55 protein-coding genes and 1 pseudogene (1 of these 56 running past the window's edge) are annotated in these 57671 nt (G+C 51.7%); 39 read left to right on the forward strand and 17 right to left on the reverse strand.

What is annotated here, in order from left to right; genetic code table 11:
* Window positions 1–310 precede the first annotated feature (310 nt).
* From cvpA to rpnB, 9 genes are all read left to right on the forward strand, one after another.
* Window positions 311–799, forward strand: coding sequence for a colicin V production protein (gene cvpA, locus HEN33_RS11515; RefSeq protein WP_032184707.1), 489 nt, complete (start codon window positions 311–313; stop codon window positions 797–799).
* A gap of 36 nt (window positions 800–835) precedes the next feature.
* Window positions 836–2353, forward strand: a complete 1518-nt coding sequence (purF, locus tag HEN33_RS11520) for an amidophosphoribosyltransferase (RefSeq protein ID WP_000334228.1) — start codon at window positions 836–838, stop codon at window positions 2351–2353.
* Window positions 2354–2447: 94 nt separating this feature from the next.
* Window positions 2448–3017: a flavin prenyltransferase UbiX gene (gene ubiX / locus HEN33_RS11525; protein WP_000825697.1), complete on the forward strand. Its 570-nt coding sequence runs from the start codon at window positions 2448–2450 to the stop codon at window positions 3015–3017.
* A gap of 264 nt (window positions 3018–3281) precedes the next feature.
* Window positions 3282–4064, forward strand: a complete 783-nt coding sequence (gene argT, locus HEN33_RS11530; protein WP_000748235.1) for a lysine/arginine/ornithine ABC transporter substrate-binding protein ArgT — start codon at window positions 3282–3284, stop codon at window positions 4062–4064.
* Between the two features lie 219 nt (window positions 4065–4283).
* A complete protein-coding gene (gene hisJ / locus HEN33_RS11535) occupies window positions 4284–5066 on the forward strand; it encodes a histidine ABC transporter substrate-binding protein HisJ (RefSeq protein ID WP_000737621.1) in 783 nt (260 codons plus the stop codon).
* Between the two features lie 89 nt (window positions 5067–5155).
* Entirely contained in the window at window positions 5156–5842 is a 687-nt protein-coding gene (gene hisQ, locus HEN33_RS11540; protein WP_000965518.1) for a histidine ABC transporter permease HisQ, read from the forward strand.
* On the forward strand, window positions 5839–6555 hold the full coding sequence (locus tag HEN33_RS11545) for an ABC transporter permease (RefSeq protein ID WP_000569957.1): 717 nt from the start codon (window positions 5839–5841) through the stop codon (window positions 6553–6555). Before hisQ ends, HEN33_RS11545 begins: the two co-directional genes overlap by 4 nt.
* A gap of 7 nt (window positions 6556–6562) precedes the next feature.
* Window positions 6563–7336 carry a histidine ABC transporter ATP-binding protein HisP gene (gene hisP / locus HEN33_RS11550; protein WP_001293612.1) on the forward strand — a complete coding sequence of 258 codons (774 nt, stop codon included), beginning with the start codon at window positions 6563–6565 and terminating at the stop codon, window positions 7334–7336.
* A gap of 195 nt (window positions 7337–7531) precedes the next feature.
* A complete protein-coding gene (rpnB, locus tag HEN33_RS11555) occupies window positions 7532–8422 on the forward strand; it encodes a recombination-promoting nuclease RpnB (RefSeq protein WP_032184703.1) in 891 nt (296 codons plus the stop codon).
* A 47-nt stretch (window positions 8423–8469) separates the two neighbouring features.
* Here the strand turns inward: rpnB and HEN33_RS11560 are convergent, their stop codons facing one another.
* The 3 genes from HEN33_RS11560 to yfcG are packed head-to-tail and all read right to left on the reverse strand — an operon-like array spanning window position 8470 to window position 10450.
* On the reverse strand, window positions 8470–9363 hold the full coding sequence (locus HEN33_RS11560) for a TIGR01777 family oxidoreductase (RefSeq protein ID WP_176263701.1): 894 nt from the start codon (window positions 9361–9363) through the stop codon (window positions 8470–8472).
* Between the two features lie 20 nt (window positions 9364–9383).
* Complete coding sequence (folX, locus tag HEN33_RS11565) at window positions 9384–9746, reverse strand: dihydroneopterin triphosphate 2'-epimerase (RefSeq protein WP_000068457.1); 363 nt, start codon at window positions 9744–9746, stop codon at window positions 9384–9386.
* Between the two features lie 56 nt (window positions 9747–9802).
* Window positions 9803–10450 carry a GSH-dependent disulfide bond oxidoreductase gene (yfcG, locus tag HEN33_RS11570; protein WP_105277541.1) on the reverse strand — a complete coding sequence of 216 codons (648 nt, stop codon included), beginning with the start codon at window positions 10448–10450 and terminating at the stop codon, window positions 9803–9805.
* A 135-nt stretch (window positions 10451–10585) separates the two neighbouring features.
* Here yfcG and yfcF point away from each other — a divergent pair, with 135 nt between their 5' ends.
* From yfcF to yfcD, 3 genes are read left to right on the forward strand one after another with little or no spacing between them, the layout of a single operon-like run.
* Window positions 10586–11230 (forward strand): glutathione transferase, encoded by a 645-nt coding sequence (gene yfcF, locus HEN33_RS11575; protein WP_000042440.1) that lies wholly within the window; start codon window positions 10586–10588, stop codon window positions 11228–11230.
* Window positions 11231–11285: 55 nt separating this feature from the next.
* Entirely contained in the window at window positions 11286–11837 is a 552-nt protein-coding gene (gene yfcE / locus HEN33_RS11580; protein WP_000772452.1) for a phosphodiesterase, read from the forward strand.
* 57 nt (window positions 11838–11894) lie between these two features.
* The gene (yfcD, locus tag HEN33_RS11585; RefSeq protein WP_000437935.1) at window positions 11895–12437 is read left to right on the forward strand and encodes an NUDIX hydrolase YfcD; all 543 of its coding nucleotides are present in this window, start codon (window positions 11895–11897) and stop codon (window positions 12435–12437) included.
* A 32-nt stretch (window positions 12438–12469) separates the two neighbouring features.
* On the opposite strand, the gene yfcC is transcribed toward yfcD, so the two are convergent.
* From yfcC to ackA, 3 genes are all read right to left on the reverse strand, one after another.
* The gene (yfcC, locus tag HEN33_RS11590; protein WP_001274485.1) at window positions 12470–13990 is read right to left on the reverse strand and encodes a putative basic amino acid antiporter YfcC; all 1521 of its coding nucleotides are present in this window, start codon (window positions 13988–13990) and stop codon (window positions 12470–12472) included.
* A 189-nt stretch (window positions 13991–14179) separates the two neighbouring features.
* Entirely contained in the window at window positions 14180–16324 is a 2145-nt protein-coding gene (gene pta / locus HEN33_RS11595; protein ID WP_000086716.1) for a phosphate acetyltransferase, read from the reverse strand.
* Window positions 16325–16398: 74 nt separating this feature from the next.
* Window positions 16399–17601: an acetate kinase gene (gene ackA, locus HEN33_RS11600; RefSeq protein WP_000095712.1), complete on the reverse strand. Its 1203-nt coding sequence runs from the start codon at window positions 17599–17601 to the stop codon at window positions 16399–16401.
* Between the two features lie 337 nt (window positions 17602–17938).
* Here ackA and yfbV point away from each other — a divergent pair, with 337 nt between their 5' ends.
* The 4 genes from yfbV to HEN33_RS11620 all read left to right on the forward strand — a co-directional run bounded on the left by yfbV (window position 17939) and on the right by HEN33_RS11620 (window position 21551).
* Window positions 17939–18394, forward strand: a complete 456-nt coding sequence (yfbV, locus tag HEN33_RS11605) for a terminus macrodomain insulation protein YfbV (RefSeq protein ID WP_000106627.1) — start codon at window positions 17939–17941, stop codon at window positions 18392–18394.
* An 82-nt stretch (window positions 18395–18476) separates the two neighbouring features.
* Window positions 18477–18971 (forward strand): YfbU family protein, encoded by a 495-nt coding sequence (locus tag HEN33_RS11610; protein ID WP_000426124.1) that lies wholly within the window; start codon window positions 18477–18479, stop codon window positions 18969–18971.
* 10 nt (window positions 18972–18981) lie between these two features.
* Window positions 18982–19632, forward strand: a complete 651-nt coding sequence (hxpA, locus tag HEN33_RS11615) for a hexitol phosphatase HxpA (protein WP_032184699.1) — start codon at window positions 18982–18984, stop codon at window positions 19630–19632.
* Between the two features lie 86 nt (window positions 19633–19718).
* Window positions 19719–21551, forward strand: a complete 1833-nt coding sequence (locus HEN33_RS11620; protein WP_001012889.1) for an SLC13 family permease — start codon at window positions 19719–19721, stop codon at window positions 21549–21551.
* A 58-nt stretch (window positions 21552–21609) separates the two neighbouring features.
* Here HEN33_RS11620 and yfbR read toward each other — a convergent pair whose 3' ends face one another.
* Together yfbR and alaA are read right to left on the reverse strand one after the other, a co-directional pair.
* Window positions 21610–22209 (reverse strand): 5'-deoxynucleotidase, encoded by a 600-nt coding sequence (gene yfbR, locus HEN33_RS11625; RefSeq protein WP_000813854.1) that lies wholly within the window; start codon window positions 22207–22209, stop codon window positions 21610–21612.
* 83 nt (window positions 22210–22292) lie between these two features.
* Window positions 22293–23510 carry an alanine transaminase AlaA gene (gene alaA, locus HEN33_RS11630; protein ID WP_000074527.1) on the reverse strand — a complete coding sequence of 406 codons (1218 nt, stop codon included), beginning with the start codon at window positions 23508–23510 and terminating at the stop codon, window positions 22293–22295.
* A gap of 919 nt (window positions 23511–24429) precedes the next feature.
* Here alaA and lrhA point away from each other — a divergent pair.
* The 14 genes from lrhA (at window position 24430) to nuoN (ending at window position 41024) form a co-directional block, all read left to right on the forward strand.
* Window positions 24430–25368 (forward strand): transcriptional regulator LrhA, encoded by a 939-nt coding sequence (gene lrhA / locus HEN33_RS11635; protein WP_000622290.1) that lies wholly within the window; start codon window positions 24430–24432, stop codon window positions 25366–25368.
* Window positions 25369–25997: 629 nt separating this feature from the next.
* Window positions 25998–26441, forward strand: coding sequence for an NADH-quinone oxidoreductase subunit NuoA (gene nuoA, locus HEN33_RS11640; RefSeq protein WP_000062997.1), 444 nt, complete (start codon window positions 25998–26000; stop codon window positions 26439–26441).
* Window positions 26442–26456: 15 nt separating this feature from the next.
* On the forward strand, window positions 26457–27119 hold the full coding sequence (gene nuoB / locus HEN33_RS11645) for an NADH-quinone oxidoreductase subunit NuoB (RefSeq protein WP_000386733.1): 663 nt from the start codon (window positions 26457–26459) through the stop codon (window positions 27117–27119).
* Window positions 27120–27212: 93 nt separating this feature from the next.
* Window positions 27213–29015: an NADH-quinone oxidoreductase subunit C/D gene (gene nuoC / locus HEN33_RS11650; protein ID WP_000247878.1), complete on the forward strand. Its 1803-nt coding sequence runs from the start codon at window positions 27213–27215 to the stop codon at window positions 29013–29015.
* 2 nt (window positions 29016–29017) lie between these two features.
* Window positions 29018–29518: an NADH-quinone oxidoreductase subunit NuoE gene (gene nuoE / locus HEN33_RS11655; protein ID WP_000545042.1), complete on the forward strand. Its 501-nt coding sequence runs from the start codon at window positions 29018–29020 to the stop codon at window positions 29516–29518.
* Window positions 29515–30852, forward strand: a complete 1338-nt coding sequence (gene nuoF / locus HEN33_RS11660) for an NADH-quinone oxidoreductase subunit NuoF (protein ID WP_000789495.1) — start codon at window positions 29515–29517, stop codon at window positions 30850–30852. The genes nuoE and nuoF overlap by 4 nt, the downstream gene beginning before the upstream one ends.
* Window positions 30853–30904: 52 nt before the next feature.
* Window positions 30905–33631, forward strand: coding sequence for an NADH-quinone oxidoreductase subunit NuoG (gene nuoG / locus HEN33_RS11665; RefSeq protein WP_176263782.1), 2727 nt, complete (start codon window positions 30905–30907; stop codon window positions 33629–33631).
* Window positions 33628–34605 carry an NADH-quinone oxidoreductase subunit NuoH gene (gene nuoH, locus HEN33_RS11670; protein WP_000118503.1) on the forward strand — a complete coding sequence of 326 codons (978 nt, stop codon included), beginning with the start codon at window positions 33628–33630 and terminating at the stop codon, window positions 34603–34605. The genes nuoG and nuoH overlap by 4 nt, the downstream gene beginning before the upstream one ends.
* Window positions 34606–34619: 14 nt before the next feature.
* Entirely contained in the window at window positions 34620–35162 is a 543-nt protein-coding gene (nuoI, locus tag HEN33_RS11675; RefSeq protein WP_000172749.1) for an NADH-quinone oxidoreductase subunit NuoI, read from the forward strand.
* 11 nt (window positions 35163–35173) lie between these two features.
* Entirely contained in the window at window positions 35174–35728 is a 555-nt protein-coding gene (nuoJ, locus tag HEN33_RS11680; protein ID WP_000393511.1) for an NADH-quinone oxidoreductase subunit J, read from the forward strand.
* Window positions 35725–36027, forward strand: a complete 303-nt coding sequence (nuoK, locus tag HEN33_RS11685) for an NADH-quinone oxidoreductase subunit NuoK (protein WP_000612644.1) — start codon at window positions 35725–35727, stop codon at window positions 36025–36027. Before nuoJ ends, nuoK begins: the two co-directional genes overlap by 4 nt.
* Entirely contained in the window at window positions 36024–37865 is a 1842-nt protein-coding gene (nuoL, locus tag HEN33_RS11690) for an NADH-quinone oxidoreductase subunit L (protein WP_176263781.1), read from the forward strand. Before nuoK ends, nuoL begins: the two co-directional genes overlap by 4 nt.
* A 165-nt stretch (window positions 37866–38030) precedes the next feature.
* Window positions 38031–39560: an NADH-quinone oxidoreductase subunit M gene (gene nuoM, locus HEN33_RS11695; protein WP_000926437.1), complete on the forward strand. Its 1530-nt coding sequence runs from the start codon at window positions 38031–38033 to the stop codon at window positions 39558–39560.
* Window positions 39561–39566: 6 nt separating this feature from the next.
* Window positions 39567–41024, forward strand: coding sequence for an NADH-quinone oxidoreductase subunit NuoN (nuoN, locus tag HEN33_RS11700; protein WP_001548626.1), 1458 nt, complete (start codon window positions 39567–39569; stop codon window positions 41022–41024).
* Window positions 41025–41090: 66 nt separating this feature from the next.
* Here nuoN and HEN33_RS11705 read toward each other — a convergent pair whose 3' ends face one another.
* From HEN33_RS11705 to rbn, 4 genes and pseudogenes are all read right to left on the reverse strand, one after another.
* Complete coding sequence (locus tag HEN33_RS11705) at window positions 41091–41594, reverse strand: YfbM family protein (protein WP_000525377.1); 504 nt, start codon at window positions 41592–41594, stop codon at window positions 41091–41093.
* Between the two features lie 102 nt (window positions 41595–41696).
* Window positions 41697–42668, reverse strand: a complete 972-nt coding sequence (locus tag HEN33_RS11710) for a M28 family metallopeptidase (protein WP_183083429.1) — start codon at window positions 42666–42668, stop codon at window positions 41697–41699.
* 389 nt (window positions 42669–43057) lie between these two features.
* Window positions 43058–44271 (reverse strand): annotated as a pseudogene (locus HEN33_RS11715) (ElaD/SseL family deubiquitinase).
* Window positions 44272–44457: 186 nt separating this feature from the next.
* A complete protein-coding gene (gene rbn, locus HEN33_RS11720; protein WP_176262920.1) occupies window positions 44458–45375 on the reverse strand; it encodes a ribonuclease BN in 918 nt (305 codons plus the stop codon).
* A 64-nt stretch (window positions 45376–45439) separates the two neighbouring features.
* Between rbn and HEN33_RS11725 the strand changes: the two genes are divergently transcribed.
* The 9 genes from HEN33_RS11725 to pmrD all read left to right on the forward strand — a co-directional run bounded on the left by HEN33_RS11725 (window position 45440) and on the right by pmrD (window position 53711).
* A complete protein-coding gene (locus HEN33_RS11725; RefSeq protein ID WP_000574094.1) occupies window positions 45440–45901 on the forward strand; it encodes a GNAT family N-acetyltransferase in 462 nt (153 codons plus the stop codon).
* Between the two features lie 54 nt (window positions 45902–45955).
* Complete coding sequence (gene elaB, locus HEN33_RS11730) at window positions 45956–46261, forward strand: stress response protein ElaB (protein WP_000070621.1); 306 nt, start codon at window positions 45956–45958, stop codon at window positions 46259–46261.
* A gap of 78 nt (window positions 46262–46339) precedes the next feature.
* Window positions 46340–47638 carry an isochorismate synthase MenF gene (gene menF, locus HEN33_RS11735; protein WP_176262919.1) on the forward strand — a complete coding sequence of 433 codons (1299 nt, stop codon included), beginning with the start codon at window positions 46340–46342 and terminating at the stop codon, window positions 47636–47638.
* A gap of 85 nt (window positions 47639–47723) precedes the next feature.
* Window positions 47724–49394 carry a 2-succinyl-5-enolpyruvyl-6-hydroxy-3-cyclohexene-1-carboxylic-acid synthase gene (menD, locus tag HEN33_RS11740; RefSeq protein WP_001354789.1) on the forward strand — a complete coding sequence of 557 codons (1671 nt, stop codon included), beginning with the start codon at window positions 47724–47726 and terminating at the stop codon, window positions 49392–49394.
* On the forward strand, window positions 49391–50149 hold the full coding sequence (menH, locus tag HEN33_RS11745) for a 2-succinyl-6-hydroxy-2,4-cyclohexadiene-1-carboxylate synthase (protein WP_058055520.1): 759 nt from the start codon (window positions 49391–49393) through the stop codon (window positions 50147–50149). The genes menD and menH overlap by 4 nt, the downstream gene beginning before the upstream one ends.
* 14 nt (window positions 50150–50163) lie before the next feature.
* Window positions 50164–51021 (forward strand): 1,4-dihydroxy-2-naphthoyl-CoA synthase, encoded by an 858-nt coding sequence (gene menB / locus HEN33_RS11750; protein WP_000640000.1) that lies wholly within the window; start codon window positions 50164–50166, stop codon window positions 51019–51021.
* Window positions 51021–51983 carry an o-succinylbenzoate synthase gene (gene menC / locus HEN33_RS11755; protein WP_176262918.1) on the forward strand — a complete coding sequence of 321 codons (963 nt, stop codon included), beginning with the start codon at window positions 51021–51023 and terminating at the stop codon, window positions 51981–51983. Before menB ends, menC begins: the two co-directional genes overlap by 1 nt.
* Window positions 51980–53335 carry an o-succinylbenzoate--CoA ligase gene (gene menE / locus HEN33_RS11760; protein WP_160530501.1) on the forward strand — a complete coding sequence of 452 codons (1356 nt, stop codon included), beginning with the start codon at window positions 51980–51982 and terminating at the stop codon, window positions 53333–53335. The genes menC and menE overlap by 4 nt, the downstream gene beginning before the upstream one ends.
* A gap of 109 nt (window positions 53336–53444) precedes the next feature.
* Window positions 53445–53711 carry a signal transduction protein PmrD gene (pmrD, locus tag HEN33_RS11765; RefSeq protein WP_088541414.1) on the forward strand — a complete coding sequence of 89 codons (267 nt, stop codon included), beginning with the start codon at window positions 53445–53447 and terminating at the stop codon, window positions 53709–53711.
* Here the strand turns inward: pmrD and arnF are convergent.
* The 5 genes in view from arnF to arnA are tightly spaced (each overlapping or abutting the next) and all read right to left on the reverse strand, a layout consistent with a single transcriptional unit that may run on beyond the window.
* Window positions 53705–54091: a 4-amino-4-deoxy-L-arabinose-phosphoundecaprenol flippase subunit ArnF gene (arnF, locus tag HEN33_RS11770; protein ID WP_000523867.1), complete on the reverse strand. Its 387-nt coding sequence runs from the start codon at window positions 54089–54091 to the stop codon at window positions 53705–53707. The two genes, pmrD and arnF, sit on opposite strands and share 7 nt — an antisense overlap.
* Window positions 54091–54426, reverse strand: a complete 336-nt coding sequence (arnE, locus tag HEN33_RS11775; RefSeq protein WP_088541271.1) for a 4-amino-4-deoxy-L-arabinose-phosphoundecaprenol flippase subunit ArnE — start codon at window positions 54424–54426, stop codon at window positions 54091–54093. Before arnE ends, arnF begins: the two co-directional genes overlap by 1 nt.
* Window positions 54423–56075, reverse strand: a complete 1653-nt coding sequence (gene arnT / locus HEN33_RS11780) for a lipid IV(A) 4-amino-4-deoxy-L-arabinosyltransferase (RefSeq protein ID WP_176262917.1) — start codon at window positions 56073–56075, stop codon at window positions 54423–54425. Before arnT ends, arnE begins: the two co-directional genes overlap by 4 nt.
* Window positions 56075–56965, reverse strand: coding sequence for a 4-deoxy-4-formamido-L-arabinose-phosphoundecaprenol deformylase (gene arnD / locus HEN33_RS11785; RefSeq protein WP_176262916.1), 891 nt, complete (start codon window positions 56963–56965; stop codon window positions 56075–56077). Before arnD ends, arnT begins: the two co-directional genes overlap by 1 nt.
* On the reverse strand, window positions 56962–57671 hold the final stretch of the coding sequence (gene arnA / locus HEN33_RS11790; RefSeq protein WP_176262915.1) for a bifunctional UDP-4-amino-4-deoxy-L-arabinose formyltransferase/UDP-glucuronic acid oxidase ArnA. It continues 1273 nt past the right edge of the window; 710 of the gene's 1983 nt are visible here — the last part of the coding sequence; the start codon falls outside the window, past its right edge; it ends in the stop codon at window positions 56962–56964. The genes arnD and arnA overlap by 4 nt, the downstream gene beginning before the upstream one ends.

Genomic DNA, 57671 nt, shown 5'->3' on the forward strand with positions numbered 1-57671 from the left:
GCCTGTGCAGGAGTAGAACCGTAGGTCGGATAAGGCGTTCACGCCGCATCCGACAGTCGTTGCCTGATGCGACGCTGGCGCGTCTTATCAGGCCTGTGCAGGAGTAGAACCGTAGGTCGGATAAGGCGTTCACGCCGCATCCGACACGCATTGCCCGATGCTGCAAAGGCATAAAAAGTCGATGGCGTTGAATATTTTTTCAGCGCCATTTTTATTGATGCGTGGGAAGGAAATCCCTACGCAAACGTTTTCTTTTTCTGTTAGAATGCGCCCCGAACAGGATGACAGGGCGTAAAATCGTGGGACACATATGGTCTGGATTGATTACGCCATAATCGCGGTGATTGCTTTTTCCTCTCTGGTTAGCCTGATCCGCGGCTTTGTTCGTGAAACGTTATCGCTGGTGACATGGGGTTGTGCTTTCTTTGTCGCCAGTCATTACTACACTTACCTGTCAGTCTGGTTTACGGGCTTTGAAGACGAACTGGTTCGAAATGGGATTGCCATCGCGGTACTGTTTATCGCGACACTGATCGTTGGCGCTATCGTGAACTTCGTGATAGGTCAGTTGGTTGAGAAAACCCACCTGACGGGCACCGACCGGGTGCTGGGCGTCTGTTTCGGTGCGTTGCGCGGTGTGTTGATTGTTGCTGCCATTCTCTTCTTTCTCGACTCCTTTACCGGGGTATCGAAAAGCGAAGACTGGAGCAAATCACAGCTGATCCCGCAGTTCAGTTTTATCATCAGATGGTTTTTTGATTATCTGCAAAGCTCGTCAAGTTTCTTGCCCAGAGCGTAAGTGCTCTGAGATGTGGCTTAACGAGGAAAAAGACGTATGTGCGGTATTGTCGGTATCGCCGGTGTTATGCCGGTTAACCAGTCGATTTATGATGCCTTAACGGTGCTTCAGCATCGCGGTCAGGATGCCGCCGGCATCATCACCATTGATGCCAATAACTGCTTCCGTTTGCGTAAAGCGAACGGGCTGGTGAGCGATGTCTTCGAAGCTCGCCATATGCAGCGTTTGCAGGGCAATATGGGCATTGGTCATGTGCGTTACCCCACGGCTGGTAGCTCCAGCGCCTCTGAAGCGCAGCCGTTTTACGTTAACTCCCCGTATGGCATCACGCTTGCCCACAACGGCAATCTGACCAACGCTCATGAGTTGCGTAAAAAACTGTTTGAAGAAAAACGCCGCCACATCAACACCACTTCCGACTCGGAAATTCTGCTTAATATCTTCGCCAGCGAGCTGGACAACTTCCGCCACTACCCGCTGGAAGCCGACAACATATTCGCCGCCATCGCTGCTACAAACCGCTTAATCCGCGGCGCGTATGCCTGTGTGGCGATGATTATCGGCCACGGTATGGTGGCTTTCCGCGATCCTAACGGTATTCGTCCGCTGGTACTGGGAAAACGTGATATTGACGAGAACCGCACAGAATATATGGTCGCTTCTGAAAGCGTTGCGCTCGATACGCTGGGCTTTGAGTTCCTGCGTGATGTCGCCCCAGGCGAGGCGATTTACATCACTGAAGAAGGGCAGCTGTTTACCCGCCAGTGCGCTGACAACCCGGTCAGCAATCCGTGCCTGTTCGAGTATGTTTACTTTGCCCGTCCGGACTCGTTTATCGACAAAATTTCCGTTTACAGCGCGCGTGTGAATATGGGCACCAAGCTGGGCGAGAAAATTGCTCGTGAATGGGAAGATCTGGATATCGACGTGGTGATCCCCATTCCGGAAACCTCGTGTGATATCGCGCTGGAAATCGCCCGTATTCTGGGCAAACCGTACCGCCAGGGCTTTGTGAAAAACCGCTATGTTGGCCGCACGTTTATCATGCCGGGCCAGCAGCTGCGTCGTAAGTCCGTGCGCCGTAAACTGAACGCCAACCGTGCTGAATTCCGTGATAAAAACGTCCTGCTGGTCGATGACTCCATCGTGCGTGGTACCACTTCTGAGCAGATTATCGAGATGGCGCGTGAAGCCGGAGCGAAGAAAGTTTACCTCGCTTCTGCGGCACCGGAAATTCGCTTCCCGAACGTTTACGGGATTGATATGCCAAGCGCCACGGAGCTTATCGCCCACGGTCGCGAAGTAGATGAAATTCGCCAGATCATCGGTGCTGATGGTTTGATTTTCCAGGATCTGAATGATCTGATCGAAGCCGTCCGTGCGGAAAACCCGGATATCCAGCAGTTTGAATGCTCGGTGTTCAACGGCGTCTACGTCACCAAAGATGTTGATCAGGGCTACCTCGATTTTCTCGATACTTTACGTAATGACGACGCCAAAGCAGTGCAACGTCAGAACGAAGTGGAAAATCTCGAAATGCATAACGAAGGATAATGACTTCGCTCAGGGTGCCGGTCTGGCACCCTGACTTGCAACTCCCGCTGAAATCCTGCAAAGTCTGGCTGCAAGTCTGACAGGGCAACTATTTATGAAACGACTCATTGTGGGCATCAGCGGTGCCAGCGGCGCGATTTATGGCGTACGATTATTACAGGTTCTGCGCGATGTCACAGATATCGAAACGCATCTGGTAATGAGCCAGGCGGCGCGCCAGACCTTATCCCTTGAAACGGATTTCTCCCTGCGTGATGTGCAGGCATTAGCCGATGTCACGCACGATGCGCGCGATATTGCCGCCAGCATCTCTTCTGGTTCTTTCCAGACGTTGGGGATGGTGATTTTACCCTGTTCAATCAAAACCCTGTCCGGCATTGTGCATAGCTATACGGATGGCTTACTGACCCGTGCAGCAGACGTGGTGCTGAAAGAGCGTCGCCCGCTGGTGCTCTGCGTACGTGAAACACCGCTGCACTTAGGCCACCTGCGTTTAATGACTCAGGCGGCGGAAATCGGTGCGGTAATTATGCCTCCCGTTCCGGCATTTTATCATCGCCCACAATCCCTTGATGATGTGATAAATCAGACGGTTAACCGTGTTCTTGACCAGTTTGCGATAAATCTACCCGAAGATCTCTTTGCCCGCTGGCAGGGCGCATAACTCCACTGTTGCCCTGTTTCAGGGCAATTTTGCAACCGCGATCAAATCCTCAACATTTTGTTCCTGCCATTCAATCTAAACGCTGCGATCCAACCGCCATACCTGCTATCTTCAACTTCAGGACAATAATGCAACGTCTTATTAACATATTTAACGTTGAATGTTACTGTTGTCGTCAAGATGGCATAAGACCTGCATGAACGAGCCTGCAAACACACAACACAATACACAATATAAAAAAGCCATTTCACTTGAGGGTTATGTATGAAGAAGTCGATTCTCGCTCTGTCTTTGTTAGTCGGGATTTCCGCAGCAGCTTCCAGCTACGCGGCACTGCCGGAGACGGTACGTATCGGAACGGATACCACCTATGCACCGTTCTCATCGAAAGATGCCAAAGGTGACTTTGTTGGCTTTGATATCGATCTCGGTAACGAGATGTGCAAACGGATGCAGGTGAAATGTACCTGGGTTGCCAGTGACTTTGACGCGCTGATCCCCTCACTGAAAGCGAAAAAGATCGACGCCATTATTTCGTCGCTCTCCATTACGGATAAACGTCAGCAGGAGATTGCCTTCTCCGACAAACTGTACGCCGCAGACTCTCGTCTGATTGCTGCCAAAGGTTCACCGATTCAGCCAACGCTGGATTCACTGAAAGGTAAACATGTTGGTGTGCTGCAGGGATCAACCCAGGAAGCGTATGCCAATGATAACTGGCGCAGTAAGGGTGTCGATGTGGTGGCCTATGCTAACCAGGATTTGGTCTATTCCGATCTGGCTGCAGGACGCCTGGATGCCGCTCTGCAAGATGAGGTTGCTGCCAGCGAAGGTTTCCTCAAGCAACCTGCCGGTAAAGATTTCGCTTTTGCAGGCCCTTCAGTGAAAGACAAAAAATACTTCGGTGACGGCACCGGTGTCGGGCTACGTAAAGATGATGCTGAACTGACGGCGGCGTTTAATAAGGCGCTTGGCGAGCTGCGTCAGGACGGTACCTACGACAAGATGGCGAAAAAGTATTTCGACTTTAATGTCTACGGTGACTGATACGTCGCAGGGAAACTGTACCTGATGGAATGATCATCATGGTGCACGCCAGGTTGTTGCACTATCGTGGTGCATTGAAATGCATACTTAAGCATTTTTAATGAAAAATAATACGTCTAACGGGGCGGGATATTTTGCCTTGATGGTCAATTTTATGGCACGATAAGTGTAACAAACCTGTAAATATTCCCTATAAAAAGACTGTCAGTTGAGGACATTATGAAAAAACTGGTGCTATCGCTCTCTCTGGTCCTGGCCTTCTCCAGCGCAACTGCGGCGTTTGCTGCGATTCCGCAAAACATCCGCATCGGTACCGATCCGACCTATGCGCCATTTGAATCAAAAAATTCACAAGGTGAACTGGTTGGCTTCGACATCGATCTGGCGAAGGAATTGTGCAAACGCATCAATACGCAATGTACGTTTGTCGAAAACCCGCTGGATGCGTTAATCCCGTCCTTAAAAGCGAAGAAGATTGACGCCATCATGTCATCGCTTTCCATTACGGAAAAACGTCAGCAGGAAATTGCCTTCACCGACAAACTGTACGCTGCCGACTCTCGTCTGGTAGTGGCGAAAAATTCCGACATTCAGCCGACAGTCGAGTCGCTGAAAGGCAAGCGCGTAGGCGTATTGCAGGGCACCACCCAGGAGACGTTCGGTAACGAACACTGGGCACCAAAAGGCATTGAAATCGTCTCTTATCAGGGGCAGGACAACATTTATTCTGACCTGACTGCCGGACGTATTGATGCCGCATTCCAGGATGAGGTCGCCGCCAGCGAAGGTTTCCTCAAACAACCCGTTGGTAAAGATTACAAATTCGGTGGCCCGTCTGTTAAAGATGAAAAACTGTTTGGCGTAGGTACCGGCATGGGTCTGCGTAAAGAAGATAACGAATTGCGCGAGGCACTGAACAAAGCCTTTGCCGAAATGCGCGCTGACGGTACTTACGAGAAATTAGCGAAAAAGTACTTCGATTTTGATGTTTATGGTGGTTAATCGCCATCGGTGAAAGAAAGCCCGCTCCCTTCGGGTAACCGGAGGGAGACAAGAGGCGGTAATTCACCACACACGACAGGACAGGCTGCATGTTGTATGGGTTTTCAGGTGTTATTTTACAGGGTGCGCTCGTCACGCTGGAGCTGGCGATCAGCTCTGTAGTGCTCGCTGTAATCATCGGTTTAATTGGCGCTGGCGGTAAGCTCTCGCAAAATCGGCTTTCGGGCCTTATTTTCGAAGGCTACACCACGCTGATTCGTGGCGTGCCGGACTTGGTGTTGATGCTGCTGATTTTCTACGGTTTGCAGATTGCACTAAACACGGTGACGGAGGCGATGGGCGTCGGGCAGATTGATATCGATCCGATGGTCGCAGGTATTATCACGCTCGGTTTTATCTACGGTGCTTATTTTACCGAAACGTTCCGTGGCGCGTTTATGGCTGTGCCGAAAGGGCATATAGAGGCGGCGACGGCGTTCGGTTTTACTCGTGGGCAAGTGTTTCGGCGGATTATGTTTCCGGCGATGATGCGTTACGCCCTGCCAGGCATTGGCAACAACTGGCAGGTGATCCTCAAATCTACCGCCCTGGTTTCGTTACTTGGCCTGGAAGATGTGGTCAAAGCCACGCAACTGGCAGGCAAAAGTACCTGGGAACCGTTCTATTTCGCCATCGTCTGTGGCGTGATTTACCTGGTTTTCACCACCGTTTCCAATGGTGTGCTGCTGTTCCTTGAGCGCCGCTACTCCGTGGGTGTGAAGAGGGCTGACCTGTGATCGAAATCTTACATGAATACTGGAAACCACTGCTGTGGACCGACGGTTATCGCTTTACTGGCGTGGCGATCACCCTGTGGCTGCTGATTTTGTCGGTAGTGATAGGCGGAGTCCTGGCGCTGTTTCTGGCGATTGGTCGCGTCTCCAGCAATAAATACATCCAGTTTCCAATCTGGTTATTTACTTATATTTTTCGCGGTACACCGCTGTATGTTCAATTGCTGGTGTTCTATTCCGGCATGTACACGCTGGAGATTGTTAAGGGTACCGAGTTCCTTAACGCCTTTTTCCGCAGTGGCCTGAATTGTACTGTGCTGGCGCTGACGCTTAACACCTGTGCTTACACCACCGAGATTTTTGCCGGAGCAATCCGTTCGGTACCGCACGGAGAAATTGAAGCCGCCAGAGCCTATGGCTTTTCGACCTTTAAAATGTATCGCTGCATTATTTTGCCTTCAGCGCTGCGTATTGCGTTACCGGCCTACAGTAATGAAGTAATCCTGATGCTGCACTCTACTGCGCTGGCGTTTACGGCCACGGTGCCGGATCTGCTGAAAATAGCCCGTGATATTAACGCCGCCACGTATCAACCTTTTACCGCTTTCGGTATCGCCGCGGTGCTCTATTTAATCATCTCTTATGTCCTGATCAGTTTGTTCCGCAAAGCGGAAAAACGCTGGTTGCAGCATGTGAAACCTTCTTCAACGCACTGAGAATACGATGTCCGAGAATAAATTAAACGTTATCGATTTGCACAAACGCTACGGCGAACACGAAGTGCTGAAAGGGGTCTCACTGCAAGCGAATGCCGGTGATGTCATAAGTATCATCGGTTCGTCGGGATCGGGGAAAAGTACCTTTCTGCGCTGCATTAACTTCCTCGAAAAACCGAGCGAAGGATCGATCGTCGTTAACGGCCAGACGATCAATCTGGTGCGCGATAAAGACGGTCAACTCAAAGTCGCCGATAAAAATCAGCTGCGCTTACTGCGCACACGCCTGACGATGGTATTCCAGCACTTCAATCTCTGGAGCCATATGACGGTGCTGGAAAACGTCATGGAAGCGCCGATTCAGGTGTTAGGCCTGAGCAAGCAGGAAGCGCGCGAGCGGGCGGTGAAGTATCTGGCGAAAGTCGGGATAGACGAACGTGCGCAGGGGAAATACCCGGTGCATCTGTCCGGTGGTCAGCAACAGCGTGTTTCTATCGCGCGGGCGCTGGCAATGGAACCGGAAGTTCTACTGTTTGATGAACCCACCTCGGCGCTCGATCCTGAACTGGTAGGCGAAGTGCTGCGTATTATGCAGCAACTGGCAGAAGAGGGAAAAACCATGGTGGTGGTGACTCACGAAATGGGCTTTGCTCGCCATGTTTCTACTCACGTCATTTTTCTCCATCAGGGGAAAATAGAGGAAGAAGGCGCGCCGGAGCAGTTATTTGGCAACCCGCAAAGCCCTCGTCTGCAACAGTTCCTTAAGGGATCGCTGAAATAATTCCCTCTCCGGTGGCTAACGCTGCCGGAGTATTTCATGGGGAATTTGCGAGTCCGCTTCCGCTGAAATGTAAAAGTTGCAGTCCGCTAAAAATACTTCTGAATTCGCTGTCCAAAGATAAAAACTGCCTGCTGCATTGGGTGTAAATCGTGGTTATTGTCGCGTCATCTTAAATTTGAGGGGTGACGGAACGCCATGACAATATCGACAACTTCCACGCCGCATGATGCGGTATTTAAATCTTTTTTACGCCATCCAGACACCGCGCGGGATTTTATTGATATTCATCTTCCCGCGCCGCTGCGCAAACTGTGTGATTTAACGACGCTCAAACTGGAACCAAACAGTTTTATTGATGAAGACCTGCGGCAATATTATTCCGACCTCTTGTGGTCTGTGAAAACGCAGGAGGGAGCGGGTTATATTTATGTGGTGATAGAGCACCAAAGTAAGCCGGAGGAATTAATGGCTTTTCGCATGATGCGCTATTCCATCGCGGCGATGCAAAACCATCTGGATGCAGGCTATAAAGAGCTTCCATTGGTGATCCCAATGCTGTTTTATCATGGTTGCAGAAGTCCTTATCCTTATTCACTCTGCTGGCTTGATGAATTTGCCGAGCCAGCTATAGCCCGCAAAATATATTCATCGGCTTTTCCGCTGGTGGATATTACCGTGGTGCCGGATGACGAGATTATGCAACATCGCAAAATGGCGCTGTTGGAATTAATTCAGAAACATATTCGTCAGCGCGATCTGTTGGGATTAGTCGACCAAATTGTTTCGCTGCTAGTTACAGGGAACACTAATGACAGACAGCTAAAAGCCCTGTTTAATTACGTATTACAAACGGGAGATGCCCAGCGTTTCCGTGCATTTATTGGTGAGATAACAGAACGCGCACCACAAGAAAAGGAGAAACTGATGACCATTGCTGACAGATTACGTGAAGAAGGCGCAATGCAGGGCAAACACGAAGAAGCTCTGCGTATTGCTCAGGAGATGCTGGAAAAAGGATTTGACCACGAAGTCATCCTGACGCTGACCCGACTTTCACCAGACGACCTTATCGCGCAAAGCCACTAATCCTGTAACACCGGGAATTAACTGGCGGATGTTTGCAGTACACCACATCAGTGAACAACATCCGCCAGCGCCTCTTCTAAATCGTACCAGCGAAACGCAAAACCCGCTTCTTCCAGCTGTTTAGGCAAGGCCCGTTGTCCACCTAATACCAGTACTGAAGATTCGCCCATTAACAGCCGAATAGCGGTCGCGGGGACGCGCAAAATGGCCGGACGATGCAGTGCATGACCGAGCGCATGGGCAAATTGTTCATTGCGTACCGGGTAGGGCGAAACCATATTAAATGGCCCGCGCAGCTCGTTATCCAGCAGCCAGAGAATGCCGTTGACCATATCATCAATATGAATCCAGGCCAGATACTGCCGACCGGAACCAATCGGCCCGCCCAGGCCAAGACGAAACGGCAGCAGCATTTTACCGAGGATCCCGCCGTCCGGTGCCAGCACCACGCCGGTACGCAGCAGGCACACACGCGTTTTGTCGCTTTGCGCCCGACAGGCAATTTCTTCCCAACGAGCGCAGAGTTTATGGGTAAATTCGTTATGCGGCGGTTCCTCTTCGGTAACCACCACTTCACCTAAGTCGCCATAATAGCCCGTTGCCGAGCCGGAAATGAGTACCGACGGCGGCGTGTCGCTGGCATTAATCAAATCGACCAGTTTTTGCGTGATATTCCAGCGGCTTTGGCAGAGACGATCTTTTTGCTCGTGAGTCCAGCGTTTATCGGCAATCGGTTCTCCAGCCAGGTTGATTACCGCATCAACGCCATTGAGGTTGCTTTGATCTGCAAGCCCTTGCCATAGTGTCACCCGGGGGCCGATAACGGAGCTGGCTTTCTGCGGGTTACGCGTCACTACCGTGATTTGATGGCCCAGCTCCAGCAAACGCGGAATCAAATGACGACCAATTAATCCCGTCCCTCCGGTGATCACTATGTTCATGCAGCCTCCCGATATGGCGGTTAACGCTGCCAGCTTAAGGTCATGGATACCGAATCAGCGTAGCGCAGCGCGTGCAGTTTATCGATCTCTACTTCAGCATACGTTACCCAGTGATGTTCACGTGCGATATCGAGCACATCCTGAGTTAATTTCTCCAGCAAAGAGAAACGGTTATTCTCTACGTGCTGAATAATGTTTTTCGTTACGGTGCGATAATTCAGCGCATCGTTGATATCTTCGCTGGTGCGCGCTTTATCGGCGGGGTAGTGGATCGTCACGTTGATAACTATATCCTGACGGTTGTTAATTTCTTCTTCCTTAATTCCGATAAACGTACGTAAACGAAGGTTCTTTATACGAATAATAGCGGCAGGTTGTGCCATTGCAGGTTCTCCGTTGTTTTACTTAGGATTAAATAATACACGAGAACCTGTTTCTGTTAACTATCCGAACGCTCATCACTGAGTTGTGCTTTTAGCAGTGCCTGCCCGGTGGCAGGGCGCGAACGGATCCGCTCATGCCAGTTCTTAACTGCAGGATACATTGCGAGGTCAATGCGCTGGCGAGTCCAGGCATTAACCCACGGCCAGCAGGCAATATCCGCAATGCTGTAATTTTCTCCGCCCAGCCAGGGCGAGTTTTCCAGCCGCTTGTTCAGCACGTGATACAGACGCTGAGTTTCAACTTGATAACGTTCAATAGCGTAAGGAATGGTTTGTGGTGCAGCGTGATTAAAATGATGATTTTGCCCAAGCATCGGCCCCAGCCCGCCTACCTGCCAGAATAGCCACTGTAATGTGGTGGCGCGTTCACGCATTTCATGACTCAAAAAGAGTCCCGTTTTCTCCGCCAGATACAACAATATGGCCCCGGACTCAAAGAGGCTTAACGGTTCGCCGCCATCGGCTGGGGAATGATCAACAATTGCCGGAATTTTGTTGTTAGGCGAAATGCGCAAAAATTCCGGGTGAAACTGGCCACCTTTCCCCAGGTCTACCTTAATCAAGCGATAATCCAGTCCAGCCTCTTCGAGAAACAACGTAATTTTGTGACCATTTGGCGTCGGGGCGAAATAGAGATCGATCATTGCAGCTCCGGTTGTCTAATCATCTGAACACCACAAGTATAGAAAGCGCGACGACTTGCGTGAGTATTCGTCACGTGACAGTGACAAAAAGGCTCTATAGTTTGATAGCAAGCCCCCTTTATTGCCGAGGACATAATGAGTAAACCCGCTATCACGCTTTGGTCAGATGCCCATTTTTTCTCCCCTTATGTGTTATCCGCCTGGGTGGCGTTGCAGGAAAAAGGCCTGTCGTTTCATATCAAGACCATCGACCTCGACAGCGGTGAACATTTGCAGCCGACGTGGCAAGGTTACGGTCAGACACGCCGTGTGCCGTTATTACAAATCGATGATTTTGAGTTGAGTGAATCTTCTGCCATTGCGGAGTATCTGGAAGATCGATTTGCGCCACCGACCTGGGAACGCATTTATCCGCTTGATTTAGAAAATCGTGCGCGTGCACGACAGATTCAGGCCTGGCTGCGTAGCGATTTGATGCCCATCCGCGAAGAACGTCCGACGGATGTTGTCTTTGCGGGTGCGAAAAAAGCGCCATTAACGGCGGAGGGAAAAGCCAGTGCAGAGAAACTGTTCGCGATGGCAGAACATTTGTTAGCACTGGGTCAGCCGAATTTATTTGGTGAATGGTGCATTGCCGATACGGATCTGGCACTAATGATTAACCGCCTGGTACTACATGGCGATGAGGTGCCAGAACGCCTGGTGGATTATGCGACATTCCAGTGGCAGCGAGCGTCTGTCCAGCGTTTTATTGCTCTTTCGGCGAAGCAATCTGGCTGATAGCAACGACAGAATCCAGTATCATAGCTTACGTTTTTTCGACGAGGAGTGAGTGATGAAACTGATGTTTGCATCGGACATTCATGGGTCGTTACCGGCGACGGAACGTGTTCTGGAGTTGTTTGCCCAAAGCGGTGCCCAGTGGCTGGTGATCCTTGGCGACGTGTTGAATCACGGCCCGCGTAATGCTTTACCGGAGGGTTACGCGCCAGCCAAAGTCGCTGAACGGCTTAATGAAGTGGCACATAAAGTTATCGCTGTGCGCGGCAACTGCGACAGCGAAGTGGACCAAATGCTGCTGCATTTCCCGATAACCGCGCCGTGGCAACAGGTATTACTGGAAAAACAACGTCTGTTTTTGACGCATGGTCATCTATTTGGCCCGGAAAATCTGCCTGCTTTAAACCAGAACGATGTGCTGGTTTACGGTCATACCCATCTGCCAGTGGCAGAACAGCGGGGGGAGATATTCCACTTCAACCCCGGCTCGGTGAGTATTCCGAAAGGCGGTAATCCGGCGAGTTATGGCATGCTGGATAATGACGTACTGAGTGTAATCGCACTCAATGATCAAAGTATCATTGCGCAGGTCGCGATTAATCCGTAATTTACCCACAACTCAAAATGCGCCGTAAGAGCGCCAGAAAAAGAAGGTTTCCTGATAATGGAACAGCGTCGTTTGGCAAGTACTGAATGGGTGGATATTGTCAATGAAGAGAATGAAGTCATTGCACAAGCCAGCCGGGAACAAATGCGGGCACAGTGTCTGCGTCATCGTGCAACTTACATCGTCGTGCATGATGGCATGGGCAAAATTCTGGTCCAGCGTCGTACCGAGACAAAAGACTTTTTACCCGGCATGTTAGATGCGACCGCAGGCGGTGTGGTCCAGGCCGATGAGCAATTGCTGGAGTCCGCGCGTCGCGAAGCGGAAGAAGAGTTGGGCATTGCCGGTGTCCCCTTTGCCGAGCACGGGCAGTTCTATTTCGAAGATAAAAATTGCCGTGTCTGGGGCGCGTTGTTCAGTTGTGTCTCGCACGGTCCCTTCGCCCTACAGGAAGATGAAGTCAGTGAAGTTTGCTGGCTGACGCCGGAAGAAATCACCGCACGCTGCGATGAGTTCACTCCAGACTCGCTGAAAGCGCTGGCGTTGTGGATGAAGCGCAATGCCAAAAATGAAGCCGTAGAGACTGAAACGGCAGAATGAAAAAAGAGCCGCAATTGCGGCTCTTAACATTTTTAGTGGTAGCCCATCAACTGAGCACCGATAACCACGACGCTGGACATAATAAACAGCAGTCCAAGCAGTGTCGCGCCCACCTTCAGCCAGTTACGGAAGTCCACCCGACAAACACCGAGCGTTGCCATTAACGAAGCCGAGGTCGGGTAAATGATGTGACTGAAGCCATCACCAAACTGGAACGCCAGCACGGTAACCTGACGGTTAACACCGACCAGATCGCCAAGCGGTGCCAGTAACGGCATGGTTAACGCCGCCTGACCAGAACCGGATGTCACGAAGAAATTAAATACCGCCTGGAAGAGCAACATAAACCAGGCTGCAACTGCGTTATCCAGACCGCTAATGGCATTGGCAATGCTGTTTAGAATGGTATTTAACACACTGGCATCACCCGCTTCACCGTTACCGACCAGCAACAAAATCCCTTTGGCGAAACCCACCAGTAGGGCAGGGGCGATCATCATTCGCGCCCCTTCGGTGAAGGATGAAGCCATGGTATTAACCGTCATACCGTTTAGGCGGAAAACAACGCCGATGATGCCAATTACTAGCCCCATCGTGAAGAACTGGCTGGCTATTTCTGGAATAAACCAGGCATTGACGATAACGCCCCAAATTACCCAGATCATGACGGCGGTTAAAACAATCAATACCAGCCAGTCACCAAAGGTAAATGGACGCTGTTCTACATCCGCCTGTTTTTCGCGGAAGAAACGATCGGACTCATGAACGCGTGACAACAGCGGATTCTTTTTCACCCGCGAGGCGTACACCATAGTGAAGACCAGACCAATCAGAGTAGAGATTACCCATACCACGATGCGCAAACCGGAGCCAGAAAGCACCGGAACACCAGCGATCCCCTGAGCAACAACCACACAAAACGGGTTCATCCACGAACTGGCAAAACCGATTTGCGTGGCGATATAAGTCACCAGGACGGTGGTAATACTGTCATAGCCCAGCCGGACCATTAGCGGTGCGATGATAATGGCAAAGGCGACGGCCTCTTCCCCCATACCAAATACCGCGCCGCCAAGTGAAAAGAGAATAAACAAGGCAGGGATAAAGAGAATTTCATTCCCGCGTGTATGCCGAATAAGTGCCAGGATGCCGTTATCAATGGTTCCTGTACGCATCACGATGCCAAACGCGCCGCCAATCACCAGCATAAACATGATGATGCCAACGGCTGTCCCGTATTTCGATCCTGAGGTTAATCCTTCAAACGGGAAATTCATCAGGCCCGGGCGTTCATCGCCCGTCGAGAACAGTTGCACGCGGTGATACTCAGGTTCGCCCGCCTCGTTAGTCAGAATGCGAAATGAGTGCGGATCTACGACTTTGCGTGTTTTTGTTTGACCATCAACCTGATACTGCACTTCCTGACTGTCAAACATCCCCACCGGAACTACCCAGGTGGCAAGGCTGGTTAAAATAGCAACAAAAAAGATAATCACCAGCGTATCGGGCATTGCCCATCTTCTGGTTGGTTTGGATTCAGTGATTGCGGACATAGCGCAGATATTCCCTTGCACAAAACAAAGTGGTAAGTATGCAAAGTGAGATGGCGCAATTCATTGATGCAGCGCAGTTAAGCAAGATAATCAGAAAGGATTAATGCAAATTAAGAGAATAAAAAACCGGAAATAGTGACTATTTCCGGTTCAGGTATCCACAGCGCAAAGCTGCGGATGATGACGAGATTACTGCTGCTGTGCAGACTGAATCGCAGTCAGCGCGATGGTGTAGACGATATCGTCAACCAGTGCGCCACGGGACAGATCGTTAACCGGCTTGCGCATACCCTGCAGCATCGGCCCGATGGAGATCAGATCGGCAGAACGTTGTACCGCTTTGTAAGTGGTGTTACCGGTGTTCAGATCCGGGAAGATGAACACGGTAGCGCGACCAGCAACCGGAGAATTCGGTGCTTTGGATTTCGCAACGTCAGCCATTACCGCAGCGTCGTACTGCAGCGGACCGTCGATCATCAGGTCAGGACGTTTTTCCTGCGCCAGACGAGTTGCTTCGCGAACTTTCTCTACGTCGCTACCTGCACCAGAAGTACCGGTGGAGTAGGAGAGCATTGCAACGCGCGGTTCGATACCGAAGGCCGCGGCGGAATCAGCGGACTGAATCGCGATTTCTGCCAGCTGTTCTGCGGTCGGATCCGGGTTGATCGCACAGTCACCGTAAACGTAAACCTGTTCCGGCAGCAGCATGAAGAACACGGAAGATACCAGGGAGCTACCCGGTGCAGTTTTGATCAGCTGCAGCGGCGGACGAATGGTGTTTGCGGTGGTGTGAACAGCACCGGAAACCAGACCGTCAACTTCATCCTGTTCCAGCATCAGCGTACCGAGAACCACGTTGTCTTCCAGCTGTTCGCGGGCAACGGTTTCGGTCATGCCTTTGTTCTTACGCAGTTCAACCAGGCGGCCAACATAGCTTTCGCGAACCACTTCTGGATCGACAATTTCAATGCCAGCACCCAGCTCTACGCCCTGAGATGCTGCAACGCGGTTGATCTCAGCCGGGTTACCCAGCAGTACGCAAGTTGCGATACCACGTTCAGCACAGATAGCGGCTGCTTTAACGGTACGCGGTTCGTCACCTTCCGGCAGCACGATACGTTTGCCCGCTTTGCGCGCCAGTTCGGTCAGCTGATAACGGAACGCTGGCGGAGACAGACGACGGCTGCGCTCGGAAGTGGCAGTCAGAGAGTCAATCCAGTCAGCGTTGATGTAGTTAGCAACGTATTCCTGAACTTTCTCGATACGCTCGTGATCGTCAACCGGAACTTCGAGGTTGAAGCTCTGCAGGCTCAGAGAAGTCTGCCAGGTGTTGGTATTCACCATAAATACCGGCAGGCCGGTAGCGAAAGCACGTTCGCACAGTTTGGAAATGCGCGCGTCCATTTCGTAGCCGCCAGTCAGCAGCAGGGCACCGATTTCTACGCCGTTCATGGCAGCCAGGCAAGCTGCAACCAGTACGTCAGGACGGTCTGCGGAAGTTACCAGCAGAGAACCGGCACGGAAGTGCTCCAGCATGTGCGGAATGCTGCGTGCGCAGAAAGTGACGGATTTAACGCGGCGAGTATTGATGTCGCCTTCGTTGATGATGGTGGCGTTCAGGTGGCGAGCCATATCGATCGCACGGGTCGCGATCAGATCAAAGCTCCACGGCACCGCGCCGAGAACCGGCAGCGGGCTGGATTCTTGCAGCTTCGCCGGATCAACATTGTTTACTTTTGCTTTGGAAGAGTCGTCGAAAATCTCGGACAGATCCGGGCGAGTACGACCCTGTTCATCAACCGGTGCGTTCAGTTTGTTAACGATAACGCCAGTGATGTTGGTGTTTTTTGCACCACCGAAGCTGTTGCGAGTCAGTTCGATACGCTCTTTCAGCTGTTCCGGGGTGTCAGTGCCCTGAGACATAACGAAGACGATTTCCGCGTTCAGCGTTTTAGCGATTTCGTAGTTCAGAGACTGGGCAAACTGATGCTTACGTGTCGGGACCAGACCTTCAACCAGAACGACTTCAGCGTCTTTGGTGTTAGCGTGGTAGTTCGCGACGATCTCTTCCATCAGCACATCTTTCTGATTGCTGGAAAGCAGACCTTCAACGTAGCTCATTTTCAGCGGTTCAGCGGCTGTCGTGGTGGAAGAGTTCGCACGCACGATAGTCGTGGTCTGATCGGGCGCATCGCCACCGGTACGCGGCTGAGCGATAGGTTTGAAAACGCTCAGACGAACGCCTTTGCGTTCCATTGCACGGATCACGCCAAGGCTGACGCTGGTCAGACCGACGCTGGTTCCGGTAGGGATCAGCATAATAATACGGGACACGGTTTATCCTCTTTCGTTACCGCCGGTTTGGCGGGTTACAAAACAGCACCGCCAGCTGAGCTGGCGGTGTGGAATCAGGCGGTCAAGCGGCAGGCGTCTTGCGCGATAACCAGCTCTTCGTTGGTCGGAATCACAACAGCAGGGCGGGTGCCTTCTTTGTTGATGAAACCAGATTTGCCGAAACGTGCAGCCAGGTTGCGCTCATGATCAACTTCAAAGCCCAGCACGCCCAGTTTGCCCAGAGACAGTTCACGAACCATCGCGGCATTTTCACCGATACCACCGGTGAATACAACAGCGTCCAGACGACCATCCATCAGCGCGGTGTAGGCACCGATGTATTTCGCCAGACGGTGGCAGTAAACGTCCATTGCGCGCTTCGCGTCTTCTTTTGTCGCGTAGTTGTCTTCAACATAACGGCAGTCGCTGGTGACTTCGGTCAGACCCAGCAGGCCAGACTCTTTGGTCAGCATTTTGTTGATTGCGTCAACGCTCATGCCCAGAGTGTCGTGCAGGTGGAAGATGATCGCAGGATCGATATCGCCAGAGCGAGTACCCATTACCAGACCTTCCAGCGGGGTCAGACCCATAGAGGTGTCAACGCATTTACCGTTGCGGATAGCAGAAACGGAACCACCGTTACCCAGGTGGCAGGTGATGATGTTCAGCTCTTCTACCGGTTTGTTCAGCATTTTTGCCGCTTCCTGGGTTACATAGAAGTGGCTGGTGCCGTGCGCGCCGTAACGACGGATGCCATGCTCTTTGTACAGGTTGTACGGCAGGGCGTAGAGGTAAGACTCTTCCGGCATAGTCTGGTGGAACGCGGTGTCAAATACAGCAACGTTTTTGTCTTTCAGCTGAGGGAAAGATTTCAGTGCTTCTTCGATACCGATCAGGTGAGCCGGGTTGTGCAGCGGTGCAAAAGAAGCTGCATCTTTGATACCCTGAATAACAGACTCATCGATCACTACGGAGCTGGTATACTTTTCGCCGCCGTGTACGATACGGTGACCGATAGCGGTCAGCTGCGCAGACAGTTCTGGTTTTTGTGCCAGAATAGTATTAACGATAAAGTTGAGCGCTTCGCTGTGAGCGGCGCCTGCACCTAAAGCCGCTTCCTGTTTATTGCCGTCCATTTTCCATTTGATACGTGCTTCGGGCAGGTGGAAACATTCGGCTAAACCAGAAAGGTACTCTTCACCATTCACTGCATCGATGATTGCAAATTTCAGTGAAGAACTACCGCAGTTCAGAACCAGTACTAACTTACTCGACATGGAAGTACCTATAATTGATACGTGGCTAAAAAAACGTCAGGGAGCCATAGAGCGTAGCGCATGATGACACTGACATTTATGATTAACATCATGCACTGCAAATTTTTTTTGCATGATGGAAGAAATATCTTGAGTCTATGCCATTTTGCGTAATTTTCAGCCAATGGCATAATGTATATGAATTTGACGACTCAATGAATATGTACTACTTAGGCCTTCAGGCTGCTAAAGGATACCTGATAGTGGGTATGGAAGACAAAATGTTTTGAACGTTGTCCCGCTGAGTTGTGAATTTGCACAAATTTTTGAATCTTTATATGTGAAGTTGAGGTGAAGCATGTCAACGCCGGATAATCGTTCTGTTAATTTTTTTAGCTTGTTTCGCCGGGGACAGCATTACTCAAAGACGTGGCCGCTGGAAAAACGCCTTGCCCCGGTCTTTGTCGAAAATCGCGTTATCAAGATGACGCGCTATGCGATCCGTTTTATGCCGCCAATCGCCGTATTTACTCTCTGCTGGCAGATTGCCCTGGGCGGTCAGCTGGGCCCGGCAGTTGCCACTGCGCTGTTCGCCTTAAGTTTACCCATGCAAGGACTATGGTGGCTGGGCAAGCGTTCTGTAACGCCATTACCTCCTGCAATCCTTAACTGGTTTTATGAAGTTCGCGGTAAATTGCAAGAGTCTGGACAGGTGTTGGCACCCGTTGAAGGTAAGCCTGATTACCAGGCATTAGCTGACACGCTTAAGCGCGCCTTCAAACAACTGGATAAAACTTTCCTTGATGATTTGTAATTGACCCCTGATTACGCATATAAAAGAAGGCATACTCAGCCTTCTTTTTTTTCACCGTAGTAGAGTGATACAGGAGTCAACAATGGAAATGACCAACGCGCAACGTCTTATTTTGTCTAACCAGTACAAAATGATGACTATGCTTGATCCGGCAAATGCTGAACGTTACCGTCGCCTGCAAACAATCATTGAGCGTGGTTATGGATTACAGATGCGTGAACTGGATCGCGAGTTTGGCGAGCTGAAAGAAGAAACCTGCCGCACTATCATCGACATTATGGAGATGTATCACGCGTTGCATGTGTCCTGGTCTAATTTGCAGGACCAGCAGTCCATCGATGAACGTCGTGTTACCTTCCTCGGCTTTGACGCCGCCACCGAAGCTCGTTATCTCGGTTATGTGCGTTTTATGGTTAACGTGGAGGGGCGCTATACCCATTTTGACGCCGGGACTCACGGTTTTAACGCCCAGACGCCAATGTGGGAAAAATATCAGCGTATGCTTAATGTGTGGCATGCCTGCCCGCGTCAGTACCATCTGAGCGCCAACGAAATTAATCAAATTATCAACGCCTGAGGAGGCCCATGTGCGGTGCAAAGGTTTTCTGTTTGATCTTGATGGAACGCTGGTGGACTCCCTGCCTGCGGTAGAACGGGCGTGGAGCAACTGGGCCAGACGTCATGGGTTAGCGCCGGAAGAGGTGCTGGCTTTCATTCACGGTAAACAGGCCATCACCTCTTTGCGCCATTTTATGGTGGGCAAATCCGAGGCAGACATTGCTGCCGAATTTACGCGTCTGGAGCAAATCGAGGCCACGGAAACCGAAGGTATTACCGCGCTTCCGGGGGCAATCGCCTTACTCAATCATTTGAATAAAGCAGGTATTCCGTGGGCCATTGTGACTTCTGGCTCCATGCCCGTAGCGCGAGCGCGCCACAAAATAGCCGGACTTCCCGCGCCAGAGGTGTTTGTGACCGCTGAGCGGGTGAAGCGCGGAAAACCAGAGCCTGATGCGTATCTTTTAGGCGCGCAGTTGTTGGGGCTTGCGCCGCAAGAGTGTGTGGTGGTGGAAGATGCTCCCGCTGGCGTGCTTTCAGGCCTGGCGGCGGGTTGTCATGTAATTGCGGTTAACGCTCCGGCAGATACCCCGCGCCTGAATGAGGTCGATTTGGTCCTCCACAGTCTGGAGCAAATTACTGTGACCAAACAGCCAAATGGCGATGTTATTATTCAGTGAAACACCTGATCATGATTTAGCCCCGTCTCGTCGGGGCTTTTTTATGGCAGAATCAAGTCATCCCCCTCAATTAACAAGGATAAGTTGTGAACGGTGAATTGATTTGGGTTCTTTCATTACTGGCCGTTGCCATCGTCTTGTTTGCGACGGGCAGAGTGCGTATGGATGCGGTCGCTTTGTTTGTTATTGTCGCGTTTGCATTAAGCGGAACGCTGACGGTCCCCGAAGTATTTTCCGGCTTTTCCGATCCTAACGTTGTCCTGATTGCCGCCTTGTTCATTATTGGCGATGGTTTGGTCCGTACCGGTGTTGCTACCGTAATGGGGACATGGCTGGTCAAAGTGGCAGGCAACAGTGAAATCAAAATGTTGGTTTTGTTGATGCTGACCGTCGCGGGGCTTGGCGCGTTTATGAGTTCAACCGGCGTTGTCGCTATCTTTATTCCCGTAGTGTTAAGCGTTGCCATGCGTATGCAAACGTCGCCGTCGCGCCTGATGATGCCGTTAAGTTTTGCCGGGCTGATAAGCGGCATGATGACGCTGGTGGCGACGCCGCCGAACCTGGTAGTCAACAGTGAATTGCTGCGTGAAGGCTATCATGGTTTTAGTTTCTTTAGCGTAACACCTATTGGACTGGTCGTGCTGGTGCTGGGTATTTTGTATATGTTAGTGATGCGTTTCATGCTGAAAGGGGATACCCAGACCCCACAGCGCGAAGGCTGGACGCGTCGAACCTTTCGCGATCTTATCCGTGAATATCGACTGACCGGGCGTGCGCGTCGTCTGGCTATTCGCCCCGGTTCGCCAATGATTGGTCAACGGCTGGACGATCTCAAATTACGTGAGCGTTATGGCGCTAACGTCATCGGTGTTGAACGCTGGCGGCGTTTTCGTCGCGTTATCGTGAATGTTAACGGGGTTTCTGAATTTCGCGCGCGTGACGTTTTGCTTATTGATATGTCTGCGGCTGATGTCGATCTCCGGCAATTTTGTAGTGAGCAGTTGCTGGAGCCGATGGTACTACGCGGCGAGTATTTTTCTGACCAGGCACTTGATGTGGGCATGGCAGAGATTTCATTAATTCCTGAGTCAGAACTTATTGGTAAATCGGTGCGCGAAATTGGTTTTCGTACCCGCTACGGACTGAATGTGGTGGGGCTAAAGCGCAATGGCGAGGCGATGGAAGGTTCGCTGGCGGATGAGCCTCTGCTGCTGGGCGATATCATCCTGGTTGTGGGTAACTGGAAACTGATCGGTATGCTGGCAAAACAGGGGCGTGACTTTGTGGCGCTGAACTTACCCGAAGAGGTGAGTGAAGCATCGCCAGCACACAGTCAGGCACCTCATGCCATTTTTTGCCTGGTGTTGATGGTAGCGTTAATGCTTACCGATGAAATCCCTAATCCTGTTGCCGCTATCATCGCCTGCCTGCTGATGGGGAAATTCCGTTGTATCGATGCTGAAAGCGCCTATAAATCCATTCACTGGCCGAGCATTATTTTGATCGTTGGGATGATGCCGTTTGCTGTGGCATTACAGAAAACGGGAGGTGTCGCGCTGGCGGTGAAAGGGCTGATGGACATTGGCGGCGGTTACGGGCCACATATGATGCTGGGTTGTTTGTTTGTCTTGTCGGCGGTTATTGGGCTATTTATCTCTAATACCGCAACGGCGGTGTTGATGGCTCCGATTGCGCTGGCTGCTGCCAAAACGATGGGTGTGTCGCCTTATCCATTTGCGATGGTCGTGGCGATGGCAGCATCCGCCGCCTTTATGACACCGGTTTCTTCACCTGTTAACACACTGGTTTTAGGCCCGGGAAATTACAGCTTCAGTGACTTTGTGAAGTTGGGGGTACCGTTCACCATTATCGTGATGGCGGTTTGTGTGGTGATGATCCCGATGCTGTTTCCGTTTTGACAAGAGCCTGATGTCGCATCCGGCGCTTATTGCCTGATGCGACGCAGACTCCGGCTGCTTACAGCGGTGAATCCTGGCTAATCTCATCGAGCGAAAGATGGAAGCTGGGAACAAAGACTTCCATGAAGTAGTCCATCTCTTGGCTGCGGCGCGCTTCAAGCGTCGCTTCCAGTCGCGTTTTTGCCAGCAAGAATTCATTATTTCCCGCCGCGAGTTCTTCCAGACATTTCAGATATGCACACAGTGCATCTGCCTGTTTCACCAGAGATTTCTCTTCATCGCTGTATGCATGCTCGTCAATTAACGGCGCAAAGATATCCTGCAGCTCTTCCGGAACCATATCGACCAGTTTTTGCTGAGCGATTTTTTCAATAGCCTTGTATTCCTGAGCGATTTGCGAATTGAAGTATTTCACCGGGGTAGGGAGATCGCCGGTAAGCACTTCTGAGGCATCGTGGTACATCGCCAGTAAAGCGATACGTTCGGCGTTGACATTACCGCCAAATTTACGATTTTTGATAGCTGCCAGCGCATGGGCGACCATCGCTACCTGCAAACTGTGTTCGGACACATTTTCCGTCCGCACGTTGCGCATTAGCGGCCAGCGGTTAATGAGTTTCAGGCGGGAGAGATGGGCAAAAAAATGGCTCTGTTTCATAGTGACCTTACGTATGATGAAATCATCAGGTCATTGTGGCGGGATAACACTGCCGGATGCAATCTCCGGCAGTGAAATTAAGATTACAGCTGATGATAACCAGAAAGGAAACGCGCGAACTTACTCAAAGACAGCTCAATATCATCAACACGTGGTAGTGTGACAATGCGGAAGTGATCCGGCCACGGCCAGTTGAATGCTGTCCCTTGAACCAGCAGGACTTTTTCCTGCAACAGGAAATCCAGCACCATTTTCTGGTCGTCGTGAATGTTAAAGCGTTTAGCGTCGATTTTCGGGAACATGTACAGCGCACCGCGCGGTTTCACGCAGGAAACGCCCGGAATATCGTTGATCAACTCCCACGCACGGTTACGTTGTTCATAAAGACGCCCGCCGGGAGTAATAAATTCACTGATGCTCTGATAACCGCCTAGTGCGGTCTGAATGGCGTGTTGCGCAGGAACGTTAGCACACAGGCGCATTGAAGCCAGCATTTCCAGACCTTCGATGTAACCTTTGGCGTGTTTTTTCGGCCCGTTCAACACCATCCACCCCTGACGGAAGCCTGCAACGCGGTACGTTTTCGACAATCCGTTAAAGGTAATGGTCAGCAGATCAGGTGCCAGCGGCGCAATTGAGTGATGCTCAGCGTCGTCGTAGAGAATTTTGTCATAAATTTCATCGGCGAAGATAATGAGATTATGCTGACGCGCAATCTCCACAATCTCCATTAAAAGCTCTTTGGAATATACCGCGCCGGTTGGGTTATTTGGGTTGATAATAACGATCCCACGCGTACGAGGCGTAATTTTAGCGCGAATATCATCAAGGTCCGGGAACCAGTCAGAGGATTCATCGCAAAGATAATGCACCGCTTTACCGCTGGAGAGCGAAACCGCTGCGGTCCATAGTGGGTAATCAGGTGCAGGAACCAACATTTCGTCCCCGCTGTTCAGCAATGCCTGCATTGCCTGAACGATAAGCTCCGATACACCATTGCCGATGTAAATATCTTCCACGGTAACATCACGCATGCCACGAGCCTGGTAGTGCTGCATGATGGCTTTACGCGCGGAGTAAAGCCCTTTGGAATCGCAATACCCTTGAGCGGTAGGCAGGTTGCGAATCACGTCAACGAGGATTTCATCTGGCGCGTCAAAACCGAACGGGGCAGGGTTGCCGATGTTCAGTTTCAGTACCTTGTTACCTTCTTCTTCCAGGCGTTTTGCTTCTTTCAGCACCGGACCACGGATGTCGTAACAGACATTCTCTAATTTGCTGGATTTTTCAATGGGGGACATGAATCTTGACCTTTTTTGCTGTTATCGCCACTCCCTGCCGTGGAAGTCAGCTTAGAACAATGTACTCCCCCAGGACGGCGTTTTGAAGGTCTGCAGAATAAGATTTTGCCAGAGGGGAAGACTCGATTGTGCTGTTAATAACTTAATAATGGCAAAATAATGAGGTGTATATGCTTAGTAATTAATGTTATGTAGTGAATTATTCTGATTCTTAATTGTGAGTGTGGTTTTTTTATCTGTAAGATAATTGTTTGAAAATGCCTCGTTTAAGAATTCACTAATGAATCGTGATGATGATATTTCCGCATTACGGAGAGTTTAACAGCGTGATGATTTCCGAGGTGTCGTAATGGGTGCAAGGTGTGAAACTATTGTTAAGCGGGATTAATGAATGAGGATGATGCTAATTAATTATTATTTAATATTCAAAAAGGTTTTGTTGTGCTTATTAATAATAGAAGATTACTTTGCCTAACATAACATAACTTTGCATCAGATAATTCGCAATGACCCTTATAAATAAAAGGTTTTTGGGGTAAAATGCTCGCATAAATGACGGATCCCTGCTCTTGATGCCGCCTCACCATTGCTGTTTGTACGTGTTCGCGTATGACCAGCGATGCTGCACGAGAGTGGAACAAGGACTCACATTTACATTTATACAAACACGCGCATGTCATAAATACAAAAGAGTGAGTAACTTAATAGATATGCGATTCCTGAAGATATATTCTGTGATCTACTTCAGGCATTATAACGGAACAATGTGAGTCGCTTTTTTAGTGCAACTCATATGCATTTTTACTTTCGTCCGGGTTCCGGATGAAACTGCCAGGGAGGCACATTACAAATGGAATTGCTTGTTTGTGTGTGCACAGCATTAACCAGCTCAGTACGAGCCGCCAGTAAGTGATAATATATGATAAGTGCAAATCGTCCGATAATTAACCTCGACCTCGATCTGCTGAGAACATTTGTTGCTGTTGCCGATCTGAACACTTTTGCTGCCGCAGCTGCCGCTGTGTGTCGTACTCAGTCCGCCGTAAGTCAGCAAATGCAGCGTCTGGAACAACTCGTTGGGAAAGAACTGTTCGCTCGTCACGGTCGCAACAAACTGTTAACTGAACATGGCATTCAACTTCTTGGTTACGCCAGGAAAATCCTGCGTTTTAATGATGAGGCCTGCTCATCATTAATGTTCAGCAATCTTCAGGGCGTGTTAACTATCGGTGCTTCAGATGAATCTGCCGATACGATCTTACCTTTCCTGTTAAATCGCGTGAGTTCGGTTTATCCGAAGCTAGCGCTGGATGTCCGCGTTAAACGTAATGCCTATATGGCAGAAATGCTGGAATCCCAGGAAGTGGATTTGATGGTAACCACCCATCGTCCTTCAACGTTTAAGGCATTGAACCTGCGTACCTCGCCAACACACTGGTACTGCGCAGCGGAATACGTATTGCAAAAAGGCGAGCCGATCCCTCTTGTATTGCTGGATGATCCTAGCCCGTTTCGCGATATGGTGCTGGCGACGCTTAACAAAGCGGATATTCCATGGCGACTGGCTTATGTCGCCTCGACGCTTCCGGCAGTTCGTGCGGCAGTGAAAGCCGGTCTTGGTGTGACGGCAAGGCCGGTCGAGATGATGAGTCCAGACCTGCGTGTGCTGAGTGGAGTAGATGGCTTACCGCCGCTACCCGATACCGAATATTTGCTGTGCTATGACCCGTCCAGTAATAATGAGCTGGCCCAGGTGATCTATCAGGCGATGGAGAGCTACCATAATCCGTGGCAATACAGCCCAATGTCTGCTCCGGAAGGCGATGACTCATTGTTAATTGAAAGGGATATCGAGTAATCGACGGACCACAGATAATTTCTAAGACAATAGTGTAAAAACGAGCCGCTGGGGGTGTTTTAAACCCCAGCGGCTTTTTTTTAGTAAAAAGCCTTCCTCGTATCGTGCAGAACGCACAAAACTGTTCATTTTTCAATCACCAGAGATTCACGTCCCGAACGCACAAATAATCGCCTGAAAAAAATCACCTGCTACAATGATGTTAAAAAATACGTAAATTTGTTGCTGCGTTTTTGTTATGGAATGACAAAAGCGTGTCACAGATCAAGAAAATACTCTCTTTTGGGGGGAGGAATCGACACAAATTCCTGTCAAAATAGACCCGTATTTTTTCCATTGCTTCACAACGGACACGATTCAACAACATCTAATTATCCTGGAGTCGTCAAGGATCTGGGGTGAAAGGGCATTAAATGCTAATGGTGTTGATATTATGTAAACTAATGTGAAGAAACTTTTGTTAAAGTTGACAAAAGGTTATAGAAAGGAGTAAAAGACCACATCAATTAGCTGTATAAAAGAGTTTCTACAGTGATTGTAAGGTTTTTTTTATTCCTCCCCATGAATCGATGTGGCGTCCATCTGCCGTGAAGAGCAGTGAATCTGGCGCTACTTTTGATGAGTAAGCAATGAGTATGTCAACATCCACTGAAGTCATCGCTCATCACTGGGCATTCGCTATCTTTCTTATCGTTGCCATTGGCCTGTGTTGCCTGATGCTGGTAGGCGGTTGGTTTTTAGGCGGTCGCGCACGCGCGAGGTCGAAAAACGTTCCGTTTGAATCCGGTATCGACTCGGTCGGCTCCGCCCGCTTACGCCTGTCCGCCAAGTTTTATCTGGTGGCCATGTTCTTCGTTATCTTCGACGTTGAAGCGCTGTATCTGTTCGCATGGTCAACCTCTATCCGCGAAAGCGGCTGGGTAGGCTTTGTGGAAGCTGCAATTTTTATTTTTGTGTTACTGGCAGGTCTGGTTTATCTGGTGCGTATTGGCGCGCTGGACTGGACGCCCGCGCGTTCACGCCGCGAGCGTATGAACCCGGAAACGAACAGTATCGCTAATCGTCAACGCTAACCGCGAGGCATTAAGATGGATTATACGCTCACCCGCATAGATCCCAACGGTGAGAACGACCGTTACCCCCTGCAAAAGCAGGAGATCGTAACCGACCCTCTGGAGCAAGAAGTTAACAAAAACGTGTTTATGGGCAAGCTCAATGACATGGTTAACTGGGGTCGTAAAAACTCAATTTGGCCGTATAACTTCGGTCTTTCCTGCTGTTACGTTGAGATGGTGACTTCGTTTACCGCGGTGCATGACGTGGCACGTTTTGGCGCAGAAGTATTGCGTGCTTCGCCGCGTCAGGCTGACCTGATGGTGGTTGCAGGAACCTGCTTTACCAAAATGGCACCGGTTATTCAGCGTCTGTATGACCAGATGCTGGAACCAAAATGGGTTATCTCAATGGGGGCCTGTGCCAACTCTGGCGGTATGTACGATATTTATTCCGTTGTGCAGGGCGTCGATAAATTCATTCCGGTTGATGTGTATATCCCGGGCTGCCCGCCACGTCCTGAAGCGTACATGCAGGCATTGATGCTGTTGCAGGAATCTATCGGCAAAGAACGTCGTCCGCTCTCATGGGTGGTTGGCGATCAGGGCGTTTATCGCGCCAACATGCAATCAGAGCGCGAACGCAAGCGCGGTGAACGCATTGCCGTTACCAACCTGCGTACACCTGACGAGATTTAATTTGCGCCTGTCGGCAAAGGGATTTTTCTTCGCTTATTCCTAAATCTATTTCGCGAAGCTTACTGCGCCGACAGTCACCACGGACCATTTGCAATGGTGAACAATATGACCGACTTAACCGCGCAAGAACCCGCCTGGCAGACCCGCGATCATCTTGATGATCCGGTGATTGGCGAACTGCGCAACCGTTTTGGGCCGGATGCCTTTACTGTTCAGGCGACTCGCACCGGGGTTCCCGTTGTGTGGATCAAGCGTGAACAATTACTGGAAGTGGGTGATTTCTTAAAGAAACTGCCGAAACCTTACGTCATGCTGTTTGACTTACACGGCATGGACGAACGTCTGCGCACACACCGCGAAGGGTTACCTGCCGCGGATTTTTCCGTTTTCTACCATCTGATTTCTATTGATCGTAACCGCGACATCATGCTGAAGGTGGCGCTGGCAGAAAACGACCTGCACGTACCGACCTTCACCAAGCTGTTCCCGAACGCTAACTGGTATGAGCGTGAAACCTGGGATCTGTTTGGCATTACTTTCGACGGTCACCCCAATTTGCGCCGCATCATGATGCCGCAAACCTGGAAAGGTCACCCGCTGCGTAAAGATTACCCGGCGCGCGCTACCGAATTCTCGCCGTTTGAGCTGACCAAAGCCAAACAGGATCTGGAGATGGAAGCCCTGACCTTCAAACCGGAAGAGTGGGGGATGAAGCGCGGCACCGAAAATGAAGACTTCATGTTCCTCAACCTCGGTCCGAACCACCCGTCGGCGCACGGTGCTTTCCGTATCGTTTTGCAACTCGATGGCGAAGAGATTGTCGACTGCGTACCAGACATCGGTTACCACCATCGTGGTGCGGAGAAAATGGGCGAGCGCCAGTCATGGCACAGCTACATTCCGTATACCGACCGTATCGAATATCTCGGTGGCTGTGTTAACGAGATGCCGTATGTACTGGCGGTAGAGAAACTGGCCGGGATCACCGTACCAGATCGCGTTAACGTGATCCGCGTAATGCTCTCCGAACTGTTCCGCATTAACAGCCATCTGCTGTACATCTCAACCTTTATTCAGGACGTCGGCGCGATGACGCCAGTGTTCTTCGCTTTTACCGATCGTCAGAAAATCTACGATCTGGTGGAAGCGATCACTGGTTTTCGTATGCACCCGGCGTGGTTCCGTATTGGCGGCGTAGCGCACGACCTGCCGCGTGGCTGGGATCGCCTGCTGCGTGAGTTCCTCGACTGGATGCCGAAACGTCTGGCGTCTTATGAGAAAGCGGCGCTGCAAAACACCATTTTGAAAGGCCGTTCCCAGGGCGTAGCCGCCTACGGCGCGAAAGAGGCGCTGGAGTGGGGCACCACTGGTGCTGGTTTGCGCGCTACCGGGATCGACTTCGATGTGCGTAAGGCGCGTCCTTATTCTGGCTATGAAAACTTCGACTTTGAAATCCCGGTTGGTGGTGGTGTTTCTGACTGCTACACCCGCGTAATGCTGAAAGTGGAAGAACTGCGTCAGAGTCTGCGCATTCTTGAGCAGTGCCTCAACAACATGCCGGAAGGCCCGTTCAAAGCGGATCACCCGCTGACCACGCCGCCGCCGAAAGAGCGCACGCTGCAACATATCGAAACCCTGATCACCCACTTCCTGCAAGTGTCGTGGGGGCCGGTGATGCCTGCCAATGAATCTTTCCAGATGATTGAGGCGACCAAAGGGATCAACAGTTACTACCTGACCAGCGACGGCAGCACCATGAGTTATCGCACCCGTATCCGTACGCCGAGTTATGCGCATTTGCAGCAAATTCCGGCGGCGATCCGCGGCAGCCTGGTGTCTGACCTGATTGTTTATCTGGGCAGTATCGATTTTGTTATGTCAGATGTGGACCGCTAATTATGCACGAGAATCAACAACCACAAACCGAGGCTTTTGAGCTGAGTGCGGCTGAGCGTGAAGCGATTGAGCACGAGATGCACCACTACGAAGACCCGCGTGCGGCGTCCATTGAAGCGCTGAAAATCGTTCAGAAACAGCGTGGATGGGTGCCAGACGGCGCGATCCACGCGATCGCTGACGTTCTGGGTATTCCCGCAAGTGATGTCGAAGGCGTGGCTACTTTCTACAGCCAGATCTTCCGCCAGCCGGTTGGTCGCCATGTGATCCGTTATTGCGACAGCGTGGTCTGTCACATTAACGGTTACCAGGGCATTCAGGCGGCGCTGGAGAAAAAACTGAACATCAAACCAGGGCAAACGACGTTTGACGGTCGCTTTACGCTGCTGCCAACTTGCTGCCTGGGGAACTGCGACAAAGGGCCAAACATGATGATCGATGAGGACACTCACGCGCATCTGACCCCGGAAGCGATTCCTGAACTGCTGGAGCGGTATAAATGAAAAACATTATCCGTACTCCCGAAACGCATCCACTGACCTGGCGTCTGCGTGATGACAAACAGCCAGTGTGGCTGGACGAATATCGCAACAAAAACGGTTACGAAGGCGCGCGTAAGGCGCTGACCGGGCTGTCTCCGGACGAGATCGTCAATCAGGTTAAAGACGCTGGTCTGAAAGGGCGCGGCGGTGCGGGCTTCTCGACTGGCCTGAAATGGAGCCTGATGCCGAAAGACGAATCCATGAATATCCGTTACCTGCTGTGTAACGCTGATGAAATGGAGCCGGGCACCTATAAAGACCGCCTGCTGATGGAGCAACTGCCGCACCTGCTGGTGGAAGGTATGCTTATCTCCGCGTTTGCGCTGAAAGCTTACCGTGGCTACATCTTCCTGCGTGGCGAATATATTGAAGCGGCAGTGAATCTGCGCCGCGCCATTGCCGAAGCGACCGAAGCGGGTCTGCTTGGCAAAAACATTATGGGAACAGGTTTCGATTTCGAACTGTTCGTCCATACCGGGGCAGGGCGCTACATCTGCGGGGAAGAAACAGCGTTAATCAACTCCCTGGAAGGGCGTCGCGCTAACCCACGCTCGAAGCCCCCCTTCCCGGCAACCTCTGGCGTTTGGGGCAAACCGACCTGTGTCAACAACGTCGAAACCCTGTGTAACGTTCCGGCGATCCTCGCTAACGGCGTGGAGTGGTATCAGAACATCTCGAAAAGCAAAGATGCTGGCACCAAGCTGATGGGCTTCTCCGGTCGGGTGAAAAATCCGGGTCTGTGGGAGTTGCCGTTTGGTACTACCGCGCGCGAGATCCTCGAAGATTACGCTGGTGGTATGCGTGACGGCCTGAAATTCAAAGCCTGGCAGCCAGGCGGTGCGGGCACTGACTTCCTGACCGAAGCGCACCTTGACCTGCCGATGGAATTCGAAAGTATCGGTAAAGCGGGCAGCCGTCTGGGTACGGCGCTGGCGATGGCGGTTGATCACGAGATCAACATGGTGTCGCTGGTGCGTAACCTGGAAGAGTTTTTCGCCCGTGAGTCCTGCGGCTGGTGTACGCCGTGCCGCGATGGTCTGCCGTGGAGCGTGAAAATTCTGCGCGCGCTGGAGCGTGGCGAAGGTCAGCCGGGCGATATCGAAACACTTGAGCAACTGTGTCGATTCTTGGGTCCGGGTAAAACTTTCTGTGCCCACGCACCTGGTGCAGTGGAGCCGTTACAGAGCGCCATCAAATATTTCCGCGAAGAATTTGAGGCGGGAATCAAACAGCCGTTCAGCAATACCCATTTGATTAATGGGATTCAGCCGAACCTGCTGAAAGAGCGCTGGTAACCGAATTTCGATTAACGCTCAGTCTCTGACTGAGAAAACTGGAAGCATGCTAATGGCTACAATTCATGTAGACGGCAAAGAATACGAGGTTAACGGAGCGGACAACCTGCTGGAAGCTTGTCTGTCTCTGGGCCTTGATATTCCTTACTTTTGCTGGCATCCGGCGCTGGGAAGCGTCGGTGCTTGCCGCCAGTGTGCGGTGAAGCAATACCAAAACGCGGAAGACACGCGTGGTCGCCTGGTGATGTCCTGTATGACACCGGCTTCCGATGGCACCTTTATTTCCATTGACGACGAAGAAGCGAAACAGTTCCGTGAAAGCGTGGTCGAGTGGTTGATGACCAACCACCCGCACGATTGTCCGGTATGTGAAGAGGGCGGTAACTGCCATCTTCAGGATATGACCGTGATGACCGGACACAGCTTCCGTCGCTACCGTTTCACCAAACGTACCCACCGCAATCAGGATCTGGGGCCGTTCATCTCTCACGAAATGAACCGTTGCATCGCCTGCTACCGCTGCGTGCGTTACTACAAAGATTACGCTGACGGTACAGATCTGGGCGTTTACGGTGCACATGACAACGTCTACTTCGGTCGCCCGGAAGACGGCACCCTGGAAAGCGAATTCTCCGGTAACCTGGTCGAAATTTGCCCGACCGGCGTATTCACCGACAAAACGCACTCCGAGCGTTATAACCGTAAATGGGATATGCAGTTTGCGCCGAGCATCTGCCAGCAATGTTCCATCGGCTGTAACATCAGCCCCGGCGAGCGTTATGGCGAACTGCGTCGTATCGAAAACCGTTACAACGGTACGGTAAACCACTACTTCCTCTGCGACCGAGGTCGTTTCGGTTACGGCTACGTCAACCTGAAAGATCGTCCGCGTCAGCCAGTACAGCGTCGTGGCGATGATTTCATTACCCTCAACGCCGAACAGGCAATGCAGGGCGCGGCAGATATTCTGCGTCAGTCGAAGAAAGTCATCGGCATCGGTTCTCCGCGTGCCAGCGTGGAAAGCAACTTTGCGCTGCGTGAGCTGGTGGGCGAAGAAAACTTCTATACCGGTATCGCTCACGGTGAGCAGGAACGTCTGCAACTGGCGCTAAAAGTTCTGCGCGAAGGCGGCATTTATACTCCGACCTTACGCGAAATTGAATCTTACGATGCAGTACTGGTGCTGGGCGAAGACGTTACCCAGACCGGTGCGCGCGTCGCGCTGGCAGTGCGTCAGGCGGTGAAAGGTAAAGCACGCGAAATGGCGGCAGCACAGAAAGTGGCTGACTGGCAGATTGCGGCAATCCTCAACATTGGCCAACGTGCGAAGCATCCGCTGTTTGTGACTAACGTTGATGACACCCGTCTGGATGATATCGCGGCGTGGACTTACCGCGCACCGGTTGAAGATCAGGCGCGTTTAGGTTTTGCCATCGCTCATGCGCTGGATAACTCCGCGCCAGCGGTTGAGGGTATCGAGCCTGAACTGCAAAGCAAAATCGACGTCATCGTGCAGGCACTGGCAGGTGCGAAGAAACCGTTAATTATCTCCGGGACGAACGCTGGTAGCGCTGAAGTGATTCAGGCTGCGGCCAACGTGGCGAAAGCCCTGAAAGGTCGCGGCGCTGACGTCGGTATCACCATGATTGCCCGTTCCGTCAACAGCATGGGGCTGGGCATTATGGGCGGTGGATCGCTTGAAGAAGCGTTGACCGAACTGGAAACCGGACGCGCCGACGCGGTGGTGGTGCTGGAGAACGATCTGCATCGTCATGCTTCCGCTACCCGCGTGAATGCTGCGCTGGCGAAAGCGCCGCTGGTGATGGTGATTGACCATCAACGCACGGCGATCATGGAAAACGCCCATCTGGTGCTTTCCGCCGCCAGCTTTGCTGAAAGTGACGGTACGGTGATCAACAACGAAGGCCGTGCCCAACGTTTCTTCCAGGTTTACGATCCGGCCTATTACGACAGCAAAACTGTGATGCTGGAAAGCTGGCGCTGGCTGCACTCGCTGCACAGCACCCTGCTAAGCCGTGAAGTGGACTGGACGCAGCTCGACCATGTGATTGACGCTGTTGTGGCGAAAATTCCGGAACTGGCTGGAATCAAAGATGCTGCGCCGGATGCGACATTCCGTATTCGTGGTCAGAAACTGGCCCGTGAGCCGCACCGTTACAGCGGTCGTACCGCCATGCGCGCCAACATCAGCGTTCATGAGCCGCGTCAGTCGCAGGATATTGACACCATGTTCACCTTCTCGATGGAAGGTAACAACCAGCCGACCGCGCACCGTTCGCAAGTGCCGTTTGCCTGGGCGCCGGGCTGGAACTCCCCGCAGGCGTGGAACAAATTCCAGGACGAAGTGGGCGGCAAACTGCGCTTTGGCGATCCGGGCGTACGTCTGTTTGAAACCAGCGAAAACGGTCTGGATTACTTCACCAGCGTACCGGCACGCTTCCAGCCGCAGGAAGGGAAATGGCGTATCGCGCCGTACTACCACTTGTTTGGCAGCGATGAATTGTCACAGCGTGCTCCGGTCTTCCAGAGCCGTATGCCGCAACCGTACATCAAACTCAACCCAGCGGATGCCGCGAAGTTGGGAGTGAACGCGGGTACACGCGTCTCCTTTAGTTACGATGGCAACACGGTCACGCTGCCGGTTGAAATCGCCGAAGGACTGACGGCAGGGCAGGTGGGCTTGCCGATGGGCATGTCCGGTATTGCTCCGGTGCTGGCTGGCGCGCATCTTGAGGATCTCAAGGAGGCACAACAATGAGTTGGATATCACCGGAACTGATTGAGATCCTGCTGACCATCCTCAAAGCGGTGGTGATCCTGCTGGTGGTTGTCACCTGCGGGGCATTCATGAGCTTTGGCGAACGTCGCCTGCTGGGTCTGTTCCAGAACCGTTACGGACCTAACCGTGTTGGCTGGGGCGGTTCGCTCCAGCTGGTCGCGGACATGATCAAAATGTTCTTTAAAGAAGACTGGATCCCGAAATTCTCGGATCGCGTCATCTTTACCCTGGCACCGATGATTGCCTTTACCTCGCTGCTGCTGGCCTTTGCGATTGTGCCAGTCAGTCCGGGTTGGGTGGTTGCCGACCTGAACATCGGGATTTTGTTCTTCCTGATGATGGCAGGTCTGGCGGTTTACGCGGTGCTGTTTGCGGGCTGGTCAAGTAACAACAAATACTCGCTGCTGGGTGCGATGCGTGCTTCTGCGCAGACCCTGAGCTACGAAGTGTTCCTCGGGCTTTCCCTGATGGGCGTGGTGGCGCAGGCCGGTTCATTCAACATGACCGACATCGTTAACAGCCAGGCGCACGTGTGGAACGTCATCCCGCAATTCTTTGGTTTTATTACCTTTGCCATCGCGGGCGTGGCGGTGTGTCACCGTCACCCGTTTGACCAGCCGGAAGCCGAGCAGGAACTGGCGGATGGTTACCACATTGAATATTCCGGCATGAAGTTCGGTCTGTTCTTCGTGGGCGAATACATCGGGATTGTGACCATCTCCGCATTGATGGTGACGCTGTTCTTCGGTGGCTGGCAAGGCCCGTTCTTACCGCCATTCATCTGGTTCGCGCTGAAAACCGCGTTCTTTATGATGATGTTCATTTTGATTCGTGCGTCGTTACCGCGTCCGCGTTATGACCAGGTAATGTCCTTCGGCTGGAAAATCTGCCTGCCGCTGACGCTGATCAACTTGCTGGTAACGGCGGCTGTCATTCTCTGGCAGGCGCAATAAGGGGCACTAAGACCATGACCTTAAAAGAATTGTTAGTAGGTTTCGGCACCCAGGTTCGTAGTATCTGGATGATCGGCCTGCACGCGTTCGCCAAACGCGAAACGCGAATGTACCCGGAAGAGCCGGTCTATCTGCCGCCCCGTTATCGTGGTCGCATCGTTCTGACCCGCGACCCGGACGGCGAAGAGCGTTGCGTAGCCTGTAACCTCTGCGCGGTAGCCTGCCCGGTCGGCTGTATCTCGCTGCAAAAAGCAGAAACCAAAGACGGTCGCTGGTATCCGGAATTTTTCCGCATCAACTTCTCACGCTGCATTTTCTGTGGTCTGTGCGAAGAAGCCTGTCCGACGACGGCGATTCAGTTAACCCCGGATTTCGAAATGGGGGAATACAAGCGCCAGGATCTGGTTTATGAGAAAGAGGATCTGCTGATCTCCGGTCCGGGCAAATACCCGGAATATAACTTCTACCGGATGGCAGGTATGGCAATCGACGGCAAAGATAAGGGCGAAGCAGAGAACGAAGCCAAGCCTATCGACGTCAAGAGCCTGTTACCGTAAGGAGAGGGGCAATGGAGTTCGCTTTTTATATCTGTGGCCTGATAGCCATACTTGCGACCTTGCGAGTGATCACCCATACCAATCCGGTACACGCATTGCTGTACCTGATTATTTCGCTGCTGGCGATTTCCGGGGTGTTCTTCTCACTGGGCGCTTACTTCGCCGGTGCGCTGGAAATTATCGTCTACGCGGGTGCCATTATGGTGCTGTTCGTGTTCGTGGTAATGATGCTCAACCTGGGCGGTTCGGAAATCGAACAGGAACGCCAGTGGCTGAAACCGCAGGTGTGGATTGGTCCGGCAATTTTGTCAGCCATCATGCTGGTGGTGATTGTTTACGCCATTCTCGGTGTTAACGATCAGGGTATCGACGGTACGCCAATCAGTGCTAAAGCAGTGGGTATTACGCTGTTCGGGCCTTACGTACTGGCGGTGGAACTGGCTTCTATGCTGCTGCTGGCTGGTCTGGTTGTGGCCTTCCACGTCGGTCGTGAAGAGCGTGCGGGTGAAGTGCTGAGCAATCGTAAAGACGACAGCGCGAAAAGAAAAACGGAGGAGCACGCATGATCCCCTTACAACATGGACTGATCCTCGCGGCAATCTTATTCGTTCTTGGCTTAACCGGTCTGGTTATCCGTCGCAATCTGCTCTTTATGCTGATTGGTCTGGAAATCATGATTAACGCCTCTGCGCTGGCCTTTGTGGTCGCCGGAAGCTACTGGGGTCAGACCGACGGTCAGGTGATGTACATTCTCGCCATCAGCCTCGCGGCGGCGGAAGCGAGTATCGGCCTTGCGCTGCTGCTGCAACTTCACCGTCGTCGCCAGAACCTGAACATCGATTCAGTAAGTGAGATGCGCGGATGAACATGCTTGCCTTAACCATTATTTTGCCATTGATTGGCTTCGTCCTGCTGGCGTTCTCCCGTGGGCGCTGGTCTGAAAACGTCTCGGCGATCGTGGGCGTAGGCTCTGTGGGCCTGGCGGCGCTGGTAACCGCCTTTATCGGCGTTGACTTCTTCGCTAACGGCGAGCAGGCATACAGCCAGCCGCTGTGGACATGGATGTCGGTAGGCGACTTTAACATCGGTTTCAATCTGGTGCTGGACGGCCTGTCGCTGACCATGCTCTCGGTGGTCACCGGTGTCGGTTTCCTTATTCACATGTACGCCTCCTGGTATATGCGTGGTGAAGAGGGCTATTCTCGCTTCTTCGCCTACACCAACCTGTTCATCGCCAGCATGGTGGTTCTGGTTCTTGCCGACAACCTGCTGCTGATGTACCTCGGCTGGGAAGGCGTGGGCCTGTGCTCCTATCTGTTGATCGGTTTCTATTACACCGATCCGAAGAATGGCGCAGCGGCAATGAAAGCGTTTATCGTGACCCGTGTGGGTGACGTGTTCCTCGCTTTCGCGCTGTTCATTCTCTACAACGAACTGGGCACCCTGAACTTCCGTGAAATGGTGGAACTGGCACCCGCGCACTTTGCTGACGGCAATAACATGCTGATGTGGGCGACGCTGATGCTGCTGGGCGGTGCGGTTGGTAAATCTGCGCAGCTGCCGTTGCAGACATGGCTTGCCGACGCGATGGCGGGCCCGACGCCTGTCTCCGCGCTGATCCACGCTGCAACAATGGTAACCGCGGGTGTCTACCTGATCGCCCGTACCCACGGCCTGTTCCTGATGACACCAGAAGTTCTGCATCTGGTGGGTATTGTCGGGGCAGTTACGCTGCTGCTGGCCGGTTTTGCCGCGCTGGTACAGACCGACATCAAACGTGTTCTCGCTTACTCCACCATGAGCCAGATTGGCTACATGTTCCTTGCGCTTGGCGTACAGGCATGGGATGCGGCGATTTTCCACTTGATGACCCACGCGTTCTTTAAAGCGCTGCTGTTCCTGGCATCCGGTTCCGTCATTCTGGCCTGCCATCACGAACAGAACATCTTCAAGATGGGCGGTCTGCGTAAATCTATTCCGCTGGTTTATCTCTGCTTCCTGGTGGGTGGTGCAGCACTGTCGGCACTGCCGCTGGTTACTGCGGGCTTCTTCAGTAAGGATGAGATCCTCGCGGGTGCGATGGCGAATGGTCATATCAATCTGATGGTGGCAGGTCTGGTCGGTGCGTTTATGACCTCGCTCTACACCTTCCGTATGATTTTCATCGTCTTCCACGGGAAAGAACAAATTCACGCTCACGCCGTGAAAGGGATTACTCACAGCCTGCCGCTGATTGTGCTGCTGATCCTTTCCACCTTCGTTGGCGCACTGATTGTACCGCCGCTGCAGGGCGTGCTTCCGCAAACTACGGAACTGGCGCACGGCAGCATGTTGACCCTGGAAATTACCTCTGGCGTGGTCGCGGTGGTTGGTATTCTGCTGGCAGCCTGGCTGTGGCTGGGTAAACGTACTCTGGTGACCTCCATCGCCAACAGTGCGCCGGGCCGTCTGCTGGGTACCTGGTGGTACAACGCCTGGGGCTTTGACTGGCTGTACGACAAAGTGTTCGTCAAGCCGTTCCTGGGTATTGCCTGGTTGCTGAAACGCGATCCGCTGAACTCAATGATGAACATCCCGGCTGTCCTTTCCCGCTTTGCAGGTAAAGGTCTGCTGTTAAGCGAGAACGGTTATCTGCGCTGGTATGTGGCATCCATGAGCATCGGTGCGGTCGTGGTGCTGGCACTGTTGATGGTACTGCGTTGAGTTAAGGATTGTGGGCTTGCCCCTGGGCATATAAGAACGTAGGTCGGATAAGCCGCCTTCGCGGCGCATCCGACACTACAACCACAATCCGAAGAGAATTTTCTGTCGTGAGAATTCGTTGAAAATCCGGTCCTGACGGGACTTTTACAAGGAATAAAGATCGCCATGTTACTACCCTGGCTAATATTAATTCCCTTTATCGGCGGCTTCCTGTGCTGGCAGACCGAACGCTTTGGCGTCAAGGTGCCGCGCTGGATCGCGCTGATCACCATGGGATTGACGCTGGCGCTGTCGCTGCAACTGTGGTTGCAGGGCGGTTATTCACTGACGCAATCCGCCGGAATTCCGCAGTGGCAGTCTGAATTCGACATGCCGTGGATCCCGCGTTTTGGTATCTCTATCCATCTCGCCATTGACGGGCTATCGCTGCTGATGGTCGTGCTGACCGGTCTGCTCGGTGTGCTGGCGGTACTCTGTTCGTGGAAAGAGATCGAAAAATATCAGGGCTTCTTCCACCTCAACCTGATGTGGATCCTGGGCGGCGTTATCGGCGTGTTCCTTGCCATCGACATGTTCCTGTTCTTCTTCTTCTGGGAAATGATGCTGGTGCCGATGTACTTCCTGATCGCACTGTGGGGGCATAAAGCCTCTGACGGTAAAACGCGTATCACGGCGGCAACCAAGTTCTTCATTTACACCCAGGCGAGTGGTCTGGTGATGCTAATCGCCATCCTGGCGCTGGTTTTTGTTCACTACAATGCGACTGGCGTCTGGACCTTCAACTATGAAGAGCTGCTGAATACGCCGATGTCTAACGGCGTGGAATACCTGCTGATGCTGGGCTTCTTCATCGCCTTCGCAGTGAAAATGCCGGTGGTTCCGCTGCATGGCTGGCTGCCGGATGCGCACTCTCAGGCACCGACTGCCGGTTCCGTTGACCTCGCGGGGATCTTGCTGAAAACTGCCGCTTACGGTTTGCTGCGTTTCTCCCTGCCGCTGTTCCCGAACGCGTCGGCAGAGTTTGCACCAATCGCTATGTGGCTGGGTGTTATCGGCATCTTCTACGGTGCGTGGATGGCCTTCGCCCAGACCGATATCAAACGTCTGATCGCCTACACCTCGGTTTCCCACATGGGCTTTGTGCTGATTGCTATCTACACCGGCAGCCAGTTGGCCTACCAGGGCGCGGTAATCCAGATGATTGCGCACGGCTTGTCGGCAGCGGGTCTGTTTATTCTCTGCGGTCAGCTTTATGAACGTATCCATACCCGCGACATGCGCATGATGGGCGGTCTGTGGAGCAAGATGAAATGGCTGCCAGCACTGTCACTGTTCTTTGCGGTGGCAACGCTTGGGATGCCGGGCACCGGTAACTTCGTCGGCGAATTTATGATTCTGTTCGGCAGCTTCCAGGTTGTCCCGGTGATTACCGTTATCTCTACCTTTGGGCTAGTCTTTGCATCTGTTTATTCGCTGGCGATGTTGCATCGCGCTTACTTCGGTAAAGCGAAAAGCCAGATTGCCAGCCAGGAACTGCCAGGGATGTCGCTGCGTGAGCTGTTTATGATCCTGTTGCTGGTGGTGCTGCTGGTACTGCTGGGCTTCTATCCGCAGCCGATTCTGGATACCTCGCACTCCGCGATTGGCAATATCCAGCAGTGGTTTGTTAATTCCGTTACTACTACAAGGCCGTAAATCGCCATGACAATAACTCCACAAAACCTGATCGCACTGCTACCGTTGCTGATCGTCGGCTTGACGGTGGTGGTTGTGATGCTCTCCATTGCGTGGCGACGCAATCATTTCCTCAACGCTACGCTCTCGGTTATTGGGCTTAACGCGGCGCTGGTTTCGCTCTGGTTTGTCGGCCAGGCGGGCGCTATGGACGTTACGCCGCTGATACGCGTTGATGGTTTCGCCATGCTTTACACTGGGCTTGTATTGTTGGCGAGCCTCGCCACCTGTACTTTCGCCTACCCGTGGCTTGAAGGCTATAACGACAACAAGGACGAGTTCTACCTGTTGGTGTTAATTGCCGCTCTGGGCGGGATCCTGCTGGCGAATGCCAATCACCTGGCGTCTCTGTTCCTCGGTATTGAACTGATCTCTCTGCCGCTGTTTGGCCTGGTCGGTTACGCTTTCCGCCAGAAACGTTCGCTGGAAGCCAGTATCAAATACACCATCCTTTCTGCTGCAGCGTCTTCTTTCCTGCTGTTTGGTATGGCACTGGTGTACGCGCAGTCTGGCGACCTGTCGTTCGTTGCACTGGGTAAAAACCTTGGCGACGGCATGCTCAACGAGCCGCTGTTGCTGGCAGGTTTTGGCCTGATGATTGTCGGCCTCGGCTTCAAGCTCTCTCTGGTGCCGTTCCACCTGTGGACACCAGACGTATACCAGGGCGCGCCTGCGCCGGTTTCTACCTTCCTGGCGACGGCGAGCAAAATCGCTATCTTCGGCGTGGTGATGCGTCTGTTCCTTTACGCACCAGTGGGTGACAGCGAAGCGATTCGCGTGGTGCTGGCGATTATCGCCTTTGCCTCTATCATCTTCGGTAACCTGATGGCACTGAGCCAGACCAACATCAAACGTCTGCTCGGTTACTCGTCTATCTCTCACCTCGGCTATCTGCTGGTGGCGCTGATTGCGCTGCAAACCGGCGAGATGTCGATGGAAGCGGTAGGGGTTTACCTGGCGGGTTATTTGTTCAGCAGCCTCGGCGCATTTGGCGTAGTCAGCCTGATGTCCAGCCCGTACCGTGGCCCGGATGCTGATTCCCTGTTCTCTTACCGCGGTCTGTTCTGGCATCGTCCGATCCTCGCGGCAGTGATGACGGTGATGATGCTGTCACTGGCGGGTATCCCAATGACGCTGGGCTTTATCGGTAAGTTCTATGTGCTGGCGGTCGGTGTCCAGGCACACTTGTGGTGGCTGGTGGGTGCGGTGGTTGTCGGTTCGGCAATCGGCCTCTACTACTACCTGCGCGTAGCGGTGAGCTTATACCTGCACGCCCCGGAACAACCGGGTCGCGATGCACCATCAAACTGGCAGTACAGCGCGGGCGGTATCGTGGTGCTGATCTCTGCACTGTTGGTACTGGTGCTGGGTGTATGGCCACAACCGCTGATTAGCATTGTGCGGTTAGCCATGCCGCTGATGTAAGCTGTCAGTTCGTAAGTCAGAAAGCCGCCGACATGTTCGGCGGTTTTTTTTGGTGCCCTGACCCCATCACCCAACAATAACCGTCAGCGCATGATTCCCCTGTCGCAGCATACGTCGATACGCACTAATCAGCTTTTCCATATCCAGCATGATCGAAGCAAAGAGTTGCCCCTCTAACTCTTCTGAAAAAGTCACACCAGGGTAAATCTCCATTTCATTGAGTCGTTTAATGGAAAACTGTTTACGCAGCTCACTTCGATCCAGTGATTCCAGGCGATCGATTGTCGCGGCTAACTCCTGATTCCAGGTCAATCCCAGGAATCCATCTATGCCATCTTCGAGGCTGTGTTCACCAAGCACGGCACGACTCAGCGGATCATTCTTCGCGGGATCAAAAGCAGAGGTGCCTGTCAGCCCAAAGTGTAAAAAATCCCAGCGTTTATCAATATCCAGTCGGCGTAATCCTGAAAGCGTGTCATGTATATTATCCATCAAAGGTTTTTGAGTAGACTCAAGAAGTTGGTTAATCTTTTCTGAGTCAATTTCTGCAAAATAGCCAATCATTCCCATTTTATTTTCCTCCGTTGAATTTCATGTTTCGCATCTTAAAACAGACGAGGGAAAATAAAATGTACATGTCGCTTTTTCTGGACCCGCCTCGAGAAATTTTTATTATTTACTGTTGTATAACAAAATTATAACCCCATCCACTACCTGAGCCATTTTCTGATAATTCAATCTGTCTGCGGTATCACCGGGCAAGTGGTATTGTTTATTACGATAAAAAGCGGTGTCGGTAATCATTACGGCGGGAATATCGTGTTGCCAATAATTAAGGTGATCAGAGAAATCAATACCGGGAATAAACCCTGGGGCATTCATAGAATAAACAGATAAATCCTGAGATGACAACAATGCCGCTTTTAGCTGACGAACGGCGTTGATATCCTGCATTCTGCCGACCACGGCAATAAAGTCTCCCCGATCGGGATAAAGCCAGGACATTGCCGGGTAAGGATAATCCTGGCTTCCAGGCGCAGAGTCGTAATAGCCAATCATCTCCAGAGAAATCATTAACTGTACTGGGCGATTAAGCGAAGCTGCATGTACCGCGCTCCCCATTTCATTGCTACGAAAGAAGGGCGGTTCTTCCGACGCATAGGCGACCAGCTGCACGCCTGTTTTCGGCGCTTGCTGCTGTAACAAACGTGCCAGTTCAAGTAATCCTGCTACGCCGCTGGCGTTATCATCCGCGCCAGGCGTATAGGTTAATTGATCGTTTTCAAAACTGCTGGCAGAGTCATAGTGCGCACCAATAATAATCAGCGGTCCATTGGCAAGACCATAATCAGCTACAATATTTTTGTAGGGGCCATCCGTAATGGGGACGTCCTGCGCGGTAACTCTGGCACCGCTACTGATAAAGACCTCTTTTATATACTCTGCGGACCTTTTCAGATTATCAATATTGTCGGCACTACGTGGATGCACAGTTTGTGTAAGATAACGAACTGTTTTTTCTAATTGCTCAGGACTTGCGTGTCGGGGCGTTGGCGGTAATGCATTGACCCAGGGTTGATAAAAAATAATAAAAGGAAGTGATAGTAGTAATGATATAAAACAAAGAGGTGTTATTTTTTTCATATGTAAATTATCAATAAAGGGCGTTATTTCATTATTATTTTAATGAGTTATGAGCGTTTATTTTATTACGGTTGGTAGTAATATACAAAAAGTATTTTTTTCAGTGGGTTCGCTATTTTAAAAAGGAATTCATATGAGAAATAAAAAATAATTATGTTATTTATTGGTAGATTGAATTGACAGGGGGCAGAAATCTGAGGGTAAGAAAAGTCAGCAACTACAATCCACTACATCAACAGACCAGCAATCGCGTGCCGCGATACGCTGGAAATACCCGTAGATTGAACTGGCGGATGGTGTGACTGACATCGGTCAGTGATGACTTTTTAGCAAACTATGTTCGATCAGTCAGCATATTTGCTGACTGGTCGAATTGACTAACAATGATGTTAACTTACTCTTTTTCCTGATGATCTATTTTTGGGTTGTGAGTGTTTTATTCTAAGTCTTTATAATAATGATTGATATTTGCATCGCCATATTTATCTAAATAACAATTTCTGTTTGTCAGTCGATGTTGAAAATCAATTTCGTACTGCTCTTCTGCTGAATATTTTTTAAATCTGTCAGCATAGTTTTTTAATAACGTATAGGGAGCGCTGTCAGAATTGCTTTCCCTTTGTTCAATCACTTCTTTGGCTGCCATGCACACAAATGCACCGCAACTTTGGCTTAAGTATTGCTGAAGATCGGCATGTAAAAATGTTATCTCTTGTTCAGTTAAATGATCTGTTATATTCTTATTATTCGGCATTTCCCCCATGAATTTAGAATTGAAACTATTAATGACACGCTTAAGTGAATTTTCTTTATCATGGCCTAGTGCACGTAATGAGTTGAATATGACGCATTTTAATTGTTGTGTGTTATTTTTTTCATTAACTATTTTTTGTAGCGAAACTAATATCCAGTGTCCGCCAGTATTTATGGGGAATAACTGGACTTCTTTCGGCCATGATGGATCGCTCTTAATATTATCATTGAGAGCGATTTCCAGGTAAGTGCTGTTGGAATCGGGGAGGTAGAGACCAGTAGGATAATTGACTTGAGTATTTTTTGCATTAGCGGCGATCTTCTGAAGATAGCAATCTATTTCATCCGTGGTTAATTGACGATTTTTATCCCAGAAGTTTGTACCATCGCTCAGTTCATTATTCTTATCATTTAAAAGTACCTTTGAAAGCGACTGTTTTTCTGATATGAGAGGAATGTCCTCACCGATAATTGTCATTAATTTCGAAGGGGAGAATAGTTTTTTGAACAGGAGATTATCTGAATTATGTGATTTGAGGGGGTGTTTGGTTGCGGTATGTGCCAAATTATATAATTTTAAACAGGCATTTTTTATAAGCTTGATAATCGATAGGGTATCATTTGTTGGGTTTCTAACAATATGGTAAAGAATATCTTCAGCTTTTTTTCCAAATTCATCATAACCTAACGCAATGTTATGCAGTAACTCAATACTTTCTTCATCTCCGGATAACGCTGTTTTTTTTAAAGACTGCAGTAATTCCTCGGTCACAGTAAATTTTTCTGCAAATGTCTGACAGAGTTGGGTTTGAGATAATTGACAATAATTGCTGACAACTGTAACCATCATAGGCTCCTTTTAGTTGCAAAGATTGTGCTGAATGAAGATAAAAAGAGGCAACTTATTGCTCTGAATATAGTGCGTGCGGAGATGAATAAATATCAAAAATCGCTCAATATGCCCGTGTGGGTGGATATATGTGGCGCGGGTTGCGATAACAGGGCAAGTTTCGCCCTGTTTTAGTAGGAAGCAGAGTTAAACGTTAAACACGGTGAAATCATGCGCCAGTTCAGTCGCCGGGAAAATTGACCTGCATTCACGTAACAGGTGCTGACAACCTTTGTCATCATAGCGCGAGCTGACGTGGGTAATGATTAGCTTACCGACTCCAGCCTCACGGGCCAGTGTCGCAGCCTGGCGTGTAGAGCTATGACCGCGACTATTGGCTTTGGCTTCCATGGTTATATCCAGCGTCGCTTCGTGCACCATGACATCGACACCTTTAGCCAGGTCAAGTGCGGCATCGCAGGGGCCGGTATCGCCGAAAATAGCGAGCGCTTTACCTGGCACTGGAGCAGCTAAGTAATCTGCGCCGTTAATCTGCCTTCCATCTTCCAGCGTGATTGTTTTGCCCGCTTTTAATTCCTGAAACAGTGGGCCAGGCGGCACGCCAGCAGCTTTTAATGCCTGGGCATTTAATGCACCCGGTTTATCATGTTCTTCAATACGATAGCCATAACATTCCAGTGGGTGTTCCAGCGGATAAGCGGTTACTTTGCGCAGGCCATCATCGAAAATTTCGCCAGCGCCAATTTCGACAATTTCCAGCGGATAATCGGTCCATGAGCCGCTAATCCGCAGCGCAGTCTCCACAAATTCACGGAGACCTTGCGGACCATAAATCGTTAAGGGTTGGACAATACCAGACATAGAACGACTGCACAGCAAGCCGGGTAAACCAAAGAGATGATCGCCATGAAGGTGACTGATAAAAATCTTGTCCAGTTTTCCAGGGTTAAAGGCGGTATGCAGTAGCTGATGCTGGGTGCCTTCACCGCAGTCAAACAACCAAAGACCGCTCCGGGTCGGATGTTGCAGGTTAAGCAATATTGCCGTGACATTGCGCGTACGGGTTGGCACACCGGCTGAAGTACCTAAAAAAATTAATTCCATGAGTTCATCACGTTTCAAAAAATATTCCGGCTAGTATAAGGCATACATCTAAAAGGAGAGCATTATGATTGAATGGCAAGATCTGCATCACTCTGAATTATCGGTTTCCCAGCTTTATGCCTTATTACAACTGCGTTGCGCGGTGTTTGTTGTCGAGCAGAATTGCCCTTATCAGGATATCGATGGTGATGATTTGACGGGGGATAATCGCCATATTCTCGGTTGGAAAAATGATGAACTGGTGGCGTATGCGAGGATTCTGAAAAGTGATGATGATCTTGAGCCGGTCGTTATAGGACGGGTGATTGTCAGTGAAGCGTTGCGTGGCGAAAAAGTGGGGCAGCAGCTGATGAGTAAAACACTCGAAACATGTACGCGTCACTGGCCTGATAAACCTGTTTACCTCGGGGCGCAGGCGCATCTGCAAAACTTCTACCAAAGTTTTGGCTTTATCCCTGTGACGGAGGTCTATGAAGAAGATGGTATCCCACACATTGGGATGGCACGCGAGGTAATTCAGGCGTAATCAATAACCATTGTCTATAGTTAGTGACAGGTTTTACGCAAATGGAGAACGAGAATGTCTAATCAGTTTGGTGATACACGTATCGATGACGACCTGACGCTGCTTAGTGAAACACTGGAAGAGGTGCTCCGCTCCTCTGGCGATCCCGCCGATCAGAAATATGTTGAGCTGAAAGCGCGTGCAGAAAAAGCGCTGGATGATGTGAAAAAACGGGTTAGCCAGGCTTCAGACAGTTATTACTATCGGGCGAAGCAGGCTGTTTATCGTGCTGATGACTACGTCCACGAAAAACCCTGGCAAGGAATTGGGGTGGGCGCGGCCGTTGGGCTGGTATTAGGACTGTTGCTGGCACGCCGTTAAAACCTCCCTACACCGGGGTACTGCATTTTTTTTGTAGTACCCCGTATAATGTGAGGCTTTTAACAGGGAGAGGTCCGCGTGCAATCACTCACTACGGCGCTGGAAAATCTACTGCGCCTTTTGTCGCAAGAGATTCCAGCGACACCCGGCATTCGGGTTATTGATACTCCTTTCCCTCTCAAAGATGCTTTTGATGCCTTGAGCTGGCTGGCCAGTCAGCAAACGTATCCGCAATTCTACTGGCAACATCGTAATGGTGATGAAGAAGCCGCCGTCCTTGGCGCGATTACCCATTTTACCTCGTTGGACCAGGCGCAACGTTTTCTTCACCAGCACCCGGAACATGCCGACTTACGCATCTGGGGGCTGAATGCGTTTGACCCGTCGCAGGGCAATTTACTTTTACCCCGCCTGGAATGGCGACGCTGTGGCGGTAAAGCCACGCTGCGGCTGACGCTATTCAGCGAAAGCTCCCTTCAGCACGATGCGATAAAGGCAAAAGAATTTATCGCCACACTGGTGAGTATCAAGTCCCTGCCAGGGTTACATTTAACCACCACGCGAGAACAACACTGGCCGGACAAAACGGGCTGGACGCGATTAATCGAACTGGCAACGCAAACTATCGCCGAAGGTGAACTCGACAAAGTCGTTCTTGCACGGGCGACTGACCTGCATTTCGCAAGTCCGGTCAATGCGGCAGCAATGATGGCTGCCAGTCGTCGGCTCAATCTGAACTGCTACCATTTTTACATGGCCTTTGATAGCGACAATGCTTTTCTTGGCTCTTCACCGGAACGGCTATGGCGGCGGCGTGACAAAGCGCTGCGTACTGAAGCGCTGGCGGGAACGGTAGCAAATCATCCTGATGATAAGCAGGCGCAGCAGTTAGGTGAGTGGCTGATGGCGGATGATAAAAACCAGCGCGAGAACATGCTGGTGGTGGAAGATATCTGCCAACGATTGCAGGCCGATACCCAGACGCTGGATGTTTTACCACCGCAGGTACTGCGTCTGCGTAAAGTGCAGCATCTGCGCCGCTGTATCTGGACTTCACTCAACAAAGCGGATGATGTGATCTGTTTAAATCAGTTGCAGCCAACGGCCGCGGTTGCGGGCTTACCGCGTGACCTGGCGCGGCAGTTTATCGCCCGTCACGAACCGTTCACCCGTGAATGGTATGCCGGTTCCGCGGGCTATCTTTCGTTACAACAAAGCGAATTCTGCGTTTCCCTGCGCTCAGCAAAAATTAGCGGCAATGTCGTGCGATTATATGCTGGCGCGGGCATTGTCCGTGGTTCTGACCCCGAGCAAGAGTGGCAGGAAATCGACAACAAAGCGGCAGGGCTGCGTACTTTATTACAAATGGAAGAGTAATGAGTCGCATCATTACCGATTCATATCAATAATCTATTTTTGTAGCTCCTTATACTTAGCCGCAATATTGATACCGGACAAACTCATGTCAGTAAGCGCATTTAACCGACGCTGGGCGGCGGTCATTCTGGAAGCATTAACGCGTCACGGCGTCAGACACATCTGTATCGCCCCTGGCTCGCGTTCTACACCGTTAACGTTAGCGGCGGCGGAGAATTCCGCATTTATTCACCACACCCATTTTGATGAGCGTGGACTGGGGCATCTGGCGCTGGGGCTGGCGAAAGTCAGCAAGCAGCCGGTGGCGGTGATTGTGACCTCCGGCACGGCGGTAGCAAATCTCTATCCGGCACTAATAGAAGCTGGGTTAACCGGAGAAAAACTGATCCTGTTAACCGCCGATCGCCCGCCGGAGCTCATTGACTGCGGCGCGAATCAGGCGATTCGTCAGCCGGGAATGTTCGCTTCTCATCCTACGCATAGCATTTCACTGCCGCGCCCGACACAGGATATTTCTGCCCGTTGGCTGGTCTCTACTATCGACCACGCCCTTGGTACGCTTCATGCTGGAGGAGTCCATATCAACTGCCCGTTTGCTGAACCGCTATATGGCGAGATGGACGACACCGGGCTTAGTTGGCAACAGCGTCTTGGCGACTGGTGGCAGGACGATAAACCGTGGCTGCGTGAAGCGCCTCGTCTGGAAAGTGAAAAACAGCGTGACTGGTTCTTCTGGCGACAAAAGCGCGGCGTGGTAGTTGCTGGTCGCATGAGTGCGGAAGAGGGCAAAAAAGTTGCTCTGTGGGCGCAAACTCTTGGCTGGCCGCTGATTGGCGACGTCCTGTCGCAAACCGGACAGCCGCTGCCGTGTGCCGATCTCTGGTTAGGCAATGCCAAAGCGACCAGCGAACTGCAACAGGCGCAGATTGTGGTGCAACTGGGCAGCAGCCTGACGGGCAAACGGCTCCTGCAATGGCAGGCAAGCTGTGAACCAGAAGAGTACTGGATTGTTGATGACATTGAAGGTCGACTTGATCCGGCACACCATCGCGGACGCCGCTTAATTGCCAATATTGCCGACTGGCTGGAGCTGCATCCGGCAGAAAAACGCCAGCCCTGGTGCGTTGAAATTCCGCGCCTGGCGGAACAGGCAATGCAGGCGGTTATTGCCCGTCGGGATGCGTTTGGCGAAGCGCAACTGGCGCATCGCATCAGCGACTATTTGCCGGAACAGGGGCAACTGTTTGTTGGCAACAGCCTGGTGGTACGTCTGATCGATGCGCTCTCGCAACTTCCGGCGGGTTACCCGGTGTATAGCAACCGTGGGGCCAGCGGTATTGACGGGCTGCTATCTACTGCCGCAGGCGTTCAGCGGGCCAGTGGCAAACCGACGCTGGCGATTGTGGGCGATCTCTCGGCACTTTACGATCTCAACGCGCTGGCGCTATTGCGCCAGGTTTCCGCGCCGCTGGTATTAATTGTGGTGAACAACAACGGCGGGCAAATTTTCTCGCTGCTGCCAACGCCGAAAAGTGAGCGTGAGCGTTTCTATCTGATGCCGCAAAACGTCCATTTTGAGCACGCCGCCGCGATGTTCGAGCTGAAATATCATCGTCCGCAAAACTGGCAGGAACTTGAAACGGCACTTGCCGACGCCTGGCGCACGCCGACCACCACGGTAATTGAAATGGTGGTTAACGACACCGACGGTGCGCAAACCCTCCAGCAACTGCTGGCGCAGGTAAGCCATTTATGATCCTGCACGCGCAGGCAAAACACGGCAAACCAGGTTTACCCTGGCTGGTGTTTTTGCACGGTTTTTCCGGCGATTGCCATGAATGGCAAGAAGTGGGCGAGGCGTTTGCCGACTACTCGCGGTTGTATGTTGATCTCCCAGGTCACGGTGGTTCGGCAGCAATTAGCGTCGATGGATTTGATGATGTCACTGGCTTACTGCGTAAAACTCTGATTAGTTACAACATCCTTAACTTCTGGCTGGTGGGGTACTCGCTTGGCGGACGGGTGGCGATGATGGCGGCTTGTCAGGGGATGCCGGGGCTGAGTGGGGTTGTGGTCGAAGGCGGGCATCCGGGATTGCAAAGTGCTGAACAACGCACGGAACGTCTGCTTTCCGATCGCCAATGGGCGCAGCGTTTTCGCACAGAACCATTAACGGCGGTATTTGCCGACTGGTATCAACAGCCTGTCTTTGCCTCGCTCAATGACGATCAACGCCGGGAGCTGGTGGCGCTGCGTAGCCACAATAACGGTGTAACGCTTGCTACTATGCTGGAGGCCACTTCTCTCGCCGTCCAGCCTGATTTACGTGCTAACCTTAGCGCCCGCACATTTGCGTTTTATTATTTATGTGGTGAACGTGACAGCAAATTCCGCGCTCTGGCGGCGGAACTGGCTGCCGACTGCCATGTCATTCCTCGCGCCGGACATAACGCGCACCGGGAAAATCCCGCTGGCGTAATCGCAAGTCTGGCGCAGATCTTGCGTTTCTGACTAAAGGACACAATATGATTTATCCTGATGAAGCAATGCTTTACGCACCGGTTGAATGGCACGACTGCTCCGAAGGTTTCGAGGACATTCGTTATGAAAAATCCACCGACGGTATCGCAAAAATCACCATTAATCGTCCGCAGGTGCGCAATGCCTTTCGTCCTCTGACGGTAAAAGAGATGATCCAGGCACTGGCAGATGCGCGTTATGACGACAACATCGGCGTAATTATTCTGACTGGTGCAGGCGATAAAGCGTTCTGCTCTGGTGGCGACCAGAAAGTGCGTGGCGATTACGGCGGCTATAAAGATGATTCCGGCGTACATCATCTGAATGTGCTGGACTTCCAGCGTCAGATCCGTACCTGTCCGAAACCGGTTGTCGCGATGGTAGCGGGTTACTCCATCGGCGGCGGTCACGTTCTGCACATGATGTGCGACCTGACCATCGCGGCGGAAAACGCCATCTTCGGTCAGACTGGCCCGAAAGTCGGTTCCTTCGATGGCGGCTGGGGCGCTTCCTATATGGCGCGCATTGTTGGGCAGAAAAAAGCGCGTGAAATCTGGTTCCTGTGCCGTCAGTACGACGCGAAACAAGCGCTGGATATGGGCCTTGTGAACACCGTGGTGCCGCTGGCAGATCTGGAAAAAGAAACCGTGCGTTGGTGCCGCGAAATGCTGCAAAACAGCCCGATGGCGCTGCGTTGCCTGAAAGCTGCGCTGAACGCTGACTGTGACGGTCAGGCGGGTCTGCAGGAGCTGGCGGGCAATGCCACCATGCTGTTCTACATGACAGAAGAAGGTCAGGAAGGTCGCAACGCCTTCAACCAGAAACGTCAGCCTGACTTCAGCAAATTTAAACGGAATCCGTAATGCGTAGCGCGCAGGTATACCGCTGGCAGATCCCCATGGACGCGGGGGTGGTTCTGCGCGACAGGCGGTTAAAAACCCGCGACGGGCTATACGTTTGCCTGCGCGAGGGTGAGCGCGAAGGGTGGGGGGAGATCTCCCCACTGCCGGGCTTCAGTCAGGAAACCTGGGAAGAGGCGCGAAGTGTGCTGCTTGCCTGGGTAAATAACTGGCTGGCAGGCGATTGCGAATTACCGCAAATGCCTTCCGTCGCCTTTGGCGTAAGCTGTGCATTGGCGGAGCTGGCAGACACGCTCCCGCAGGCGGCCAATTATCGTGCGGCACCACTGTGTAATGGCGATCCGGACGATCTGATCCTGAAACTTGCCGATATGCCTGGCGAGAAAGTGGCGAAGGTCAAGGTGGGATTGTACGAAGCGGTGCGCGACGGCATGGTGGTGAATCTGTTGCTGGAGGCCATTCCGGATCTGCATTTGCGTCTTGACGCGAATCGCGCCTGGACACCGCTGAAAGGCCAGCAGTTTGCCAAATACGTTAACCCGGATTATCGCCACCGCATCGCGTTTCTCGAAGAGCCGTGCAAAACCCGCGAGGATTCCCGCGCCTTTGCCCGTGAAACCGGCATTGCCATTGCCTGGGATGAAAGCTTGCGCGAGCCGGATTTTGCCTTTGTCGCTGAACAGGGCGTGCGCGCGGTAGTTATCAAACCCACGCTCACGGGCAGCCTGGAGAAAGTACGTGAGCAGGTGCAGGCGGCGCACGCGTTGGGGCTGACGGCGGTGATCAGTTCTTCTATTGAGTCGAGCTTAGGCTTAACGCAACTGGCGCGGATTGCCGCCTGGTTAACGCCAGACACCATTCCGGGGCTGGACACGCTGGATCTGATGCAGGCGCAGCAGGTTCGTCGCTGGCCGGGTAGCCCGCTACCGTTAGTGGAAGTTGATGCACTGGAGCGGCTGTTATGATCTTCTCTGACTGGCCGTGGCGTCACTGGCGGCAAGTGCGGGGAGAAGCCATCGCCTTACGTCTTAATGACGAGCAACTTAACTGGCGCGAGCTTTGTGCTCGCGTCGATGAATTAGCCTCCGGCTTTGCGGCGCAGGGCGTTGTTGAGGGCAGCGGCGTGATGTTGCGGGCGTGGAATACGCCGCAAACGCTGCTCGCCTGGCTGGCGTTACTGCAATGCGGGGCGCGGGTGTTGCCCGTGAACCCTCAGCTGCCGCAACCGTTGCTTGAAGAATTGCTGCCCAATCTGACGCTGCAATTTGCGCTGATGCCGGATGGGGAAAACACGTTTCCGGCGTTAACGTCGCTGCACATTCAGCTGGTTGAAGGCGCACATGCCGCTGCGTGGCAGCCGACGCGTCTGTGCTCAATGACGTTGACCTCCGGCTCTACCGGTTTGCCGAAAGCCGCTGTTCATACTTATCAGGCCCATCTTGCCAGTGCGCAAGGTGTGTTATCGCTGATACCGTTTGGCGAGCACGATGACTGGTTGCTCTCTTTACCGCTGTTTCACGTCTCCGGTCAGGGAATTATGTGGCGCTGGTTATACGCTGGTGCGCGGATGACGGTACGTGATAAACAGCCATTGGAGCAAATGCTGGCAGGCTGTACTCACGCTTCACTGGTGCCAACACAACTCTGGCGTTTGCTGGTTAACCGCAGTTCCGTTTCCCTGAAAGCGGTGTTACTTGGCGGTGCGGCAATTCCGGTCGAGTTGACGGAACAGGCGCGCGAGCAGGGGATTCGTTGCTTTTGCGGCTATGGTCTGACCGAGTTTGCCTCCACTGTGTGTGCGAAAGAAGCCGACGGTCTGGCAGACGTCGGTTCGCCGCTACCGGGTCGGGAAGTGAAAATCGTAAACGACGAAGTGTGGCTGCGGGCTGCCAGCATGGCAGAAGGTTACTGGCGTAACGGGCAACTGGTTCCACTGGTTAATGACGAAGGCTGGTACGCCACGCGCGATCGCGGTGAGATGCATAATGGCAAGCTGACAATTGTCGGACGTTTAGACAATCTGTTCTTCAGTGGTGGCGAAGGCATTCAGCCGGAAGAGGTGGAGCGTGTTATTGCTGCACATCCTGCGGTTTTGCAGGTGTTTATCGTCCCCGTCGCGGACAAGGAGTTTGGTCATCGACCGGTAGCGGTGGTGGAGTATGACCAGCAAACCGTTGATCTTGGCGAATGGGTGAAAGATAAGCTGGCCCGTTTTCAGCAACCGGTGCGTTGGCTGACGCTTCCACCTGAACTGAAAAACGGTGGTATTAAGATTTCACGTCAGGCGCTAAAAGAGTGGGTGCAACGCCAGCAATAATTAACCATCCGTTGCACTTCTCATTTCTGCCATTCCATTGCCGTTGATAAAGAGTTTATCTGTTAATCTGTAAATTGATGTGAAAACTCTTAGCAAACAGGATAATGCAATGGAATGGCTGGTCAAAAAATCGTGCTGCGATAAACAAGATAACAGACATGTACTTATGCTCTGCGATGCTGGCGGCGCGATAAAAATGATCGCCGAAGTGAAGAGTGACTACGCCGTGAAAGTGGGCGATTTACTCTCCCCTTTGCAGAATGCGCTTTACTGCATTAATCGTGAAAAGCTACATACGGTGAAAGTCCTCTCGGCATGCAGCTACAGCCCCGATGAGTGGGAACGGCAGTGTCAATCGGCTGAGAAAACTCAGTAACGTTGTTTTGTCGTGGGCAGGAAAATCAGCATCAACCCACTCATAATACAGGCTACTCCCAGTAGTGCCTTCAGAGAAAAAGTTCCTTCCCAGCCGGGAAGTATCATTGATGCAATCCATACCAGCACATAGCTCATACTGAGCAAGGCATAGGCTTTGCTTAACGCAAGTTTATGTAGCGTTTTATACCAACAAAAAACGGAAAGCAGATAACCCAGCAGCCCGAGTAACAGTATCCGGGCATCCAGGCCAAAAGCTAACAGCGCCGCGATAAAATCCCATAAGTGCGTCATCGGCGGTAGATGACTCGCCGCATAACCCAGGCTTAATTGCGCAGCTGAGGCAATAATGACGCTGAATAATCCCCACATCAGGCCCATTACACCGTACTCCCGAGGATCACAATGCCGCCAATAATGAACGCCACCCCACACCAGTGACGCAGTGATACCGGCTCGTGCCACAGTTTTACTGCAGCCAGCGTCACCCAGACAAAATTCAGACTTAACATCGGGTAGGCAATGCCTACCGGTACGTTCTGCAAGACCAGCAGCCAGAGCACCATGGCAAGGCCAAGACAAGCCAGCGCCAGTCCCAGCCACAGCACGATATGTCTGCGCCGTTTGTTTATCGCCACAAAGCAGGTTGCTTGTTTCTGACACAACTGCCCGGCAACGCTAAGCAAGCTGGCAAAGACTAATGTTAGCCAGATCATTTGGGCCGATACTGAATCAGCACCAGACGCTCCTGACGATCGATGGCATCTGCGGGCGGAATGGCGAGACTGTTGATATCTTCATCGCGGTCAACCGAAAGCACGAGTGTAATAACCCCCTCCTGACGATGTTGATTAAGCCAGTTTGCGAACTCATCACCGCTGACAAATCTCCCTTTCGCATCCGGATAATTTAGGCCGTATTTCAATTCCCCTGTCTGGCGATACATGATGATGTCATCACGTCTCAGGCTCCATGCCAGACCAGCAGCAACGCCGACGCTATCGGTAAGAATATAGCGGCTTGGCTGCAGTGATTCTTGTGTCGTCTCGACAAAAAATTGCGGATGTTTTCCTTCCATGACTCTGTCAGGAATTGAAAATCCTACCAGCAACGCCAGCCCAAGCGGGCAAAGTGCGGCAAAAGGCCAGTTTTCTTCGACGTTTGTTAAGGTATACCAGCCGAAAAATGCCCATAGCGAAAAAATCGACCATGCACAGAAGACTTTATAGCTCTCGAAGGTTTGCCACACCGGCGTGCTCATAGGTCCCCAGGGGGAGACCACAAACGTAGCAATAATGCCAGTGACGCCAAAAGCGATGTTAATCCAGCCATTAATCCGCAACGCCAGAGGATTATTTTTTGCTGCCAGCAAAGCGTAATGCGCCATCAGCATTGCCAGAGGTGCAAAGCAGGAAAGAATATAGGTGGGCAATTTGCCTTTGGCAACGGAGAAAAACAGCAGCGGCATTACCGCCCAGCTCAATAAATAGACGGTTGCGGAATGCTTGCGGTTTTTCCAGCCTGTGTACAGTGCTCCGGGGAGTAATCCCAGCCACGGCAGGCTACCGGCAATGATGACCGGCAAGTAGTACCAGAACGGAGCTCTATGCTGGGCATCATCCAGTGCAAAGCGTTGAATATGCTCAACCCAGAAAAAATAGTGCCAGAAGTCAGGCTCCCGCTGCGCTATCGCCAGTCCCCAGGGGAGAACCGTCAGTACGCAACTGATAACCGCCAGCCAGCCGTAAATAAAGAGATCTTTCCAGCGTTTTTGCGTTGCAACCCATGGCAGCACGCTTAATACCGGCACGGCAAGGGCGAGAAAACCTTTGGTCATCACCCCCATGCCGCAGGTGATTCCCAGCAGTAAAAATCCCGCGCTTTTGCCTTTCCACGTCTGTGCCTGCATTGCCAGCCAGAAGCTGCACATTCCCGCCACCAGCCAGAATGCAATAAACGGATCGAGCACGGCATAAGTGCCAATGGCATAGACAATAAACAGTGAGAGATAAATCACTGCGGCGAGTAGAGCCAGACGTTTATCGCGCCATAAGCGCAGGGTAAACCAGGTCACCAGCGCGGCAGTTAACAGGGTCGCAAAGATAACGCCTGCCCGCACACCAAAGTTATTTGCGCCAAATAGCCATTGCCCAATACTGTTAATCCAGTATCCGGCAATGGGTTTTTCGAAATAACGTAGCCCTAACATATGGGGCACAATCCAGTCGCCGGATGCCAGCATTTCCCGACTGATTTCCGCATAACGCGTTTCATCTGGTTGCCAGAGCAGACGCGTGCTGATCGGTAACAGGTAATAGCAGGCAATAAACGCGAAGAGGCCGATAAGGTAACGTAGCGATTTCATCAGCGACTACCCGCAATTTGTTGGCAACCCAGCCAGCCTTCACGTCCGGCAATATTTCCGCGAACAACTTGTCCGAGCGGCAACGTCCCTGATAACAGTTCGCTTAAAGGGCAAAATGTCACGCCTTCCTGGGCTGCGCGTTTCAGGAGATCCACAAAATTATGCTGATAAGCGCAGCCTTCAACTTCTGCATGAATGGTATAAACCGGCGTGCCTTTATCTCGCAGGATGCGGTTGAGTAGCCAACCGTTAAAATCTTCTGCTTTCACATCCCGACCAATCACTTCATCCCAGGTGGGTAAGGTCACCGGAATTTGCGCAGTACCGGGTTTTCCTGATTCGAGCAATGGACGAAACGGCATCGCCCCACGACAATCGCTGTTGTAGCGCAAATGGAACGCTTCTTTTGCTTCGATCACCTGCTGGTCGGCACGCCAGCCAGCGGCTGCGGAGCAGGTTACCGGTTGGCCGATAATTTCTTCCAGGGTGCGAAGGCCGCGTGCGATATCGTCGACCATTGTTTGCCGATCCCAGTTACTGCTATAGGCTTGCCAGGCATGGTGATCCCAGGCGTGCAGGCCGACTTCGTGATGTTTAGCCGCTTCACGAATGATATCGGCATTGGCATGACCAATCTCTTTACCTGGCCAGGCCGTACCTGCCAGTAAAATATCCCAGCCATAAAGCGATGCCGCGTTTGAGCGCAGCATCTTCCACAAAAACTGTGGCTTCACCAGTCGCCAGAGATGGCGGCCCATATTGTCCGGGCCGACGCTGAAAAAAATGCTGGCCTGAATATTATGCTTACTCAAGATTTCCAGCAGACGCGGCACGCCTTCACGGGTGCCACGAAAGGTATCGACATCAATGCGTAAGCCTACTTTTGTCATGATGGTTTATCCGTAAGCTCGACGGTGCGCAGGAAAAAATCCAGCGTTTCGTCGATGGTTTCCTGCATATCAATTTTGGGTTCCCAGTCCAGGCAGCGGCGGGCATTACGGATGCTTGGTTTACGATGCTCTACGTCCTGATATCCCTTGCCGTAGTAGCTGCTACTTTCGACAACGCGAAAGCCCGCAAACGGTGGGAAGTGATGGCGCAGCGGATGTTTTTCGAAGCTCGCCAGCAGCATCTCGCCCAGTTCCTCAATGCTCGCTTCGTTATCAGGATTGCCAATGTTGATAATTTCGCCGTCGCAGCGATTGCCTGCATTTTCGATAATGCGATACAACGCTTCAATGCCATCCCGGATATCAGTAAAGCAGCGTTTTTGTTTTCCGCCATCAATCAGCTTAATCGGTGAACCTTCCACCAGGTTGAGAATGAGTTGCGTAATAGCGCGGGAGCTGCCAATTCGTGCCGCATTAAGGTTATCCAGTCGTGGTCCCATCCAGTTAAACGGGCGGAAGAGGGTAAACTGTAAACCCTCTTTTTCACCATAGGCCCAGATAACCCGATCAAGTAATTGTTTAGACACCGAATAAATCCAGCGTGGTTTATTCACCGGGCCGACGATTAAATTAGAATGGTCCTCATCGAAGTATTTATCGCTACACATCCCATAAACTTCTGAAGTTGACGGGAAGATGATTCGCT

Origin of the sequence: Escherichia sp. 94.0001, assembly GCF_013369155.2 — a bacterium.
GTDB lineage: Bacteria > Pseudomonadota > Gammaproteobacteria > Enterobacterales > Enterobacteriaceae > Escherichia > Escherichia coli_F.

Coding starts and splice junctions, on each gene's coding strand:
- nuoE (WP_000545042.1), top strand. CDS start 29,018: ATGCACGAGAATCAACAACCACAAACCGAGGCTTTTGAGCTGAGTGCG.
- cvpA (WP_032184707.1), top strand. CDS start 311: ATGGTCTGGATTGATTACGCCATAATCGCGGTGATTGCTTTTTCCTCT.
- yfcD (WP_000437935.1), top strand. CDS start 11,895: ATGGAACAGCGTCGTTTGGCAAGTACTGAATGGGTGGATATTGTCAAT.
- hisJ (WP_000737621.1), top strand. CDS start 4,284: ATGAAAAAACTGGTGCTATCGCTCTCTCTGGTCCTGGCCTTCTCCAGC.
- arnE (WP_088541271.1), bottom strand. CDS start 54,426: ATGATCTGGCTAACATTAGTCTTTGCCAGCTTGCTTAGCGTTGCCGGG.
- HEN33_RS11725 (WP_000574094.1), top strand. CDS start 45,440: ATGATTGAATGGCAAGATCTGCATCACTCTGAATTATCGGTTTCCCAG.
- nuoJ (WP_000393511.1), top strand. CDS start 35,174: ATGGAGTTCGCTTTTTATATCTGTGGCCTGATAGCCATACTTGCGACC.
- ubiX (WP_000825697.1), top strand. CDS start 2,448: ATGAAACGACTCATTGTGGGCATCAGCGGTGCCAGCGGCGCGATTTAT.
- HEN33_RS11710 (WP_183083429.1), bottom strand. CDS start 42,668: ATGAAAAAAATAACACCTCTTTGTTTTATATCATTACTACTATCACTT.
- hisP (WP_001293612.1), top strand. CDS start 6,563: ATGTCCGAGAATAAATTAAACGTTATCGATTTGCACAAACGCTACGGC.
- yfcF (WP_000042440.1), top strand. CDS start 10,586: ATGAGTAAACCCGCTATCACGCTTTGGTCAGATGCCCATTTTTTCTCC.
- hisQ (WP_000965518.1), top strand. CDS start 5,156: ATGTTGTATGGGTTTTCAGGTGTTATTTTACAGGGTGCGCTCGTCACG.
- menC (WP_176262918.1), top strand. CDS start 51,021: ATGCGTAGCGCGCAGGTATACCGCTGGCAGATCCCCATGGACGCGGGG.
- HEN33_RS11610 (WP_000426124.1), top strand. CDS start 18,477: ATGGAAATGACCAACGCGCAACGTCTTATTTTGTCTAACCAGTACAAA.
- elaB (WP_000070621.1), top strand. CDS start 45,956: ATGTCTAATCAGTTTGGTGATACACGTATCGATGACGACCTGACGCTG.
- yfcC (WP_001274485.1), bottom strand. CDS start 13,990: ATGTCCGCAATCACTGAATCCAAACCAACCAGAAGATGGGCAATGCCC.
- nuoN (WP_001548626.1), top strand. CDS start 39,567: ATGACAATAACTCCACAAAACCTGATCGCACTGCTACCGTTGCTGATC.
- HEN33_RS11705 (WP_000525377.1), bottom strand. CDS start 41,594: ATGGGAATGATTGGCTATTTTGCAGAAATTGACTCAGAAAAGATTAAC.
- yfcG (WP_105277541.1), bottom strand. CDS start 10,450: ATGATCGATCTCTATTTCGCCCCGACGCCAAATGGTCACAAAATTACG.
- pmrD (WP_088541414.1), top strand. CDS start 53,445: ATGGAATGGCTGGTCAAAAAATCGTGCTGCGATAAACAAGATAACAGA.
- menE (WP_160530501.1), top strand. CDS start 51,980: ATGATCTTCTCTGACTGGCCGTGGCGTCACTGGCGGCAAGTGCGGGGA.
- nuoI (WP_000172749.1), top strand. CDS start 34,620: ATGACCTTAAAAGAATTGTTAGTAGGTTTCGGCACCCAGGTTCGTAGT.
- nuoH (WP_000118503.1), top strand. CDS start 33,628: ATGAGTTGGATATCACCGGAACTGATTGAGATCCTGCTGACCATCCTC.
- ackA (WP_000095712.1), bottom strand. CDS start 17,601: ATGTCGAGTAAGTTAGTACTGGTTCTGAACTGCGGTAGTTCTTCACTG.
- purF (WP_000334228.1), top strand. CDS start 836: ATGTGCGGTATTGTCGGTATCGCCGGTGTTATGCCGGTTAACCAGTCG.
- lrhA (WP_000622290.1), top strand. CDS start 24,430: ATGATAAGTGCAAATCGTCCGATAATTAACCTCGACCTCGATCTGCTG.
- yfbV (WP_000106627.1), top strand. CDS start 17,939: ATGTCAACGCCGGATAATCGTTCTGTTAATTTTTTTAGCTTGTTTCGC.
- menH (WP_058055520.1), top strand. CDS start 49,391: ATGATCCTGCACGCGCAGGCAAAACACGGCAAACCAGGTTTACCCTGG.
- menD (WP_001354789.1), top strand. CDS start 47,724: ATGTCAGTAAGCGCATTTAACCGACGCTGGGCGGCGGTCATTCTGGAA.
- arnD (WP_176262916.1), bottom strand. CDS start 56,965: ATGACAAAAGTAGGCTTACGCATTGATGTCGATACCTTTCGTGGCACC.
- arnF (WP_000523867.1), bottom strand. CDS start 54,091: ATGGGCCTGATGTGGGGATTATTCAGCGTCATTATTGCCTCAGCTGCG.
- rpnB (WP_032184703.1), top strand. CDS start 7,532: ATGACAATATCGACAACTTCCACGCCGCATGATGCGGTATTTAAATCT.
- nuoA (WP_000062997.1), top strand. CDS start 25,998: ATGAGTATGTCAACATCCACTGAAGTCATCGCTCATCACTGGGCATTC.
- menB (WP_000640000.1), top strand. CDS start 50,164: ATGATTTATCCTGATGAAGCAATGCTTTACGCACCGGTTGAATGGCAC.
- rbn (WP_176262920.1), bottom strand. CDS start 45,375: ATGGAATTAATTTTTTTAGGTACTTCAGCCGGTGTGCCAACCCGTACG.
- nuoF (WP_000789495.1), top strand. CDS start 29,515: ATGAAAAACATTATCCGTACTCCCGAAACGCATCCACTGACCTGGCGT.
- nuoM (WP_000926437.1), top strand. CDS start 38,031: ATGTTACTACCCTGGCTAATATTAATTCCCTTTATCGGCGGCTTCCTG.
- yfcE (WP_000772452.1), top strand. CDS start 11,286: ATGAAACTGATGTTTGCATCGGACATTCATGGGTCGTTACCGGCGACG.
- argT (WP_000748235.1), top strand. CDS start 3,282: ATGAAGAAGTCGATTCTCGCTCTGTCTTTGTTAGTCGGGATTTCCGCA.
- alaA (WP_000074527.1), bottom strand. CDS start 23,510: ATGTCCCCCATTGAAAAATCCAGCAAATTAGAGAATGTCTGTTACGAC.
- HEN33_RS11560 (WP_176263701.1), bottom strand. CDS start 9,363: ATGAACATAGTGATCACCGGAGGGACGGGATTAATTGGTCGTCATTTG.
- nuoL (WP_176263781.1), top strand. CDS start 36,024: ATGAACATGCTTGCCTTAACCATTATTTTGCCATTGATTGGCTTCGTC.
- nuoB (WP_000386733.1), top strand. CDS start 26,457: ATGGATTATACGCTCACCCGCATAGATCCCAACGGTGAGAACGACCGT.
- nuoG (WP_176263782.1), top strand. CDS start 30,905: ATGGCTACAATTCATGTAGACGGCAAAGAATACGAGGTTAACGGAGCG.
- arnT (WP_176262917.1), bottom strand. CDS start 56,075: ATGAAATCGCTACGTTACCTTATCGGCCTCTTCGCGTTTATTGCCTGC.
- folX (WP_000068457.1), bottom strand. CDS start 9,746: ATGGCACAACCTGCCGCTATTATTCGTATAAAGAACCTTCGTTTACGT.
- nuoK (WP_000612644.1), top strand. CDS start 35,725: ATGATCCCCTTACAACATGGACTGATCCTCGCGGCAATCTTATTCGTT.
- nuoC (WP_000247878.1), top strand. CDS start 27,213: ATGGTGAACAATATGACCGACTTAACCGCGCAAGAACCCGCCTGGCAG.
- yfbR (WP_000813854.1), bottom strand. CDS start 22,209: ATGAAACAGAGCCATTTTTTTGCCCATCTCTCCCGCCTGAAACTCATT.